The 56555-nt window shown below is 70.8% G+C and carries 50 protein-coding genes (2 of these 50 running past the window's edge); 23 read left to right on the top strand and 27 right to left on the bottom strand.

Features of this window, described 5'->3' with window-relative positions; all coding sequences use genetic code 11:
• The 5 genes in view from ACQP2F_RS13240 to ACQP2F_RS13220 are tightly spaced (at most 25 nt apart) and all read right to left on the bottom strand, a layout consistent with a single transcriptional unit that may run on beyond the window.
• Positions 1-428, bottom strand: the start of a protein-coding gene (locus tag ACQP2F_RS13240; protein ID WP_433303864.1) for a ricin-type beta-trefoil lectin domain protein. The gene continues 1990 nt to the left of window position 1, outside the view; only the first 428 of its 2418 coding nucleotides appear in the window; its start codon is at positions 426-428; its stop codon lies beyond the left edge, outside the window.
• Between the two features lie 21 nt (positions 429-449).
• Complete coding sequence (locus tag ACQP2F_RS13235; RefSeq protein WP_433303862.1) at positions 450-2426, bottom strand: alpha-L-fucosidase; 1977 nt, start codon at positions 2424-2426, stop codon at positions 450-452.
• Between the two features lie 13 nt (positions 2427-2439).
• Entirely contained in the window at positions 2440-3897 is a 1458-nt protein-coding gene (locus ACQP2F_RS13230; RefSeq protein ID WP_433303860.1) for an arabinofuranosidase catalytic domain-containing protein, read from the bottom strand.
• 25 nt (positions 3898-3922) lie between these two features.
• Positions 3923-5755, bottom strand: coding sequence for a family 43 glycosylhydrolase (locus tag ACQP2F_RS13225; RefSeq protein ID WP_433303858.1), 1833 nt, complete (start codon positions 5753-5755; stop codon positions 3923-3925).
• A gap of 23 nt (positions 5756-5778) precedes the next feature.
• Positions 5779-6882 carry an RICIN domain-containing protein gene (locus tag ACQP2F_RS13220; RefSeq protein WP_433303856.1) on the bottom strand — a complete coding sequence of 368 codons (1104 nt, stop codon included), beginning with the start codon at positions 6880-6882 and terminating at the stop codon, positions 5779-5781.
• A 469-nt stretch (positions 6883-7351) separates the two neighbouring features.
• Between ACQP2F_RS13220 and ACQP2F_RS13215 the strand changes: the two genes are divergently transcribed.
• Both ACQP2F_RS13215 and ACQP2F_RS13210 read left to right on the top strand, forming a co-directional pair.
• Complete coding sequence (locus ACQP2F_RS13215; RefSeq protein WP_433307475.1) at positions 7352-8800, top strand: non-reducing end alpha-L-arabinofuranosidase family hydrolase; 1449 nt, start codon at positions 7352-7354, stop codon at positions 8798-8800.
• 210 nt (positions 8801-9010) lie between these two features.
• On the top strand, positions 9011-10474 hold the full coding sequence (locus ACQP2F_RS13210; protein WP_433303854.1) for a sigma-70 family RNA polymerase sigma factor: 1464 nt from the start codon (positions 9011-9013) through the stop codon (positions 10472-10474).
• A 41-nt stretch (positions 10475-10515) separates the two neighbouring features.
• Here ACQP2F_RS13210 and ACQP2F_RS13205 read toward each other — a convergent pair whose 3' ends face one another.
• Positions 10516-11172, bottom strand: a complete 657-nt coding sequence (locus ACQP2F_RS13205; RefSeq protein ID WP_433303852.1) for a TetR/AcrR family transcriptional regulator — start codon at positions 11170-11172, stop codon at positions 10516-10518.
• Positions 11173-11230: 58 nt separating this feature from the next.
• On the opposite strand from ACQP2F_RS13205, the gene ACQP2F_RS13200 reads away from it, so the two are divergent.
• On the top strand, positions 11231-12061 hold the full coding sequence (locus ACQP2F_RS13200; protein ID WP_433303850.1) for an SDR family NAD(P)-dependent oxidoreductase: 831 nt from the start codon (positions 11231-11233) through the stop codon (positions 12059-12061).
• Between the two features lie 40 nt (positions 12062-12101).
• Positions 12102-12416: a nuclear transport factor 2 family protein gene (locus ACQP2F_RS13195; protein WP_433307473.1), complete on the top strand. Its 315-nt coding sequence runs from the start codon at positions 12102-12104 to the stop codon at positions 12414-12416.
• A 90-nt stretch (positions 12417-12506) separates the two neighbouring features.
• Here ACQP2F_RS13195 and ACQP2F_RS13190 read toward each other — a convergent pair whose 3' ends face one another.
• The 3 genes from ACQP2F_RS13190 to ACQP2F_RS13180 all read right to left on the bottom strand — a co-directional run bounded on the left by ACQP2F_RS13190 (position 12507) and on the right by ACQP2F_RS13180 (position 17224).
• Positions 12507-13769, bottom strand: coding sequence for a cellulose binding domain-containing protein (locus tag ACQP2F_RS13190; protein ID WP_433303848.1), 1263 nt, complete (start codon positions 13767-13769; stop codon positions 12507-12509).
• Positions 13770-13783: 14 nt separating this feature from the next.
• Positions 13784-15790, bottom strand: coding sequence for a family 43 glycosylhydrolase (locus tag ACQP2F_RS13185; protein ID WP_433303847.1), 2007 nt, complete (start codon positions 15788-15790; stop codon positions 13784-13786).
• A 72-nt stretch (positions 15791-15862) separates the two neighbouring features.
• The gene (locus tag ACQP2F_RS13180; RefSeq protein ID WP_433303845.1) at positions 15863-17224 is read right to left on the bottom strand and encodes an endo-1,4-beta-xylanase; all 1362 of its coding nucleotides are present in this window, start codon (positions 17222-17224) and stop codon (positions 15863-15865) included.
• A 604-nt stretch (positions 17225-17828) separates the two neighbouring features.
• On the opposite strand from ACQP2F_RS13180, the gene ACQP2F_RS13175 reads away from it, so the two are divergent.
• From ACQP2F_RS13175 to ACQP2F_RS13160, 4 genes are all read left to right on the top strand, one after another.
• Positions 17829-19313, top strand: a complete 1485-nt coding sequence (locus ACQP2F_RS13175) for an endo-1,4-beta-xylanase (RefSeq protein ID WP_433303843.1) — start codon at positions 17829-17831, stop codon at positions 19311-19313.
• Positions 19314-19562: 249 nt separating this feature from the next.
• Positions 19563-20852 carry an ABC transporter substrate-binding protein gene (locus tag ACQP2F_RS13170; protein WP_433303841.1) on the top strand — a complete coding sequence of 430 codons (1290 nt, stop codon included), beginning with the start codon at positions 19563-19565 and terminating at the stop codon, positions 20850-20852.
• Between the two features lie 92 nt (positions 20853-20944).
• Positions 20945-21883: a carbohydrate ABC transporter permease gene (locus ACQP2F_RS13165; protein ID WP_433303839.1), complete on the top strand. Its 939-nt coding sequence runs from the start codon at positions 20945-20947 to the stop codon at positions 21881-21883.
• A 3-nt stretch (positions 21884-21886) separates the two neighbouring features.
• Positions 21887-22723 (top strand): carbohydrate ABC transporter permease, encoded by an 837-nt coding sequence (locus tag ACQP2F_RS13160; RefSeq protein ID WP_433303838.1) that lies wholly within the window; start codon positions 21887-21889, stop codon positions 22721-22723.
• Positions 22724-22817: 94 nt separating this feature from the next.
• Here the strand turns inward: ACQP2F_RS13160 and ACQP2F_RS13155 are convergent, their stop codons facing one another.
• Positions 22818-25046 (bottom strand): glycoside hydrolase family 3 N-terminal domain-containing protein, encoded by a 2229-nt coding sequence (locus ACQP2F_RS13155; protein ID WP_433303836.1) that lies wholly within the window; start codon positions 25044-25046, stop codon positions 22818-22820.
• A gap of 223 nt (positions 25047-25269) precedes the next feature.
• Here ACQP2F_RS13155 and ACQP2F_RS13150 point away from each other — a divergent pair, with 223 nt between their 5' ends.
• Together ACQP2F_RS13150 and ACQP2F_RS13145 are read left to right on the top strand one after the other, a co-directional pair.
• Positions 25270-26676 carry a non-reducing end alpha-L-arabinofuranosidase family hydrolase gene (locus ACQP2F_RS13150; RefSeq protein ID WP_433303834.1) on the top strand — a complete coding sequence of 469 codons (1407 nt, stop codon included), beginning with the start codon at positions 25270-25272 and terminating at the stop codon, positions 26674-26676.
• Positions 26677-26705: 29 nt separating this feature from the next.
• Positions 26706-28319 carry a glycoside hydrolase family 27 protein gene (locus ACQP2F_RS13145; protein ID WP_433303832.1) on the top strand — a complete coding sequence of 538 codons (1614 nt, stop codon included), beginning with the start codon at positions 26706-26708 and terminating at the stop codon, positions 28317-28319.
• Between the two features lie 65 nt (positions 28320-28384).
• On the opposite strand, the gene ACQP2F_RS13140 is transcribed toward ACQP2F_RS13145, so the two are convergent.
• Positions 28385-29020, bottom strand: a complete 636-nt coding sequence (locus ACQP2F_RS13140) for a LuxR C-terminal-related transcriptional regulator (RefSeq protein ID WP_433307471.1) — start codon at positions 29018-29020, stop codon at positions 28385-28387.
• Entirely contained in the window at positions 29020-30951 is a 1932-nt protein-coding gene (locus tag ACQP2F_RS13135) for a sensor histidine kinase (protein ID WP_433303831.1), read from the bottom strand. Before ACQP2F_RS13135 ends, ACQP2F_RS13140 begins: the two co-directional genes overlap by 1 nt.
• A 107-nt stretch (positions 30952-31058) precedes the next feature.
• On the opposite strand from ACQP2F_RS13135, the gene ACQP2F_RS13130 reads away from it, so the two are divergent.
• The 4 genes from ACQP2F_RS13130 to ACQP2F_RS13115 are packed head-to-tail and all read left to right on the top strand — an operon-like array spanning position 31059 to position 33587.
• Positions 31059-31643 (top strand): hypothetical protein, encoded by a 585-nt coding sequence (locus ACQP2F_RS13130; protein WP_433303829.1) that lies wholly within the window; start codon positions 31059-31061, stop codon positions 31641-31643.
• 11 nt (positions 31644-31654) lie between these two features.
• Positions 31655-32185 carry a hypothetical protein gene (locus tag ACQP2F_RS13125; RefSeq protein ID WP_433303827.1) on the top strand — a complete coding sequence of 177 codons (531 nt, stop codon included), beginning with the start codon at positions 31655-31657 and terminating at the stop codon, positions 32183-32185.
• Positions 32182-32790 (top strand): RNA polymerase sigma factor, encoded by a 609-nt coding sequence (locus tag ACQP2F_RS13120; protein WP_433303825.1) that lies wholly within the window; start codon positions 32182-32184, stop codon positions 32788-32790. Before ACQP2F_RS13125 ends, ACQP2F_RS13120 begins: the two co-directional genes overlap by 4 nt.
• Entirely contained in the window at positions 32787-33587 is an 801-nt protein-coding gene (locus tag ACQP2F_RS13115; protein ID WP_433303823.1) for a hypothetical protein, read from the top strand. Before ACQP2F_RS13120 ends, ACQP2F_RS13115 begins: the two co-directional genes overlap by 4 nt.
• A 65-nt stretch (positions 33588-33652) precedes the next feature.
• Here ACQP2F_RS13115 and ACQP2F_RS13110 read toward each other — a convergent pair whose 3' ends face one another.
• Positions 33653-33976 carry a hypothetical protein gene (locus tag ACQP2F_RS13110; RefSeq protein ID WP_433303822.1) on the bottom strand — a complete coding sequence of 108 codons (324 nt, stop codon included), beginning with the start codon at positions 33974-33976 and terminating at the stop codon, positions 33653-33655.
• Positions 33977-34070: 94 nt separating this feature from the next.
• Entirely contained in the window at positions 34071-34406 is a 336-nt protein-coding gene (locus tag ACQP2F_RS13105; RefSeq protein ID WP_433303820.1) for an SdpI family protein, read from the bottom strand.
• A gap of 140 nt (positions 34407-34546) precedes the next feature.
• Here ACQP2F_RS13105 and ACQP2F_RS13100 point away from each other — a divergent pair, with 140 nt between their 5' ends.
• Together ACQP2F_RS13100 and ACQP2F_RS13095 are read left to right on the top strand one after the other, a co-directional pair.
• Entirely contained in the window at positions 34547-34894 is a 348-nt protein-coding gene (locus ACQP2F_RS13100) for a YciI family protein (RefSeq protein WP_433303818.1), read from the top strand.
• A gap of 15 nt (positions 34895-34909) precedes the next feature.
• A complete protein-coding gene (locus tag ACQP2F_RS13095) occupies positions 34910-36145 on the top strand; it encodes an RNA polymerase sigma factor (protein ID WP_433303817.1) in 1236 nt (411 codons plus the stop codon).
• A gap of 68 nt (positions 36146-36213) precedes the next feature.
• On the opposite strand, the gene ACQP2F_RS13090 is transcribed toward ACQP2F_RS13095, so the two are convergent.
• Positions 36214-36771: a TetR/AcrR family transcriptional regulator gene (locus tag ACQP2F_RS13090; RefSeq protein WP_433303815.1), complete on the bottom strand. Its 558-nt coding sequence runs from the start codon at positions 36769-36771 to the stop codon at positions 36214-36216.
• A gap of 56 nt (positions 36772-36827) precedes the next feature.
• On the opposite strand from ACQP2F_RS13090, the gene ACQP2F_RS13085 reads away from it, so the two are divergent.
• Entirely contained in the window at positions 36828-37253 is a 426-nt protein-coding gene (locus tag ACQP2F_RS13085; RefSeq protein WP_433303813.1) for a hypothetical protein, read from the top strand.
• Positions 37254-37260: 7 nt separating this feature from the next.
• Here the strand turns inward: ACQP2F_RS13085 and ACQP2F_RS13080 are convergent, their stop codons facing one another.
• The 6 genes from ACQP2F_RS13080 to ACQP2F_RS13055 form a co-directional block, all read right to left on the bottom strand.
• The gene (locus ACQP2F_RS13080; RefSeq protein WP_433303810.1) at positions 37261-37701 is read right to left on the bottom strand and encodes an ester cyclase; all 441 of its coding nucleotides are present in this window, start codon (positions 37699-37701) and stop codon (positions 37261-37263) included.
• Positions 37702-37711: 10 nt separating this feature from the next.
• Entirely contained in the window at positions 37712-38539 is an 828-nt protein-coding gene (locus tag ACQP2F_RS13075; protein WP_433303808.1) for a LacI family DNA-binding transcriptional regulator, read from the bottom strand.
• Between the two features lie 91 nt (positions 38540-38630).
• Positions 38631-41063 (bottom strand): glycoside hydrolase family 2 protein, encoded by a 2433-nt coding sequence (locus ACQP2F_RS13070; protein WP_433303806.1) that lies wholly within the window; start codon positions 41061-41063, stop codon positions 38631-38633.
• A 14-nt stretch (positions 41064-41077) separates the two neighbouring features.
• The gene (locus tag ACQP2F_RS13065; protein WP_433303804.1) at positions 41078-41890 is read right to left on the bottom strand and encodes a carbohydrate ABC transporter permease; all 813 of its coding nucleotides are present in this window, start codon (positions 41888-41890) and stop codon (positions 41078-41080) included.
• A complete protein-coding gene (locus ACQP2F_RS13060; protein WP_433303803.1) occupies positions 41887-42687 on the bottom strand; it encodes a carbohydrate ABC transporter permease in 801 nt (266 codons plus the stop codon). Before ACQP2F_RS13060 ends, ACQP2F_RS13065 begins: the two co-directional genes overlap by 4 nt.
• Positions 42688-42797: 110 nt before the next feature.
• A complete protein-coding gene (locus tag ACQP2F_RS13055) occupies positions 42798-44111 on the bottom strand; it encodes an ABC transporter substrate-binding protein (protein WP_433303801.1) in 1314 nt (437 codons plus the stop codon).
• A 206-nt stretch (positions 44112-44317) separates the two neighbouring features.
• Between ACQP2F_RS13055 and ACQP2F_RS13050 the strand changes: the two genes are divergently transcribed.
• Entirely contained in the window at positions 44318-45322 is a 1005-nt protein-coding gene (locus ACQP2F_RS13050) for a glycoside hydrolase family 26 protein (protein WP_433303799.1), read from the top strand.
• 237 nt (positions 45323-45559) lie between these two features.
• On the opposite strand, the gene ACQP2F_RS13045 is transcribed toward ACQP2F_RS13050, so the two are convergent.
• Positions 45560-49756, bottom strand: coding sequence for a beta-galactosidase (locus ACQP2F_RS13045; protein WP_433303797.1), 4197 nt, complete (start codon positions 49754-49756; stop codon positions 45560-45562).
• Between the two features lie 94 nt (positions 49757-49850).
• Between ACQP2F_RS13045 and ACQP2F_RS13040 the strand changes: the two genes are divergently transcribed.
• Positions 49851-51134, top strand: coding sequence for a PQQ-binding-like beta-propeller repeat protein (locus tag ACQP2F_RS13040; protein WP_433303795.1), 1284 nt, complete (start codon positions 49851-49853; stop codon positions 51132-51134).
• Here ACQP2F_RS13040 and ACQP2F_RS13035 read toward each other — a convergent pair.
• Complete coding sequence (locus tag ACQP2F_RS13035; RefSeq protein WP_433303793.1) at positions 51118-51585, bottom strand: AAA family ATPase; 468 nt, start codon at positions 51583-51585, stop codon at positions 51118-51120. The genes ACQP2F_RS13040 and ACQP2F_RS13035 overlap by 17 nt on opposite strands.
• Positions 51586-51615: 30 nt before the next feature.
• Complete coding sequence (locus ACQP2F_RS13030; RefSeq protein WP_433303791.1) at positions 51616-52587, bottom strand: S66 peptidase family protein; 972 nt, start codon at positions 52585-52587, stop codon at positions 51616-51618.
• A gap of 129 nt (positions 52588-52716) precedes the next feature.
• Between ACQP2F_RS13030 and ACQP2F_RS13025 the strand changes: the two genes are divergently transcribed.
• The gene (locus ACQP2F_RS13025; RefSeq protein ID WP_433303789.1) at positions 52717-53199 is read left to right on the top strand and encodes an NADPH-dependent FMN reductase; all 483 of its coding nucleotides are present in this window, start codon (positions 52717-52719) and stop codon (positions 53197-53199) included.
• Positions 53200-53226: 27 nt separating this feature from the next.
• On the opposite strand, the gene ACQP2F_RS13020 is transcribed toward ACQP2F_RS13025, so the two are convergent.
• Positions 53227-53718, bottom strand: coding sequence for a zinc-binding dehydrogenase (locus ACQP2F_RS13020; protein ID WP_433303787.1), 492 nt, complete (start codon positions 53716-53718; stop codon positions 53227-53229).
• Positions 53719-54013: 295 nt separating this feature from the next.
• Here ACQP2F_RS13020 and ACQP2F_RS13015 point away from each other — a divergent pair, with 295 nt between their 5' ends.
• Complete coding sequence (locus tag ACQP2F_RS13015; RefSeq protein WP_433303785.1) at positions 54014-54598, top strand: TetR/AcrR family transcriptional regulator; 585 nt, start codon at positions 54014-54016, stop codon at positions 54596-54598.
• A gap of 55 nt (positions 54599-54653) precedes the next feature.
• Positions 54654-54854, top strand: coding sequence for a hypothetical protein (locus ACQP2F_RS13010; protein ID WP_433303784.1), 201 nt, complete (start codon positions 54654-54656; stop codon positions 54852-54854).
• Here the strand turns inward: ACQP2F_RS13010 and ACQP2F_RS13005 are convergent.
• Both ACQP2F_RS13005 and ACQP2F_RS13000 read right to left on the bottom strand, forming a co-directional pair.
• The gene (locus tag ACQP2F_RS13005) at positions 54835-55032 is read right to left on the bottom strand and encodes a hypothetical protein (protein WP_433303782.1); all 198 of its coding nucleotides are present in this window, start codon (positions 55030-55032) and stop codon (positions 54835-54837) included. The two genes, ACQP2F_RS13010 and ACQP2F_RS13005, sit on opposite strands and share 20 nt — an antisense overlap.
• A 19-nt stretch (positions 55033-55051) precedes the next feature.
• Positions 55052-55483, bottom strand: a complete 432-nt coding sequence (locus ACQP2F_RS13000; protein ID WP_433303780.1) for a hypothetical protein — start codon at positions 55481-55483, stop codon at positions 55052-55054.
• Between the two features lie 176 nt (positions 55484-55659).
• Here ACQP2F_RS13000 and ACQP2F_RS12995 point away from each other — a divergent pair, with 176 nt between their 5' ends.
• Positions 55660-56555: the 5' portion of an AfsR/SARP family transcriptional regulator gene (locus ACQP2F_RS12995; protein ID WP_433303779.1), read on the top strand. Its footprint extends 877 nt past the window's final position; only the first 896 of its 1773 coding nucleotides appear in the window; it begins with the start codon at positions 55660-55662; its stop codon lies off the right edge, out of view.

Here is a 56555-nt window from a genome sequence, read left to right as displayed (position 1 = left end):
CGCGCCTTCGCCTGGCCCATCAGCCACCATTCGTAGCCGCGGTCGCAGTTGACGCTGCCCCGGATGTGCTCGTGGCTGGGTTCGGCGCCGGAGGTCGAGTTGGTGTCCCCGCCGATCTCCACCTTCATGATCTGCATGGCCGCGCCGTAGCCCGGCTTGAACAGGTAGTCGAGGATGTCGCTGCGTTGCGGCTCCGGATAGTCGACCAGCAGGCGGCTGTTGCCACCGCCGCCGCTGATCGCCCCGACGCCGTCGAACACCCGGCCGCCGGAGCCGCCGTTGACGGTGATCGTCGCCGCCGCCCGGGCCGCCGCGGGAAACGCGACGAGCGCTCCCGCCACCGCCAGCAGTATGGCGGCCGCAGCCGCCCAGCCCCGCGACGGCCGCGCCGAGCGCCGTCTCCCGACTTCTTCATCGCGTGTTGTCATAGCTCGGTTCCCCTTTGCCCGTCAGATCGCGGCGATCGTCCACTGCAGGTTGGTGCTGGAGTCGGGCGCCCACAGCTTCACCGGCGCGCCGACCGTGGCGACCCCGCCGCTGTCGAGGGCCGTGCCGGTGCCGCGGTTGATGACCTGGTAGCGGCCGCCGCCCATGTCGTTGAGCCGCCACTGCTGGTTGTTCCCGCCGTTCCAGGTGCTCTCGATCGCGAGCGCGCCGTTGGCGGTGCTGCCGCCGCTGTCCGCGACCAGCCCGTTGGTGCGGTTCACGATGCGGTACCAGCCGCTGCCCAGGGCCACCAGCTGCCATTGCAGATTGGTGCTGCCGTCGTAGTTCCACTGCTTGAGCCGTGAACCGGAGGCGACATTGCCGCCGCCGTCCAGCACCAGGCCGGTGGACACATTCGTGAACCGCGCCCAGCCGGTGGGCAGGCCGCCGCTCCCCGAGCCGAGTGCCGGGATGGCGCCGGAGAAGGTCAGTTTCAGGACGTACGCCGGGGCGCTGTACGGCGTGGACGGCAGGCTCACGTGCAACCCCCCGCTGTCCTGCGTCCGGGTGGGCAGATCGATATAGGTGCCGGCAGTGGTGCCCAGCAGCTGGACCGAGGTCAGGGTGCCGAGGTCGATCCGGGACGAGGCGAGCGTCCCGATCGTCGCGGTGCCGCCGGGCCAGCCGAGGAACGTCGCGTACAGGATGCGGTTGTCCTTGCTCCGGGTGAAGCGGATGTCCTGCGCGGTGCCGGTCCGCGGGGTCTGGAACGTGCCGCCGCCCATCTGCGTGGGTCCCTCGCCGTAGGCGGTCCAGGCCCGGGTGGCGTAGATGGACTCGCCGAAGCGGCGCAGGTAGTCGCCGATGCCGCGGAGGATGCTCTGCTGCCCGGACGGGATCGTGCCGTCGGCCATCGGCGCGATGTTGAGGACCATGGTGCCGTTCTTGCTGACCCGGTCGATCAGCGCGTGCAGCAGCGCGTTGGTCGGGTAGTAGCCGATGCCGTTCGTGTAACACCAGCTCGAGCTGCTGATGCTGTCGTCGGTGAGCCAGTACGGCGTCTGGATGCCGGCCGGGCCGCCCCGCTCGAAGTCGAAGACCTCGCCGCGGTTGTTGAAGCCGTCCTTGTAGGTGGCGACGACCTCGCGGTCCCAGGCGACCGCGCGGTTGTAGTAGTAGGCCAGGAAGTCCAGCCGCCGGGACTCGGGCAGCTGGGTCAGGTTGAAGTCCTGCCAGAGCAGGTCGGGCTGGTACCCGTCGACGATCTCGCGCAGCTTGTCGTACCAGAGCTGCTGCTCGGCGGCCGCGCCCAGCTGGCCGTAGAGCTTCTTCAGCGAGGCGTCGGACTGGGCCGGCACCCATTGGTAGTAGCCGGTGAAGTTGTACGCGTGGTGCATGGCGACCATGAGCTTGAGCCCCTTGCCGCGGATGGCGTCGGCGTGCAGCCGCAGCAGGTCCAGTCGCGGCCCGCGGGCGACCGAGTTCCACTCGTTGACGCTGCTGTTCCACATCGAGAAGCCGTCGTGGTGCTCGGCGACCGGTCCGGCGAACCGCGCGCCGGCGTCGACGAACAGCTGCGCCCAGGCGTTCGGGTCGAAGGCGCCGCCGGCCGAGGCGAGCTTCGGGGCGAACTGCACCCAGTTGCCGGCCTTGTCGCGGGCGCCGTTGATGAAGTTGTGGTACGGCCACGCCGACGGGTCGCCGTACACGGCCTTGTGATGGTTGTTCTCGTTCGAGCCGTTGTTGTACATGTTGCGCGGGTACCACTCGTTGCCGAAGGCGGGAACGCTGAACGCTCCCCAGTGGTAGTAGATGCCGAACTTGGCGTCCTGGAACCAGTCCGGCGCCGGGGGATGCTGGTCGACCGACGACCAGGAGGCGGTGTAGGCGGACGGGCCGGGGATGGCGGCGAAGGCGGGTCCGGTGCGCAGCAGCCCGGCTCCGCCGACCGCCGCGCCGGCGGCCAGGAACGAGCGCCGGGTCCATCGTGAAGGGGACATGGGATCACTCCTGTCAGCGGTAGCCGGCGGCGACGATGTTGGCGTGGACGGCGTTCTCGGTCGCGTCCGACGGGTAGCCGGCGACCATCGCGCCCTCGTAGAAGGTCCCGGCGCTCAGGTTCGCCCCGCCGCCGGGCTTGCAGCAGTCACCGCCGCTGCCGAGCACGATCGCGCCCTGCTTCTTCATCGGGTTGTATCCGGACGGCAGGGCGCCGTCCCAGAGCGTCACGAGGCTGCCGGACTGCGCGTCGCTGCCCTTGATCGCGAAGCGGGAGGTTCCGTTGTTCTTGAGCGTGGCCGTCACGAACTTGCTGGTGAAGGCCCGCTGGTTCGGGTTCCACGAGGTGCTGCCGCCGGGGAACAGACCCCACTCGAGGTCGGCCTGCACCCACGGGCCGGTGCCGGAGCAGCCGCCGAACCAGCACTGCTTGCCGAAGTTGATCGCGTCCATCGCGCCCGCGGCGTCGGCCGTGCGGGTCGTCTCGCTGTTGCCGTAGTCGAAGCAGCAGCCGCTGTTGACGTGGGTGCCGCTGGTGACCATGTACATGCCCTCGGGCGCGCTTCCGGTCGGCACGCCGGTCAGGTGCCCGTCCCGCCAGTAGCTGTTGCCGGGGTTGATGTAGAGCGAGTACGCCTTGGCGCCGCCGATGCTCAGCGACTCGGTCGTGGCGACGGCGGGCTTGCTCTGCGACGAGCCGGGGACCACCGAGGACCCCTGGTACCACAGGTCGTTGCCGTGGCCGGACTGGTCGTACACCACGGTGACCACGCAGGTCGTGCCGGCGCAGAAGGCGTCCTGCCCGGCGGCGTCGGCCGCGCCGCCGCCGAGGGTGGCGATGTTCCTCGTGGCGTTGTCCGAGGCGCGCCGGACCTGGTAGAGGTTGCCGCGATAGGAGCCGTAGAGCGCCCGGACGGTGCTGTGCGCGGCGACGCACGGGGTGCCTCCGCTGGCGTAGATGTCGCAGGGGCCCCCGGCCGCTGTCGAGGTGGCCTGGCTCCACCGCTGGTTGGCCTGGCCGTTGCATGCCCACAAGATGATCTTCGTGCCGGCGGCGGTGGCCGCTCCGGTGGCGTCCAGGCACAGCCCGGACTGCACGCCGGTGATGGTGCCGTCGGCGTTGACGTTCCACTGCTGGTTGGTCTGGCCGTTGCAGTCCCAGATGACGGCAGCGGTGCCGTTGGCGGTGCCCCGGCCGTACGCGTCCAGGCACTTGGTGCCGTACAGCGTGAGCTGCTTGCCGCTGGTGTAGGTCCAGGACTGGCCGGCGGCACCGGAGCAGTCGCCGAGCTGGGTCTGTGTGCCGTTGGTGGTGCCGGAGCCCGGGACCTCGATGCAGCGTCCCGAGGCGGCGCCGACGATGCGGGTGGGTGTGCCGACGACGGCGGCCGCCGCGGCCTGCTGGGTGACGGTGACGACGGTGGCCGCGAGAGCGAGGATCAGCGCGGCGCCGCGAAGCCGAGAACGGATCATGGGGATTCCTCAGGGGATGCGGTCGCTAGCGGAGCGAGACGTCGTCGAGGTAGTAGCCGTCGGTGCCGGCGTCGGTCTCGACGTAGAAGGTGGCGTTCGACAGGGTCCCGCTCCACGACACGGTGGCCGTGCCGGAAAGCTGGGTCCATCCGCCGGTGTTGACCGCGGTCGAGGGGGCCAGCGAGAGGTAGCTGGTGGTGCCGTTGGCGGTGATCGCCAGCGTGGCGCGGACCGAAGGCGTCCCGCTCTGGCTGCGGACCCAGGCGGTGGTGGTGTACGTCTTGCCGTTCGTCAGGCGGGAAGTGACGTCCTGCGCGATGCCGTTCCACGAGGCCGTCCGGCCGGTGATCGCCAGTGACCGCGTGCCGCCGTGCGCGACGCTGGTGCTCGACGTCAGCGTGCCGGCGCCGAAGACCCGCCAGCCGGCGGTGCCGTCCTCGGTGGTTCCGTTGGTGATCGCGTCGGTGGTCGTGGTCGTGCCCCCGGCGAACTGCCACCAGTTCACGTTGAACAGCGAGCCGCTGCCGCCGGTGAACCGCAGGTACAGGTCTTGGGTGCCGGTGGCGCCGGCGACCGGGCAGGTGACGGTCGTCCAGGTCTGCCAGCCGCCGGTGCCGGGGACCGCGCAGGTGCCGACGACGGTGCCGTTGACGCCGCCGAGCCGCAGCTCGATCGTGCCACCGGAGGCGGCCGATGCGACCCGGGCCGAGAACGATGTCGCCCCGCCGCCGAACGCGACCCCTTTGACCTTGATGTAGTCGCCGTTGTCGATGTAGCCGACGTTCATGCCTCCTTCGGAGGCGGGCTCGGTCTCCACCCCGCTCTCCCACGCGATGGTCTCGGCCTCCTGGCGGACGTACGGGTTGAGCGTCCCGTTCTGCGGAGCGCCGGCCGTGGTCATGGTGATCGCCGGGATCGTGCCGTCGGCGTTGTAGCTGAACTTCTCGACCGCCACCGAGCGGGTGTAGCCGCCGCCGCCGGGCAGGGCCCCGTTGTGGTAGAAGAAGTACGACCCGCCGTTGAAGTCGATCACGCCGGGGTGGTTGGTGAAGCTGCTGCCCTGGGTCGGCATGATCGTGCCGCGGTACGTCCACGGCCCGGTCGGCCCCGGCGCGGTCGAGTAGGCGATGAACTCCGAGCAGCACTTGGCCGCGAAGACGATGTAGTACAGGCCGTTGCGCTTGTAGACCCACGGCCCCTCTTCGAACAGGGTGGGCCGGTTGGCGTCCCCGGTACGGGTGCCGAAGCCGGCGGTGGTGAGCGGGATCTTCGTGGGGCTGCCCGAGTACGAGATCATGTCGGCGTTGAGCCGGACGTACCAGAGGTCGGGGTTCCCCCAGTACAGGTAGGCCTGGCCGTCGTCGTCGACGAACACGGTCGGGTCGATCTGGCCGTTGCTGACCAGGGGATGCCCGAGCGCGTCGGTGAACGGCCCGGTCGGGCTGCTCGAGACGGCCACGCCGATGCCCATCTGACCGGTGGCGCGCACGGTCATCGGGACGTACCAGTAGAACTTGCCGTTGCGGTAGATCGTCTGGCCGGCCCAGGCGTTGGCGCTGGCCCAGGAGAAGCTGGCCAGGTTCAGCGGCGAGCCGTGGTCGGTCCAGTTGACCATGTCGGCCGACGACCAGACCCGCCACTCCTTCATCGTGAAGTAGGTCGAGTTGTCCTCGTCGTGCCCGGTGTAGAGGTAGACGCGGCCGTTGTAGACCAGCGGGGCCGGGTCGGCGGTGTAGATGGTCTGCACGATCGGGTTGTCGGCGCGGGCGGCGGCCGGGGCCACCAGGGCGACGACGCACAGCACCGCCGCGGCCACGAGGCCGCGCAGCGATGCCCTGGGGATGAGGGGGGAGCGCACGGGAACTCCTTGGGGGAAGAGGATCAGGCGCGGGACCACCGCTGGTTGGCGGCGGCGGTGCAGGTCCACAGGACGACCTGGGTGCCGTTGGCGGTGCCGTTGCCGCTGACGTCGAGACAGAGGCCGGACTGAGCGTTGCTGATCGTGCCGTTGGCGTTGAGGTTCCATCGCTGGTTGACGCCGCCGTGGCAGTCCCACAGCTGCGCCTTGGCGCCGGCGGTGGCGTTGGTCGGTGAGTCCAGGCACTTGCCGAGGGACTGCAGGGTCTGTCCGGTGACGGTCCAGCGCTGGTTGGCGCTGCCGTGGCAATCCCAGATGACCGGCTGGGTGCCGTTCGCCGTGCTGCTGCCCGGCACGTCGAGGCAGCGGCCGGAGGCGGCGCTGACCAGGGATCCGTCGCCACCGGTCGATCCGGGCGTGCCGATCGCGCCGGGAATGGCCAGCAGCGCCGAGTACCAGACGGCGGCCATCTTGTCGTAGCCGGTGGCGGTGGGGTGGATGCCGTCGATGAGGTCCGCAGTGGTCAGCGCGGCGTGCATGTCCACCAGGTGAACCCGTTTGCCGGCGTTCACCTTGGCCTGCACGATGCCGGGAACGGCGGCGTTGAACGTGCGTGCCGCCGCCTCCTGGCTCGCCGAGCTCAGCGGGATGATGGTGGCCACCAGCACGTCCGCGGCCGGCGCCGCCGCCGTGATGTGGTCGATGAGGGTGGACAGGCGGTTCGGCGCGCCCGCGAGGTTGTAGTTCTGCAGCACGTCGTTGGTGCCGATGTGCAGCAGGACCGTCCGCGGCGTGGCGCCGGCCAGCCAGCCGTTGATGTTGGCGTCGATCTGGTCGATCCGCCACCCGGGATGGCCCTCGTGGTCGTGGTCGCCGAGCGCGGCCGGCCCGTTGAACTGGGTGCCGACCAGATCCACCCGGTAACCGGCGGCGGCCATCCGTTGCCACAGGCCGATGCGGTAGCCGCCGGGCACCTGGGTGCCCTCGGTGATGGAGTCGCCCAGCGGCATGACCCGTACGCCGCCGTTCGACTCCGCCGACGCGCCGGTGGCCGGGACGGCGATGCCGGCCGCCAGGACCATCGCGCCGAGCACCGCGGTCGTCAGCGACCGTCCTTTTCTCCACACGGAGACCACTCCTTTCCCGTCCGCCGCCGGAAAGGCGGTGTTAGCGATAACAGCCACTCCGATGCGTTAAGTCGGTCGGAGCGTGACGATGCGAGCGTTAACAGCCCGATTCGAGAGGTTGCCAGATTGTTTCCGCACCTTCAAGTGGCGATCCTCGATGGAATAAGGTCCCCGGCCCGGCGATGTATCGTTTCAGAGGCCGGTTACCACGCACATTAGCTGGTCAGCACCCCTGCCCAGACGGCCGCGCAACACGTGCGGATTCGCACGGTGGCGCAAAGAAGGAGCCGGCGCAGCGCGCCGACTTTATCGTCGGCGTGGCGATAACGAGTTTTCAGCAGCGATCTGCACCCATTTCTTGTTGACGACAAAGTTGTGAAGGTTAACATCGATAATGCGCAATAACGGCTGATCAATATGGAGGACGTACGTGGAAACAACCCCCAGCCGACGCCGCCGATGGCCGGCGATGGCGGCCGCGGCCCTGACCGCCCTGGCCGGTGGCGTGTTCGCGATCGTGACCGCGCCCGCGGCCTCGGCCGCGACCATCGACACCGGCGCCTGGTACGTACTGGTCAACCGCAACAGCGGCAAGGCGCTCGACGTGTACAACCTGGCCACGAACGACGGGGCCCGGATCACGCAGTGGAGCCGCAACGACCAGAGCCAGCAGCAGTGGCAGTTCGTGGACTCCGGCGGGGGCTACTACCGGCTCCGGTCACGTCTGTCCGGCAAGGTCCTCGACGTCTACAACTGGTCGACCGCCGACGGCGGCTCGATCGTCCAGTGGACCGACAACAACGCCGCCAACCAGCAGTTCAGCATCCAGGACATCGACGGCTACGTGCAGCTGATCAACCGCAACAGCGGCAAGGCGGTCGAGGTGCAGGGCGCGTCCACCGCCGACGGCGGCAACATCGTCCAGTACGCCGACTGGAACGGCGCCAACCAGCAATGGCAGCTCGTCCGGGCCGGCGACACCACCCCGACGACCACGCCGACCGGCGGCAGCTGCACGCTCCCGTCGACGTACCGCTGGAGCTCGACCGGTCCGCTGGCGAACCCGAAGTCGGGCTGGGCCTCGCTCAAGGACTTCACCGCCGTCCCCTACAACGGTGGCCACCTGGTCTACGCGACGACCCATGACAACGGATCCACGTGGGGCTCGATGAACTTCGGCGTCTTCACCAACTGGTCCGACATGGGCTCGGCCGCCCAGAACGGGATGAGCCAGGGCACCGTGGCGCCCACGCTGTTCTACTTCGCGCCCAAGAACATCTGGGTCCTGGCGCATCAGTGGGGTCCGACCGCCTTCTCGTACCGGACCTCGAGCAACCCGGCCAACGCCAACGGCTGGTCCTCGCCGCAACCGCTGTTCACCGGCAGCATCTCCGGCTCCGGCACCGGCCCGATCGACCAGACCCTGATCGGCGACGGCCAGAACATGTACCTGTTCTTCGCCGGCGACAACGGCAAGATCTACCGGGCCAGCATGCCGATCGGCAACTTCCCCGGCAGCTTCGGCTCGAACTACACCACCATCATGAGCGACACCACGAACAACTTGTTCGAAGCACCCCAGGTCTACAAGGTGCAGGGCCAGAACCAGTACCTGATGATCGTCGAGGCGATCGGCAGCCAGGGCCGCTACTTCCGCTCCTTCACCGCCACCAGCCTCGGCGGATCGTGGACGCCGCAGGCGGCCAGCGAGAGCAACCCGTTCGCCGGCAAGGCCAACAGCGGCGCCACCTGGACCAACGACATCAGCCACGGCGACCTGGTCCGGGCCACCGCCGACCAGACCATGACCGTCGACCCCTGCAACCTGCAACTGCTCTACCAGGGCCGCGCCACCAACTCAGGCGGCGACTACGGGCTGCTGCCGTACCGGCCCGCGGTGCTGACGCGCCAGCGGTGACGGTCTGACCCGTCCCGCCTCGCTCCCGGCCGTCCCGTCGTGCCACCGACGGGGCGGCCGGGTTCCGCCGGCGAGACGTCCGGACCGTGGATTGAAACGTATCTGCCGAGGTCAGACGCAACTATCGTCTTGAATGTGGGTGGCGGCACTCATAGCATGTGGACGCGGATTGTGAGCGTTCACTTTCCTTGCCGAAGTCAGGACATCGCGTTGGAACAGCCGAATCCCGGCCCCGAGGAGGCCCTCGTCGCCGCCGCCCGCGGCGGCGACCGGGACGCGCTGGACGAGCTGATCCGCCGAAGCCTGCCCCTGGTCTACAACCTCGTCCGGCGGGCCATGCCGGGCGATCCGGCCGCCGACGACGTCGTGCAGGACGTGCTGGTGCGCGCCATGCGGCAGATCGCGGACCTGCGGTCGGCGAGCAGCTTCCGGCCGTGGCTGACCGCGATCGCCGTACGCCAGATCGGTACCCACCTGGCCCGGGCGGACGTGGCGGCCCGACGCGTCGCACCGCTGGACGCGGCGTTCGGCCGGCCCGACGCCGGGTCCGAGGTGGAGGGTCCGGCCCTGCTCCGGGTCGAGCTGTCGGCCCAGCGCCAGCAGGTCGGGCACGCGCTGCGCTGGATGGGCCCGGACGAGCGCACGGCGTTCTCGCTGTGGTGGCTCGAGATGACCGGCGAGCTGACCCGGGCCGAGGTGGCCGCCGCCCTCGGGACCAGCGTCGCCCACGCCGGCGTGCGCATGCAGCGGATGCGCGAGCAGCTGGAGGCGAGCCGGCAGATCGTCGCCGCGCTGGAGGCGATGCCGGGCTGCGACGAGCTCGGCGACGTCGCGGCCGAGTGGGACGGGGCACCGAGCCCGTACTGGCGCAAGCGCCTGGCCCGGCACGTCCAGTCGTGCCCGGTCTGCGCCCGCGCCGCCGGCCGCCTGCTGCCCACCGACCGCCTGCTGATCGGGCTGCTCCTGCTCCCGGTCCCGGCCGCGATCGGCGCCGGGGCGGCCAAGGCGCTCGGGATCGGCGCGGCCGCCGGCACGGGCATCAAGGTGGCGTCGGAGGCCGCCTCGTGGGTGGGCCGCGCGATCCAGGCGGCGGCGACGCATCCGGTGGCGGCCACGATCACCGCCGGCGTGCTGGCCGTCGGCGTCACCGTGCCCACCACCGGGTGGACCGTGTCCGGGCCGCAGCCGCCGGCGCGCAACGGCGTGACGGTGTCGGCGGCCCCGCCCTCGACCGGCGGCCTCGCGGCCGGCCGGGTGTCGCTGGAGTCGGCTGCGGCGCCCGGGCAGTACGTCGCCGTCGCCGGTGACTTCGGCGTGCTGACGCCGCTGGGCCCGGCGAGCAGCCCGGCCGCGCGGGAACGGGCCGGCCTTCGGGTCGTGGCCGGTCTCGCCGACGCGTCGTGCTTCTCGTTCCGCCGCCCGGACGGCCGATACGTGCGGCACTCCTCGTTCCGCCTGCGGCTGAGCCCGGACGAGAAGACCGTCCTGTTCCGCCGGGACGCCACCTTCTGCGCCCGGGCCGGCTTCCTCCGCGGCTCGCTGTCGCTCGAGTCGTTCAACTACCGCAACTTCTTCGTCCGCCACGTCGGCGATCAGATGTGGATCGACCAGTACGACGGCAGCGCCGGCTTCCGCGCCGACAGCTCGTTCTTCATCCGCCCCCCGTTGGGCTGAGTGGCTGTCTTCGAACCGGTTTCGCAGCCGGCGCCGATGCGCTAGCGGGCCAGGCGCTCCAGCAGCTCGCCGAGCAGTCCGCGCTCGCCGGGGGTGAGGTCGCCCGGGTCGTCGTCGACCAGCGCACGCAACGTCAGTGCGGCGCTTGCCCGGGTCGCGGTGGCGTCGGCCGAGGGCGTGTGCAGGACTCCGGCCAGCGCGGCCTCGCGGACGCGTCGGGACAGCCCGAAGTCCGGCTCGGGCTGGCTGATCAAGGTGAGCGTGACGCCGACGTTCGCGGCGAACAGCTGTTCGGCGGCGTCGTCCGCCGGCACTTTGAGCAGGCCCCGGGTCGCTGCGGCGGTGAACCGCTCGCGCAACGCGGCGTGCGCGGGAGCGGTGACGGCGCAGGGCTTTCCCGGCTCGGCACGGCCGTAGAGCAGCCCGTAGAAGGACGGATGCTCCAGCCCGAACTGCACGTGTCGGTCCCAGCCTTTGCGCAGGTCGTCCAGCGGGTCGCCGGAGTCCTCGATCGCCGTGTACTGGGTGAACCCGTGGTTCGCCACAGCGTCGATCAGGCCCTGTTTGCTGCCGAAGTGGTGGTACAGCGTCGGGGCCTGCACCCCGGCGCGTTCGCACACCGCCCTCGTGGACACCGTTGCGCCGCTCTCCAGCAACTCGGCTGCGGCAAGGAGGAGTCGATCCCGTGCGTTCTGCATGCTTGCTACAGTAGCGCATGTAGCGCTACATTGCCTTCTATAGCGGAAGGAGAAGTCCATGAGGACTTGGTTCATCACCGGTGGGACGCCCGGAGGATTCGGCCTGGCCTATGCCGAGGCCGCACTGGAGCGGGGAGATCAGGTTGTGGTGACCGCGCGCCGCCCGGCTGAACTGCGGGAATGGGCTGAACCACACGGTGACCGCGTCCTGGTTCTCGCGCTCGATGTCACCGATGCCGACCAGGTGCGCACGGCGGTCAGGACGGCAGAGGAACGGTTCGGCGGAATCGACGTGCTGGTCAACAGCGCGGGCCGTGGCTGGTACGGCTCGATCGAGGGCGCCCCCGACGAGACGATCCGCCGCACGTTCGACCTCAACCTGTTCGCCGTCGTCGACGTGATCCGCGCGGTCCTGCCGGGTATGCGGGCACGCGGCGACGGCTGGATCGTGAACATGTCCTCGGTGGCCGGCCTCGTCGGCGCACAAGGGTTCGGCTACTACGCGGCAGCGAAGTTCGCGATCGAAGGACTGTCGGAGACACTGCGCCAGGAGGTCGAGCCGTTCGGTGTGCGCGTGCTCGTCGTCGAGCCGGGAGCCTTCCGCACCAGCGCCTTCTCCTACTTCCGGAACGAGCCCGTCAACGAGACCGTCGACGCCTACGTGCCGATGGTCGAGGCCGTCAAGGCGGCGTTCGTGGACGCCGACGGCAAGCAGGCGGGTGACCCGGTCCGGGGCGTGCAGGCCGTGATCAGCGCGATGAACGCACCCGTTCCACCGCACCGGGTCGTCCTCGGCAACGCCGGCTACGACGTCGTCGTCGCGATGCACGAGAACGCACTCGCGGAGCTGCGCGCGAACGAAAAGCTTTCCCGCAGCGCGGACTTCTGAGCCCGCTTCCCACCAGAGACCGGAGACCGAGAATGAACGAATCACTCTGCCCAAGGCCGTCGACAACTTCATCGCGGCCACCAACGCGCACGACGCGAACGCGCTGGCCGCGGTTCTCGGCCACGGGGCCACCGTGCGCGATGACGGGAAGACCTGGGCCGGCGAGGCCGAGATCCGCGAGTGGATCCAGGGGCATCTGATCAGTCCCCAGATCGTGCTCTCGCCGACCTCGTTCGCGGACGACCGGCTCGTCGCCTCCGGCGACGGTGAGTTCCCCGGCGGGCCTTTGTCCTTCGCCTTCGTGTTCGGCATCAAGGACGACCAGATCACCGACCTCGCGATCGAGCCCGTTTGACGAGACCGGCGCGGAGGGACCGCACACGGTGAAGGGGTGCCGCCGGACGGTCCGGCGGCACCCCTCATCCCCCCTGCGCGCACGGCCTCGTCAAGATGCCGCTGTGCAGGTCGGTGCCGGCACGATGTTGGTACCGTTCCACGTGCCGAGGAACCCGAACGTGGTGGAGGCCCCGGCGGCGAGGCTGCCGTTCCACGTCTCGTTCGTGACGTTCTGCGTGCCGCCACTGGCCGTGTTGCGGCCGCCCCAGATCTGCGTGATCGTCTGGCCGTTGGCGAAGGTCCAGCTCACCCGCCACCCGGTGAGGGCCGCGGCGCCGGCCGTCACGACGACCTCGGCCTGGAACCCGCCCTGCCACTGGCCGGTGACCCGGTATGCGGCGGTGCACGCGCCGGGCGGCGGGGGTGAGGTCGGCGTCGACGGCGAGGTCGGCGTCGACGGCGTCACCGGGGACGACGGCGTGGCCGGGGAGGTCGGCGTCGTGCTGGGCAGCTGCGAGAAGAACTTCCAGATCTCGCCGCCCACCCAGGTACGAGCGCCGCTCGTCGACGTGGTGCCGTCGACCGGCTCGGGGGTGTGGTCGCCGTCGAAGGCCGCCCACTCGACCGGATAGCCGGCGCGGCACCCGGCGTACGCGGTGACGATGTGCGTGAGGCTGCCCTGCGCCGGCTCCGGCGGGTTCTGCGGGGTGCATCCGTTGTTGCGCACGAAGGTGTCGCGGATCGAGCGGCCGAGCGAGATGTTCAGGACGCTGTCGTGGATGCCGTGGATGCCGAGGTAGGCCACCGGCTGGGTGCCCGGGCTGCAACCGCTGAGGTTGGCCCCGGAGAGCACCGCCACCGCCCGGAAGACCGTGGGCCGGGCGCACGCGACGGCGTAGCTCATCGAGCCGCCGTAGCTCCAGCCGAGGGCGAACAGCTGGGACGTGTCGACGCACAGGTCGCCCTCGATCAGCGAGGTCAGGTTGTCGACCAGGGTGAGGTCGCGGTTGCCGGTGTTGGCCCAGCCGTTGTCGATGCCCTGGGGCGCCACCAGGATCGCCGAGTTGTTCGACAACGCCTGGAGCCCGTAGTAGCCGCCGCTCGCGACGTTGCTCGCGGTCCCGTTGAGCCAGTGGAACGCGAAGATCAGCTTGTACGTCCGGGCGCGGTCGTAGTTGTCCGGGATCCGGAGGATGTAGCTGCGGCTCTGGCCGCCGCTGGAGATGGTGCGGGTGCCGCTGGTGAGGGTCGGCGCCTTGCCGCAGCCGGCGGTGGTGGCCGCGTCGGCGGGCGCCGCGGTCATCACCGCCAGGGCCGCGGCGCCGGCCAGCACGGCCGCCGCCACTCCCCCGGCGAGTGCACGGATGGACATGGTGATTCCCCGATTCAGGAGACGGTGAACTGGTTGACGGTCACGGAGCCGCCGAGCGCGCTGGTGGCGTAGTTGAAGACGCCGAACCGGTAGCCCATGAAGAACTGCCAGTCGTTGTTGAGCGTGAACGCGGGCCCGAGCGGGGTGAAGGTGCTGCCGTTGGTGCTGTACGAGAAGGTGGCGGTCCGGCCGGAGCCGGGCTGGATGTTCGCCGACACCCGCAGCCAGATCCTCCCGCCGGACACCGCCGCGCCGGCCTGCTCGGCGCCGGTTCCGGTGGTGGTCCAGCCGCTGGTCGACATGGTCAGCCCGCTGGTCATCGACACCCGGGTGGCACCGTTGTCCTTGCGGATGCCGATCCACGCCGACTGGTCGCGCAGCATGGCGAGCCCGGCCCGGTCGCCGTTGGCCATGCCCGAGTAGTCGAGCTGGATCGTCGCCGTCGACGACGGGCCCTGGATGCGGCGGGTCAGCGTGTTCCGCGCGTTGTACAGGTCGTTGGTGACCGTGGCGGTGGACAGCCGCAGCCCGTTGCCGACGCTGACCTTGCTGGTGTCGGGATTGTGGTTCCACTCCCACTGCGGTCCGAGGGCGCCGCCGGTGAAGCTGTCCGGCCCGGTCATCGGGCTCAGCGGATGCCAGGGCAGGTTGGGCCGCGGATAGGTCGCGCCCCACCGGCCGTTGACGGTCTGCAGGACGGGCCAGCCGTCGCCGCTCCAGGTGATCGGCGCCAGCGTCGGCATCCGGCCGCCCGGGTACGCGTCGGTGAACGCCATGTACCACCAGTCGCCGTTCTGGGTCTGCACGAGCCCGCCCTGGTGCGGAACACCGCCGCCGGAGATCGGGCCGGGCAGGTTCAGCAGGACCTGGCGTTGCTCGTACGGGCCCCACGGGCTGGTCGAGCGCAGCACGTACTGGCCGTTGGCGGGACGGGTCAGCCAGATGTAGTAGTAGCTTCCCCGCTTGTACATCCGGGAGCCCTCGAGGGTGCCGATGCTCGACGGGGTGGTGTAGACGGTCTGCGACCGCACCTCGGCGGTCAGGTCGGAGGACAGCTGGGCGACGCTGATGGTGCTGTTGCCGTACGCGACATAGGGAGTGTCGTTGTCAAAGAGCAGGCCGGCGTCGTAGTAGCACTTGTTGATGCGCGCCTTCTTGGCCCAGCCCGCGGCGATGGACGTCGACGCGTACACGTAGGTGCGGTTGAACTCCGTGCACCCCAGCCAGTAGAAGGTGCTGTTGCTGGGCCGGTAGTTGAAGGCCGACGCCCAGATCCCCTTCACGTACGCCCGGCCGCCGCTGAGGTCGTAGGCGCTCGAGTCGAAGTCCAGCCGCGGCACCGAGTGTCCCGCGTACTCCCAGTTCACCAGGTCGTAGGAGCGCAGGATCGGCGCGCCCGGGGAGTAGTGCATGGTCGAGGCGGAGTAGTAGTACGCGTCGCCGACCCGGATGATGTCGCCGTCCGCGAAGTCCTGCCACACCACGGGATTGCTGAAGGACGACGGCGCGGGCGGGGTGGTGGCGGGGTCGGTCGGGGTCGGGGACGAGGTCGGGGATGGGGTCGGCGATGAGGTCGGCGATGAGGTCGGCGACGCGGTCGGGGACGAGGTCGGCGTCGTCGAGCCGGTGCAGGCCACCCCGTTGAGGCTGAACCCGGCCGGCGCCGGGTTGGCCGAGGTCCAGCTGCCGTTGAAGCCGAAGCTCGCGGTTCCGCCGGTGGCGATGGCGCCGTTGTAGGCGGCGTTCGTGACGGTCACCTGCGCGCCCGACTGGCTCACCGTGCCGTTCCAGAGCTGGGTCACGGTCTGCCCGGCGGTGTAGGTCCAGGACAGCCGCCACCCGTTGATCGGATCGCCGAGGTTGGTGATCGTCACGTCGGCGCCGAAGCCGCCCTGCCACTGGTTGGTCACGGTGTAGGTGACCTGGCATCCGGCGGCGGCCTCGGCGGTGGTGGCGACCGCGGCCAGGCCGGCGGTGACGGCGACCGTGAGGGCGGACGCCAGCCACGTCTGTCTCTTCATGCGGTGACTCCTCGTTCGGGGCGCCCTCCGGTCCGGGGAGGCCGGGCCGGAGGGCACGGGGAGAGTGGACGGCTAGCCGGCCGCGCAGGTGGGGGTCGCGGTGGGCCCGGCGCCGGTGCCCTGGAAGCCGAACTCGGTGTAGCCGCCGGCCGGGATCTGGCCGTTGTAGCTGACGTTGAGGAAGGCGACCGTGCCGGTCGTGCCGGTGTTGGTGGCGTTCCAGGTGCTGGTGACGGCGCTGCCGGACGGGAGGGCGAGGCTCACCGTCCAGCCGTTGACCGCGGCCGAGCCGGCGGTCACCCGGACGGTGGCGACGAAGCCGCCGTTCCACGAGTTGAGCGAGACCGAAGCGCCGCACGCGCCACCGGCCGGAGGCGTGGTCGGCCGGGACGTGGACGGCGAGGTGGCCGGCGTCGTCGGGTTGGTGGGGCCACCGGCGTTCAACGCGTTCAGCACCGAGGTGTACGCGGCCTTCTTGTTCCCGGAGTTGTCGAACAGCAGGGGGTTCTCACCCGTACGCCAGGAATCGCTGTCGCGGATGCCCCACACGGTGATGCCGCCGCAGCGGGAGACGGCCATGCAGGCCCGGGTCACGGTCGCGTAGATGTTCGCCTGGTTGCCGCCCTGCGCGACGTCGAGCTCGGTGATCTGCACCTCGACCCCGAGGTCGGCGAAGCGCTGCAGGTTGGCCTGGTAGTCGCCGGGGATGCCGGTGCCCAGATGCGACTGGAAGCCGACGCAGTCGATCGGCACGCCGCGGGACTTGAAGTCGCGGACCATGTTGTACACGCCGGTGCTCTTCGCGTTCACCCCGTCGGTGTTGTAGTCGTTGTAGCAGAGCTTCGCGTTCGGGTCGGCCGCGCGCGCGGCGCGGAACGCCACCTCGATCCAGTCGTTGCCGGTGCGCTGCAGGTTGGAGTCGCGCCGGCCGCCGCTGCCGCCGTCGGCGAAGGCCTCGTTCACCACGTCCCAGGCGTAGATCTTGCCCTTGTAGTGGGTGGCCACCTGGGTGACGTGGTTGATCGCGGCATTGCGCAGCGCGCTGCCGGAGAGTCCCTGCGCCCAGGACGGCTGCTGCGCATGCCAGAGCAGCGCGTGCCCGCGGATCTTGGCGCCCATCGAGATGCCCTGGTTGAGGATCCGGTCGCCGTTGGTGAAGGTGAACCGGCCCTGGGACGGCTCGGTGGCGTCCCACTTCATCTCGTTCTCCGGGGTCACGGCGTTGAACTCCCGGTTGAGGATGCCGGTGTAGGTGGCGTCGCCGAGCCGGCCGGCCGCGATCGCCGCGCCGAAGTACCGGCCGGTCTGGGCCGCCGACGCGCCGAGGGTGGAAGCGGCGTCCGCGGTGCCGATCACGGCCACGCTCGCCGCGACGACGACGCCGACCGCCGCGGTCGCGAGCAGGGCGAGACGACCATGCCTGGGGATGGACATGAGGGGGAACCTTTCGGGGATGGGGAATCCTTTTCCTACCGAATAGTTAACGTTAACAGCAGGGGTCATCGAATGCTACGGGAGCGCTCCCACGGATTCAAGCCTCTAGCGCTGATCGCTTATCACCGCAGGTCAAAGCCGTTCCCGAACGAGTTGAGCGGATCGTAACGATTTTTCAGTACGTCCTTTCCTCGCATCTCGGTGACACATTCGGCGGACGTCTCGCGAGCACGCGTGCACACCATTATCAACTGACTTCCATCGATGTGACCGCACGCTGTCGCTGTCTCATAACAAGAGTTCAGTAACAATTTTTGCCCTTTTTCGCAGAGTCCGGAGCGGCACCGAAAAAGCGGGCGACTTTACGACGCAACCTCCGAAAGTTTCGGTGCCAGCACGTGAAACGATGTTGCTCAGCGCAATCGAAGCAACCGCAGAATTCGGCTGCGATGACGGAAAGCGCAGGTCAGACGGCCGACGACCGCGCGCGACGCCGCTGACGCGTACCGGAGAACTTCCGGAAACTATTGTTTCGGCGTTGTTACCGTGCCAGCATGACGAGGCATTGAACCCCGTCGTTGACCGGCCGGAAAAGGAGGCCACTATGGCTGCCCGTCCCCCTCAGCCCTCCCCTGGCTTCTCGAGGAGGAGATCGTTACGCACCCGCTTGCTGATCGCCGGCGCCGTCTCCGCCGTCGCGGCCGCGGGCGTGGTGATGGTGATACCGGCCGCGAGCGCCGCCGCGAGCACCCTGGGCGCCGCCGCCGCGCAGTCCGGCCGCTACTTCGGTACCGCGATCGCCGCCGGCCGGTTGGGTGACTCGACCTACACCACGATCGCCGGGCGCGAGTTCAACATGGTCACGGCCGAGAACGAGATGAAGCCGGACGCGACCGAGCCCCAGCGCGGTCAGTTCAACTTCAGCTCCGGCGACCAGATCTACAACTGGGCGACCCAGCGCGGCATGAAGGTCCGCGGCCACACCCTGGCCTGGCACTCCCAGCAGCCCAGCTGGTGGGGTGGCCTGAGCGGCAGCAGCCTGCGGCAGGCGATGATCGACCACATCAACGGCGTGATGGCCCACTACAAGGGCAAGCTCGCCTACTGGGACGTGGTCAACGAGGCCTTCAACGAGGACGGCAGCCGGCGCAACTCCAACCTCCAGGCCACCGGCAACGACTGGATCGAGGTGGCGTTCCGGACCGCCCGCAACGCCGACCCGTCGGTCAAGCTCTGCTACAACGACTACAACATCGAGAACTGGTCCTACGGCAAGACGCAGGGCGTCTACCGCATGATCCAGGACTTCAAGTCCCGCGGCGTGCCGATCGACTGCGTGGGCCTGCAGACCCACTTCACCGGCGGCAGCTCGCTGCCCAGCAACTTCCAGACCACGCTGTCCAGCTTCGCCGCGCTCGGCGTCGATGTGGCGCTGACCGAGGTCGACGTCACCAACGCCTCGACCTCCCAGTACGCCGGGCTCACCCAGGCCTGCATGAACGTTCCCCGCTGCGTCGGCATCACCGTCTGGGGCGTACGCGACAGCGACTCCTGGCGTTCCAGCGAGAGCCCGCTGCTGTTCGACGGCGGCGGCAACAAGAAGGCCGCGTACACCTCGGTGCTCAATGCTCTCAACGCGGCCGGCCCGATCCAGACGACCTCGCCCACCCCCGGCGGGACCACCAGCTCGCCACCGCCCTCGACCCCGCCCGCCGGGTCGGGCCGGATCGTCGGCGCCCAGTCCGGCCGGTGCATCGACGTGCCGAACGCCTCGCACAACAACGGGACCCGGGTCCAGCTCTACGACTGCAACGGCCAGACCAACCAGGCCTGGACGCTCACCTCGAGCAAGCAGCTGACCGTCTACGGAAACATGTGCCTGGACGCCGCCGGCTCCGGCAACGCCTCGGCCGTACAGATCTACAGCTGCAACGGTCAGGCCAACCAGCAGTGGAACGTGAACTCCAACGGCACCATCACCGGCGTCCAGTCCGGACGGTGCCTGGACGTCTGGGGCACCGGTAACGGCCAGCAGGTCCAGATCTACGACTGCAACGGGCAGGCCAACCAGCGGTTCAGCCTGAGCTGACCCACGGAGAGAACCGGGCGGTGTGACGGCCACAGCCGTCACACCGCTTGGTCATGCGCCGCAACTTACGCGTCAACATGCAAGTTTTGGTCGGTCCACCGTAACGTTTCAATCACCCTATGTGCGGAATCGTTACCCGGCGTGTCCACTTCGCCCGAAGTCGAATCTTGACATGCACATGTCTCACTTCCTAGCTTGAGCGACACGTTCCGGAAATACTCCGGAAGTTTCGGTTCGGAGGTGAGCTTCATGGCACCCAACAAGACCCTCGCCGTGGCAGCCGTGGTGGCGTTGAGCGCCATGAGCCTGGCCGCCTGCAGCGGCGGCGATGACGATAAGGGCGGCTCCGGCGGCAACGTCACGATGCAGCTCTGGGAGAACGCGACCACCGGCCCCGGCAAGGCGTTCTGGGACAAGGCGGCGGCCGACTTCCACACCGCACACCCGAACGTCACGATCAAGATCCAGGCGGTGCAGAACGAGGACCTGGACGGCAAGCTTCAGACCGCGCTGAACTCCGGGTCCGCGCCCGACATCTTCCTGCAGCGCGGCGGCGGCAAGATGGCGGCGATGGTCGAGGCCGACCAGCTCAAGGACATCACCGGCGACATCACCGCGGAGAGCAAGCAGGCGGTCGGCGACGCGGTCCTCAAGGCCGGGCAGGTCGACGGCAAGCAGTACGCGGTGCCGGTCTCGATCCTCCCGGGTGGCTTCTGGTACAGCAAAGATCTGTTCAAGAAGGCCGGAGTGACGGCCACGCCCACCACCCTCGACGAGCTCAACGCGGCGGTGACCAAGCTCAAGGCCAACGGCACCCCGGTCGCGCTCGGCGCCAAGGACGCGTGGCCGGCCGCGCACTGGTACTACTTCTTCGCGCTGCGGGCCTGCAGCGAGGCCGCACTCGACGCCGCCGCCAAGAGCAAGACCTTCAACGATCCCTGCTGGACCAAGGCCGGCAACGACCTCAAGGCGTTCGCCGACACCCAGCCGTTCACGAACGGCTTCCTCACCACCTCGGCCCAGCAGGGCGCGGGCAGCTCGGCCGGCCTGATCGCCAACCACAAGGCGAGCATGGAGCTGATGGGCTCCTGGGACCCGGGCGTCATCGCCTCGCTGACCAAAGACACCAAGCCGCTTCCGGACCTGGGCTTCTTCCCGTTCCCGGCGGTGAGCGGCGGCCAGGGTGACCCGGCCGCGGTCATGGGCGGCGCCGACGGCTACTCGTGCTCGGCCCAGGCGCCGAAGGAGTGCGCCGACTTCCTCAACTACCTGCTGACCAAGGACGTGCAGGTCGCCTACTACAAGGGCTTCAACTCGCTGCCGGTCAACAAGGAGGCGCAGGGCGCGGTCACCGAGGACTACCTCAAGGCGGTTCTCGATGCCTACAACAAGGCGCCGTACGTCTCGCAGTGGCTGGACACCGTCTACGGCCAGAACGTGGGCAACGCCCTGAACGTCAGCGTGGTGAACCTGCTCGCCGGCAAGGGCGACGTTCCCGGAATCATCAAGGCCGTGAACGACGCAGCCAAGAAGGGCTGAGAGGTAACCGTGCCATGAGCGTCCACTTCGGTGACAAGAACACAGCGGTCACTGAGGATGCGCCCGGCAGTCGCGTGCGGAACGGAGGTGGCGTGCAGGCGCCGCCTCCGCTTCGTCCCCGCCGGCGCGGCATCGGCTGGGCCCAGCGTGCGGAGATCGCGTTGCTGTCCGGTCCCGCGATCCTCATGTTCCTGGGCTTCGTGATCTTCCCGGTCGTGATGGCCGGGTACTACGGCTTCTACAAGTGGAAGGGCTACGGGCCCCCGACCCACTTCGTCGGCCTCGACAACTACAAGACGATCCTGCAGGACAGCTCGTTCCACGCGGCCCTGTGGCACAACGGCGCGATCGCGGTGCTGTCGCTGGTCATGCAGGGTCCGATCGCGCTCGGCCTGACCTTGCTGCTCAACCGCAAGATGCGGGGGCAGTCGATCATCCGGGTGCTGATCTTCGTCCCGTTCGTGATCGCCGAGGTCATCGTCGGCACCGCCTGGAGCCTGATGCTGCAGTCCAACGGCGCCGTCAACGACGTCCTGCGGTCGATCGGCCTGGACTGGCTGGCCGTCGACTGGCTGTCCAATCCGAAGATCGCCCTCTGGACCCTCATGCTGATCCTGACCTGGAAGTACGTCGGGTTCGCCGTGATCCTCTTCCTGGCCGGCATGCAGAACATCCCGGAGGAGCTGTCCGAGGCGGCCGCGGTGGACGGCGCCTCGTACTGGCAGACCCAGCGACGGATCACCCTGCCGCTGCTCGCGCCCACGATCCGGATCTGGGGATTCCTGTCGATCATCGGCGCGCTGCAGCTGTTCGACCTCGTCTACATCATCTGGGGCCAGTACGTCGCCTCGACCGCCGGCACGTCGACGATGGCGACGTACATGGTCACCGAGGGTCGCAACGCCGGCAACTACGGCTACGGCAACGCGGTGGCGGTCGTGCTGTTCACCATCTCTCTGATCATCGCGCTGATCTACCAGCGCTTCGTTCTGCGCCGGGACACCGAGGGCGCGCTCACCGAGGGAGCGTAGGAGATGGCCAAGCCCAGGACGGAAAGCGGCTGGGGCAACCCGACCGTCTACGCCGCCGCTCTGCTGCTGATCGGCCTCATGCTCGGGCCGGTGCTGTACATCATCCTCGGTGGATTCCGCACCAACTCGCAGATCACCGTGAACCCGGCCGGCCTGCCCGACCCGTGGAACTTCGCCAACTACACCGACGTGCTGACCAGCGACGTCTTCTGGCGTGAGGTCGGCAACTCGACCATCGTGGCCGTTGCCACCACCCTCGGCGTCGTCACGCTCGGGGTGATGGCGAGCTACGTCCTGGCCCGATACCGGTTCCGGGGTCGCGGCGCGATGTACGCGCTGTTCGCCGCGGGCCTCATGTTCCCGGTGACGGTCGCCATCACTCCGCTGTACATCCTGGTGAAGAACCTGGGCCTGGTGAACACCCTGCCCGGCGTCATCCTCCCGCAGATCGCGTTCGGGCTGCCGACGACCGTCATCATCCTGGTGCCGTTCCTGCGGGCCATCCCCAAGGAGATCGAGGAGGCCGCGGCCATCGACCGGTGCAGCCGGCTGGGCTTCTTCTGGCGGATGGTCCTTCCGCTCTCGGTGCCGGGGCTGATCACCACCGGGATCCTCGCGTTCATCGGCAGCTGGAACAGCTATCTGCTCCCGCTGTTCCTCCTCAACGACCAGGACACGTTCACGCTGCCGCTGGGCGTGCAGGCCTTCACGTCGCAGTACTCGGTGGACACCGCCAAGGTCCTCGCCTTCACCTCGTTGTCGATGATCCCGGCGCTGCTGTTCTTCAGCTTGTTCGAGCGCCGCATCGTCGGCGGCCTCACCGGCGCGGTCAAGGGGTGAGGCTCGGCTGACCGCGCGGGCCCGTCCCCCGCGCGGTCAGGGGCCGATCTCAGCTGACCGCGCAGGGCGCGTCCCGCGCGGTCAAGGGCCGATCTCAGCTGACCGCGCAGGGCGTCCCGTTGAGGGTGAAGGAGCTCGGTCGCGGGTTGCTTGCTCCGCGGGTGGCGTTGAACCCGAACGTGACCGATGCCCCGGGTGCCAGCGACGGGCTCCAGCTCTCGCCGGTGGCCACAACCGTGACGCCGGTCTGGGTGATGCGCGCCGACCACCCTTGTGTCACGGTCTGACCCGCGGTGAACGTCCACTGGAGCGACCACGGGTTCAGGATGGTGGCGCCGGTGTTGGTGACGGCCACGTTGCCGGTGAAGCCGGTGCCCCAGTCGTTGGTCGTCCACGCGACCCGGCAGCCGCCCGATCCGGAGGGCGAGGGCGACGTCGGGGTCGGCGTGGGCGTCGGGGTGGGCGTGGGCGTCGGACCGCCGGAATACGTGAGCCCGTAGCCGTACGGGAAAAGGGCGGTCTTGCCGTCGCCGTCGTTGATCGGCTCCTGGCTCGCCGACTGCATCCAGGTCACCGGCAGCGTGCCGGTGGGCGCGTAGTCACCGAAGAGGACGTCGGCCACGCCCGCGCCCTCGCTGCCCGGAAGCCAGGCCGCCAGCAGCGCGTTCCAGTTCGGCAGCTCGGCCGCGACGTCCAGCGGGCGCCCGGAGACGAGGACGACGATCACCGGCACGCCCGCGGCCCGCAGCCGGCTCAAGGTGGCCAGGTCGGTGCTGTCGAGACTCATCGAACCGGGCCGGTCGCCCTGCCCCTCCGCGTACGGCGTCTCCCCCACCACCGCGATGGCAGCCCGGTAGCTGCCGTCCACACCCATGCCGTCGCGCTGATAGGTGACCGTCGTCCCGCTTCCGACCGCGGCCCGGATGCCCTGCAGGATGGTGGTGCCGGGCACGGTGTTGCCACTCGCCCCCTGCCAGGTCAGCGTCCAGCCGCCGCTCTGGTTGTCGATGTCGTCGGCGCTCTTGCCGGCCACGAACAGCTTTCCGCCGCTCTTGGCCAGTGGCAGCACGTTGCCGGCGTTCTTCAGCAGCACCTGCGACTGCCGGACGGCCTGGCGGGCCAGCGACCGGTGCGCCGCGCTGCCGACGGTGGCGGCGTACGAGCGGTCGGCGTACGGATGCTCGAAGAGTCCCAGCTCGAACTTCTTGGTGAGGATGCGCCGGTTGGCGTCGTCGATGCGGCTCATCGGGATCTGCCCCGCCTGCACCGCCGCCCGCAGGTAGCCGATGAAGGTCTTCCAGTCGTTCGGCACCATGATCATGTCAAGGCCGGCATTGATCGACTGAACGACCTCGGCCTGGGTGAACCCCTGCTGCCCGTCGAGCTGGTCGATCGCCGCCCAGTCCGAGACGACCAGGCCGGTGAAGCCGAGCTCGCCCTTGAGGACGTCGGTGATCAGGTACTTGTTGCCGTGCGACTTGACGCCGTTCCAGCTGCTGTACGAGATCATCACCGAGCCGACGCCGCGCTCGACCGCCGCCCGGAACGGCGGCAGGTGTACGGCCCGCAGCTCGGCCTCGCTGACCTGGGTGTTGCCCTGGTCGGTGCCGTTGGTGGTGCCGCCGTCGCCGATGTAGTGCTTGGCGGTGGCCAGCACCGAGGCCGGGCCGCCGAGGGTCGCGCCCTGGAAGCCGGTGACGATGGTGGTCATCGCGGAGGCGATCTCGGGCTTCTCGCCGAAGGACTCGTAGGTGCGGCCCCACCGGTCGTTGCGGGCGACGCAGAGGCACGGCGCGAAGGTCCAGTCCAGCCCGGCCCCGGTGACCTCCTCGGCGGTGGCCCGGCCGATCTGCTGCACCAGCGCCGGATCACGGGTCGCGCCGAGCCCGATGTTGTGCGGGAAGATCGTCGAGCCGAGCACGTTGTTGTCGCCGTGGACAGCGTCGATCCCGTACATCATCGGGATCTGCAACGGGGTGGCCATCGCGCCGCGCTGGAACCCGTCGTACATGTCCGCCCAGCCCGCCGGGTTGTTCTGCGCCGGCGCCGAGCCGCCGCCGGAGAGCAGCGAGCCGAGGCGGTAGGTGGTCACGTCGGCCGCCGTCGCCGAGGCCCGCTCGGCCTGGGTCATCTGACCGATCTTCTCGTCCAGGGTCATGCGGCCCAGCAGGTCGGTCACCCGCTCGGCGACCGGGCGGGCCGGGTCCTGATAGGGCAGTCCGGCCGCCGCGGCGGGCGGCGTCGCCAGGGTGACGCCGGCGATCGCGACGCCGGCGAGAACGGCGGTGACGGCGCCGCAAGCGGCGAGCGGTCGGGTACGCATGGGCGGTCCTGCTTCTTCGGGGAGGGGGTTACCCATCGTGGCATGGGAGCGCTCCCACAGCAACCCCGGGCCGGTCGTAACACCTTTTCAGCACCGACCCGGCGAGCCGTTTTTCCCATCGTGAAAGGTGACGCCGGATCCCCGGGCAGGGCGGCTGTTAACGTTCACCAACAGCGATCCCCATGAATGCGTCCTCCGCTGTCCCCCGCTCAGGAGTAGTTCTATGTCCAGATTCAGAGCGACCACCGCCGGCGTCATCGCGGCCGGCGTGGTGCTGACCGCATCCACCGCGGTCGTGCTGGCCGGCCCGGCCGGAGCCGCCGCCGCCGGCTGCTCGGTGAAGTACGCCGTCTCGTCGCAGTGGCAGGGCGGCTTCAACGCCGACGTGTCGATCATCAACCTCGGCGACCCGCTGTCCGGCTGGACGCTGACGTGGTCGTACACCGCCGGGCAGACCGTGACCCAGGCCTGGAACGCGACGGTGACGCAGAGCGGCTCGGCCGCGACCGCGAGGAACATGAGCTACAACGGCTCGGTCGCGACCAACGGCACGGTTTCGTTCGGCTTCACCGGGTCGTGGTCGGGCAGCAACCCCGTTCCGGCCGCCTTCGCGCTGAACGGCGTGACCTGCACCGGCGCGACGACGCCGACCACGCCGACCACGCCCGCCTCGCCGACCACCTCGCCGTCGTCGCCGTCTCCCTCGCCGTCGACGCCGGGCGGCTCCTGCTCCCTCCCGTCGAGCTACCGCTGGACGTCCTCGGGCGTCCTGGCCAACCCCAAGTCGGGCTGGGTCTCGTTGAAGGACTTCACCAACGTCGTCTACAACGGCAAGCACCTGGTGTACGCGTCGAACGTGTCGAACGGCTCGTACGGCTCGATGAACTTCACCCCGTTCACCAACTGGTCGGACATGGCCTCGGCCGGCCAGAACGGGATGAGCCAGGGCACGGTGGCGCCCACGCTGCTCTACTTCGCGCCCAAGAACATCTGGGTGCTGGCCTACCAGTGGGGCGCCTGGCCCTTCATCTACCGGACGTCCAGCGACCCCACCAACGCCAACGGCTGGTCCTCGCCGCAGCCCCTGTTCACCGGCAGCATCTCCGGCTCCGGCACCGGCCCGATCGACCAGACCCTGATCGGCGACGGCCAGAACATGTACCTGTTCTTCGCCGGCGACAACGGCAAGATCTACCGAGCCAGCATGCCGATCGGCAACTTCCCCGGCAGCTTCGGCTCGAACTACACCACCATCATGAGCGACTCGACCAACAACCTGTTCGAGGCGGTCCAGGTCTACAAGGTCCAGGGCCAGAACCAGTACCTCATGATCGTCGAAGCGATCGGCAGCCAGGGCCGCTACTTCCGCTCGTACACGGCCACCAGCCTCGGCGGATCGTGGACCCCGCAGGCCGCCAGCGAGAGCAACCCGTTCGCCGGGAAGGCCAACAGCGGCGCCACCTGGACCAACGACATCAGCCACGGCGACCTGGTCCGCAACAACCCGGACCAGACCATGACCGTCGACCCCTGCAACCTGCAACTGCTCTACCAGGGCAAGAACCCGAGCGCCGGCGGCGACTACAACAACCTGCCGTGGCGGCCGGGCCTGCTCACCCTGCAGCGATGACGGGCTGGCGAAGAGAAGAAGGTGTAGGGATGTTCGTGAACCACCATCGAGGTCGTGCCCGTCGCTGGCTGATCCGGGCGTCGGTGCTGCTCCTGGCGTTCGGCGTGACGAGCTGGGGCGTCGCCGTGCGCACCGCGTCCCCGGCGCAGGCGCTGCCCAACAACCTGGCCCTGACCCCGCCGATGGGCTGGAACGACTGGAACGCGTACGGCTGCAATGTGTCCGAGACGCTGGTGAAGCAGACCGCCGACAAGATCGTCTCGGCCGGCCTGGCCGCCGCCGGTTACCAATACGTCAATATCGACGACTGCTGGATGCAGCACAGCCGGGACGCGGCGGGCAACCTGCAGCCCGACTACGCCAAGTTCCCGGACGGCATCTCCGGCACCGCGGCCTACGTCCACTCCAAGGGCCTGAAGCTGGGAATCTACGAGGATGCGGGCACGTCGACCTGCGCCGGCTACCCGGGCAGCCTGGGCCACGAGGCGCAGGACGCGCGTACCTTCGCCGCCTGGGGTGTCGACTACCTGAAGTACGACAACTGCTACAACAACGGCTCGAGCACCACCCAGCAGTACATCGCGCGGTACTCGGCGATGCGCGACGCGCTGGCGGCGACCGGGCGGCCGATCGTCTACAGCATCTGCGAGTGGGGCGTGAACGCGCCGTGGACCTGGGCCGGCGACGTCGGCAACCTGTGGCGCACGACCGGCGACATCCAGGCCAACTACAACAGCATGTTGTCGATCTTCCACCAGAACGTCGGTCTGTCCGCCTACGCCGGGCCCGGCCGGTGGAACGACCCGGACATGCTCGAGGTCGGCAACGGCATGTCGGCCACCGAGGACCGGGCGCACTTCAGCCTCTGGGCCGAGATGGCGGCGCCGCTGCTGGCCGGGAACAACCTGGTCAACGCCAGCTCGACCACGCTGTCGATCCTGGGCAACCGGGCGGTGATCGCGGTCGACCAGGACTCGGCGGGCAAGCAGGGCCGGCTGGTCAGCTCGTCCGGCGGGCTGGACGTGCTGGCCAAGCCGCTGGCCAACGGCGACGTGTCGGTGGTGCTGTTCAACGAGAACGCCTCGACCGCGACGATCACCACCACCGCGGCGGCGATCGGCAAGACCGGCGCGTCCAGCTACACGCTCAGCGACCTGTGGTCCGGCACCACCAGCAGCACCACCGGGACGATCAGCGCGAGCGTGCCGGGTCACGGCGTGGTCATGTACCGGGTCGCGGGCGGCACGACCGGCGGGGGCGACACCACGGTGACGATCCGCGGGAGTGCGTCGAACCGGTGCCTGGACGATCCGAACAGCTCGACGACCAACGGAACGCAGCTGGTGATCTGGGACTGCAACGGCGGCGCCAACCAGCGGTGGACCCGCAGCGGCAACCAGTTGCAGGTCCTCGGCAAGTGCCTGGACGCGTACAACAACCAGACGTCGCCCGGCACGAAGGTCGAGATCTGGGACTGCAACGGGCAGACCAACCAGCAATGGACGGTCAACGCGAACGGCACGATCACCGGCGTCCAGTCGGGGCTGTGCCTGGACGTGGCCGGTGCCGCGACCGCGAACAACACGCTGGTCCAGCTGTGGACCTGCACCGGCGCGGCCAACCAGAAATGGACGCTGAGCTGAGCCAGATCCCGGGCTGAGCCCGTTCCGAGCGAGGCATCCGGCGCATGCCGGGTGCCTCGCCGTGCTCAGGCCCGGAGGAACCGCAGGACGGCCAGCACCCGCCGGTGCTCCCGTTCGTGCTGGAAGAGCCCGAGCTTGGCGAAGATCGACGTCACGTGCGCCTCGACCGTCTTGATCGCCAGGTGCAGGTCGGCCGCGACGGCGGCGTTGGACAAGCCCTGCGCCATCAGGGCCAGGACGGCTCGCTCTCGCTCGGTGAGCGCGTCTAGGGGATCCTGCTCGCGCCGCCGGGCGACCAGCCGGGCCACCAGCTCCGGGTCGACGACGATCTCGCCGCGGGCCACCCGGCGCACGTCGGCCCCGAACGCGGCGAGGTCGGAGACGCGGTCCTTCAGCAGGTAACCCACCCCGGCGTCGAAGTCGGTCATCAGCCGCAGGGCGTGGTGCACCTCCACGTACTGCGACAGCACCATCAGGCCGACGCCGGGCGCCATCGCACGGATGGCGGCCGCGGTCTCGATGCCCTCGGCCGCGAAGCCGGGCGGCATGCGCAGGTCGATCACGGCCGCGTCCGGCGGGTCGGCCCGGATCAGGCGCAGCAGCGCCGCCCCGTCGCCGGCCTGGCCGGTCACGGTGAACCCGACGTCGGCGAGGATGCGGGCCATCCCCTCGCGGAACAGCACGGCGTCGTCGGCGAGCATCACGCGCACGGGATCACCGTCCGCAGCCGGGTGCCACCCGGGCCGCTCTCGATGGTCAGACGGGCGTCGAGAGTGGCGAGCCGGTCGGCCAGTCCCTCCAGCCCGCTGCCCGCCCGGGCCGCCGCGCCGCCACCGCCGTCGTCGCGGACCTCGACGACCAGGCCGGTCTCGTCGAGGGCGAGCCGGACCGTCACGGTGCCGGCGCCGGCATGCTTGGCCGCGTTCGTCAGCCCCTCGCTGACCAGGAAGTAGGCCGTGGACTCGACCTCGGCCGGCAACCGGCGGGGCACCGACACCGTGAGCCGCACCGGCACCGGCGACCGATCGGCGAGGAACCCGACCGCGGCCTCGAGCCCGTCCTGCGTCAGCACGGCCGGGTGCAGCCCGCGGGCCATCTCGCGGAGCTCGGCGATGGCGTCGAGCAGCCGACGGCGTACGTCGTCGGCCCGCGCCGCGACCTCGCCGGCACCCGCCGCCGTGGCCAGCCGGACCACGCCGCCGAGCTCCATGGCCACGGTCACCAGCCGCTGCTGGGCGCCGTCGTGCAGATCGCGCTCCAGGCGCCGGCGAGCGGCGTCACCGGCCGCGACCAGCCGCTGGGCCGTCGCGCGCAGCTCCAGGACCAGCCCGGCCTGGGCGGCCAGGTCACCGACCAGATGCGCCTCGCCGCTCGACAGGGCCTCGCCCGGGGCCTTGGCCACCGTGATCGCGCCCCGGAACCGGCCGTCGTACCGCACCGGAACGGCCGGCAGACCGGCGAGCGTGCGCGCGCCGGCCGGCAGAGGCGTCGCGGCCGGCCAGGCCGACACCGCCCGCAGCTCGTCCGGTGAGCCGATCCAGAGCATCACCTCGCGCGCGCCGACGGCATCGGCGACGGTGCTGCAGATGCCGTCGAGCACCCTGCCGGCCGGCGCCGTGAAGTGCGCGGAGAGACGAGCCAGCGCCTCGTACGGGGTGGCCCGCCGTCCATGGACGACGCGGTCGGCCAGCCGCTGCACCCGGCGGCGCAGCGGCTCGAAGGCGACCGCCACGAGACCGGTGGCCAGCAGCGACAGGAGGGTGCCGTAGCCGTCGACGAGGCGTCCGGCGCCGACCACGACGACGGCGTAGCCCGCGGTCACCAGCGCCGCCATCGCGCCCCAGACCAGCGACTTGTTGATCACCGGATCGATGTCGTAGAGGCGGTAGCGCAGGATCGCGGCCCCGGCCGCCACCGCGAGCAGCGGTGCCGCCAGGGTTCCCGGGAGCGGGGACCGCCAGATCACCAGGCCGGCCACCATCACGGCGGCCGACAGCGCCGCCGCGTAGAGGAACCCGCGCAGCTGGCGCGCCTCGTCCCCCCGGGCCCGCCGCATGCGGGCCGCCACGCAGGCCACCCAGGCGAGCTGGAACAGCAGGTAGCCGGCCGGGCGCGCGACGGTGTAGAACGCGTCGGCGGCCGGGAACCCGCCGAGCGTGAACGGATGGCCGGCGACCAGGCCGGTACGCGCGTACTCGACCGGCCACAACGCCGAGACCGAGGAGAGGACGAGCCCCACCGCGGCGAGGACGCCGACGACCGGCGCCCACCGGGCGGTCGGCAGCCGGCCGGTCGGGAAGCACATCACCGCGATGCCGACCAGCACCAGCACCAGCGGCAGCGGCCAGACCCCGAGCCAGCCGATCCACGAGGCGCCCGGCAGCGGGCCGGCGTGCAGGCCGTACTGACGGGCCGCGAACATCACCGCGTGGGCGGCGCCGACCGCGGTGAACAACAGGCCCTCCCGGTTTCCGGGGCGGCGGCGGAGCACGTACAGCCCGACCGCCGTGAACGACGCGGCGATCAGCCCGTTGTGCAGATTGCCGACGTGCGGGCCGAGCGCGAAGCCGCCGGCGATCAGCGCGGCGACCGCCACCCCCACCGCCCGGCCCAGCACCCCGCCCCGGAACACGTCTGTATCGTGCCAGCGGAGAAGGGCCCTGTGACCAGGGTTAACCCGGCAATTGTCGAGGGCCTCCCCCGATGCCCGGCCGGACCGGCGCGACCACGGTGGGACACATGACCTCCACACCTCTGGAACGCCTGCTCACCGCGTCTCTCGTGGTCGCGCCCGCCGTCTACCTCGTCGCCGACCTGCTCTACGCGGGCCGCGGCTGGGACGACCCGTCCGCCGCCGTCGTCCACGTGCTGGGTGCGGTCGGCTACACCGTCGTCATGGTGCGCCTGGTGACGCTCGGTACCGGCACGCTCGCGGCGGTGCTGCTCACGGTCGGCGCCCTCGGGGCGGCCGGCAACGTCGCGTACGGCTTCAACACCATCCACGTCTCGCTGGGCGACACCGACCTGGTCGACGCCTCCGGCGCGGCCACCCTGATCAAGCCCCTGGGTCTGTGCTTCCCGCTCATGCTGCTGCTCGGCGCCGCCGTCCTGCGCCGGATCGCGCCGACCTGGGCGGTGGCGCTGCTCGCCGTCAGCGCGCTGAGCTGGCCGGTCGCCCACATCGCCAACATCGGCTGGCTGGCCGTGCTGGTCAACGCCGGACTGGTCGCCGCGTTCGCCGCCGCGGCGTTCGCACTCTCCCGCGCCGGCGCCCCGGCCGGGCCCGCCTCCGCCGGCGCGCTCCCCTCGGCCGGGGCGCGATAGGTTGAGTCACCGTGACACCGCGGGTGAGCCTCGACGACCTCGGGGCGTGGCTGATCAAGGGCAACGCCGACCACGCCGACCTGGCCGGCCGCTTCGCGCGCGACCCGGTCGTCCGGGGCTGGTGCGTGCAACCGAGCTATCGGACCCGGCTCATGCGGGCCGGTCAGCCGGTGGTCTTCTGGGCCAGCGGCAGCCGCGCGGGGGCCGGCAGTGGCGCACGGCCGGGCGGCGGCGCGCGGGCCGGCAGCGGAGCGCCGGCCGGCGACGGCGGCGGGCGGCTTTGCTACGGCGTGTGGGGCATCGGGCGGGTGGCCGGCGAGGCCGGCGCCGAGGTTCCGCTCGACCTGACCATCTGGCCGCCCGCCCGCCGGATCGCCCGCGACGAGCTGCGGGCCGACAGCAGGCTGGCTGGGCTCGAGGTGTTCCGGCAGCCGCAGGGCTCCAACCCGTCGTACCTGACCGTGGCCCAGTTCGGCGCGCTGCTCGACCATCTTCCGGCGGACGGGGAACTCGCCGGGCGCGCCGGCCATAAGAGGGTGTGAGCGACACGGCGGACATCACCCGGGCCGGCGACGGCGAACTCTGGCGACGAGCGGGCCAGGGCGAGGCCGCCTGCTTCGGCGTGCTGTTCGATCGGCACGGCGAGGCGGTCCGGGCCTTCTGCGCGCGCCGGACCGGCTCGCTCGACGCCGCCGACGACCTGGTCTCCATCGTGTTCCTGGAGGCCTGGCGCCGGCGGGCCGACGTCGAGCTGGTCGACGACAACGCCTTGCCCTGGCTGTACGGAATCGCGCGCCGCACCATGCAGCATCGATGGCGCACCGCGCTGCGGCACCGGCGCGCGCTGGACCGACTGCCGCCCCCGCCGCCCGCTCCCGACCACGCCGACGAGGTGGCCGCCCGGCTCGACGACGAGCGGCACCTGACCCGGCTCGCGGCGGCCCTGGAGCGGCTGCGGCCGGCCGACCGCGACGTGCTCGTCCTCTGCGTGTGGCAGGGCCTCACCTACGCCGACGCGGCCGTGGCGCTGGGGGTGCCGGTGGGCACCGTCCGGTCGCGGCTGTCGCGGGCGCGTTCCCGGCTCGAAGCCGAGACCGAGGCGCCCCGCCCCGTGCCCGCCTCCGCACCGCGATCGGAGTTGCCATGACCGAGCTGCGTTCCCGCCTCGCACCCGAGCACCGGGCCGGCATCCGGCACATGCTGGTGGACCAGGCGACGCCGGCCGCCCGGCCGGGCCCTCGCCGGCGCCTGGCCCTGGCCGGCGTCCTCGCCGCGACGGTCGTCGCGACCGGCGCGGTCGCGCTGGCGGTCTACCCGGATCCCCCGCCCCCGGACTACGCCGGCTGGACGGCCGTCCCGCAGGCGGCTCCGCCGTTGACCGCACCCGATCAGGACATCGAGCGCTGGGCCTCCAAATGCAGCGACCTCGGTGTCGGCGGCGTGGGCGTGCAGGGCGTCCCGGCGCGACCGAAGGACGCCGCCCGGCGCGATGTCCTCGTCGACCGGCGCGGCGGGTTCACGTACTGCGTCGATGTCTCGATCGGCAGCGGCACGGCCACCGATCCCCTGATCGCGCTCTCCGGTCTGAAGGCCGCCGGGCGCCACGGCGCCAACAGCATGGCGGCCACCGTCTTCGACAAGCCGTTCGCCGAGCCGCGCAACGGCGAGGTGCTGGTGCTCGGCGGGGACGTCGGGACGCCGCCCGCGGGCGGGACGAGCGAGATCAGAGCCTTCCAGATGTACGGGCTGAGCGGCCCCGCCGTGACCGGTGTGGACCTGGTGCTGCGCAACGGCCTGCGGGTCACGGCCACCCTGCGGCACGGCGTGTGGGGGGTGTGGTGGCCCAGCGACCGGGGCGATCCCACCGGGGCCAGGCTCCAGGTCCACACGGGAGCCGGCGTGCGGAGTGTGGATCCGTCCGTGGCCGGGCTGCCGTTCGGCTGATCAACCGCGGCGACGCCACGCCGCCGGGCCACGGAAGCGGCCCGGCGGCGTGGCGTGCGGGCGACTCAGTCGGTGCGGGGGTCGCGGTCGCGGGTCGAGCTGCCGGCCTTGGCCAGCCCGCGGCTGACCATGTAGCCGACGGTCAGCAGGGTGATGAACCACCAGGCCTTGTCGGCGGCGAAGACGTCGCCGCCGTTCTCGCTGCCGGGGTCGCCGGTCACCGCCGAGGCGATCAGCACACCGACCACGGCGGCCAGATAGACGATGAGCTCGGTGGTCTTGTAGGACGGCTTGGTCTCCTCGCCGCGCCGCGACAGCGTGTGGACGGTGCGATCGACATCGGCGATCCGGCCGGTTCCGGTCGTGGGTCCAGATGCTGCCGTGGTCATGATGCTCCTCGGGGGTCTTATGGGGGTTTATGCGGTTATAGGGTTTTAGCCCTGTGATCCGCGGATGCCCACCGCCCCGGAGGCTAAACGCCCGTCACTCCGATGTGGCTTTCCGGGCGGCGCGATCCCCCCGGACACCGCCGGCGACGACCAGCGCCACCAGCAGGACCACGCCGGCCAGGACGCACGCGGTCCGGGCCCGGTCGGGCAGCGCCAGGGCCACCAGGCCACCGGCCACGGCGGCCGCGCCACCGGCGATCACCAGTGGCGCGGCCACCCGGTTTCCGATCTCGAACGCCCGGTCGCTGCGCAGCGTCGCCGAGGTGCGCACGCCGGCCACCCGGTTGCGCGGAAGCCGGCCGAGGAGCCCGAGCACACCGGTCAGGGCGACCAGCGCGCCGGCCCCGATGACGACAACGGCTGCGACCATCGCACACTCCCCCCGCTCGAGGGCAGACTACGTCGATCGCGGAGAAAAATTCTGCGGACGAGCTGTCGATAACGCCGTGCCCGATCGTCGTCCGGGTGAAGGCGGCCGATCGGCGGCCACCCGACGTGAAGGAGACCACCATGCGTTACCTGTTGCTGATCTACAGCGAGGAGACCACCGGCGCACCCGACCCGGCCGAGGCCGAGAAGGTGATGAACGAGTACTGGGCGTACAGCGAGGCGCTCAGCCAGGCCGGCGCCAGCACCGGCGGCGAGGCCCTGCAGGACAGCAAGACCGCCACCACCGTACGGGTCAAGGGCGGTGAGCGGGTCGTCACCGACGGGCCGTTCGCCGAGACCCGGGAGGTGCTGGGCGGCATCTACCTGATCGACGTGCCCGACCTGGACGCGGCGATCGACTGGGCCGCCAAGTGCCCGGGCGCGAAGTACGGGTCGGTCGAGGTGCGGCCGATCATGGAGTTCTCCTGACCGTGGAGGTTCCCGATGGGTACGGCGGCGGACTCGGTCGAGGCGGTCTTCCGCGAGGAGTGGGGACGCCTGCTCGCGACGCTCGTCCGTACCCTCGGTGACCTTGACCTGGCCGAGGAGGTCGCGGCCGACGCCGTCGCCGCCGCGTTGCAGCGGTGGCCGCGCGACGGAGTGCCGAACCGCCCGGCGGCGTGGCTGCTGACCACGGCCCGCCACCGGGCGGTCGACCTGTTGCGCCGGGACCGGGTGCTGGCGGCGAAGCTGGCCCTGCTGCAGGTGGAGGCGGACCGCTACCAGCCCCCGCCGCCGGCCTCGGACCCGGACGAGATGCCGGACGAGCGGCTCCACCTGTTCTTCACCTGCTGCCACCCGGCGCTGGCGCTCGAGGCGCGCACCGCCCTGACGCTCAACTGCCTCGGCGGCCTGACCACCGCGGAGGTCGCCCGCGCGTTCCTCACCCCGCACGCGACCATGGCCCAGCGGCTGGTGCGGGCCAAGCGCAAGATCCGCGAGGCGCGCATCCCGTTCCGGGTGCCGCGGCCGCACGAGCTGCCGGACCGGCTGCCGGCGGTGCTGAACGTGATCTATCTGATCTTCACCGAGGGGTACGCCGCGACCGGCGGCCCGGCCCTGATGCGCCCCGAGCTGGCCGACGAGGCCGTGCGCCTGGCGCGGATCCTGCACCGGCTCATGCCCCGGCAGCGCGAGGTGGCCGGCCTGTTCGCCCTCATGCTGCTCGTCGACGCCCGCCGTGACGCGCGCGTGGACCTCCGCGGCGAGCTGGTGCTGCTCGACGACCAGGACCGGTCCCGCTGGGACGCCGGCAAGATCGAGGAGGGACGCCGGCTCGTGGTCGAGGCGCTGACCGGCGGCCGGCCGGGCCCGTACGCGCTGCAGGCCGCCATCGCCGCCGTGCACGACGAGGCGGCGACCGTCGCGACCACCGACTGGCCGCAGATCGTCGCCCTCTACGACGTCCTGCGCACGGTGGCGCCCTCGCCGCTGGTCGAGCTCAACCGGGCGGTGGCGGTGGCCATGGTCGACGGTCCCGCGGCCGGGCTCGCGCTGCTGGACGCCCTGGCCGCGGACCGGCGGCTGGCCGGGTACCACCTGCTGCCGGCGGCCCGCGGCGACCTGCTGCGCCGGCTGGGCCGCACGGCGGAGGCCACCGACGCGTACCGGCAGGCGCTCGATCTCGCCGGCAACGAACCGGAGCGCTCGTTCCTGCGGCGCCGGCTGCGCGAGAGCTAGCGCCGCCGGCTGCGCGAGAGCTAGCGCCGCCGGCGGCGGGAAAGCCGGCGCCGCCGGCTTCGGGCGAGTCAGCGGGGCCGGGAGAGGATCAGGTCGCCGGCGCGGGCCAGCACCTGCGCCCGGGTGCGCCCGCCGTGCTCGGCGGCCAGGAAGTGCTCGCCGATGAGCAGGCAGAAGGCGAGAACGCTGCGCGCCTCGACCTCGTCCGGGTCGGCGCAGAAGGTGCCGATCATCTCGCGCAGCAGGGCCATGCGCCGGTTGTCCACCCGGCGCAGCCGCTCGGCGACCGCCTCGTCGCGGCGGGCCCAGTCGCGGATCGCGAGGTCGATGGGCAGCAGCCGGTCGCTGGAGAAGGTCAGCAGCCCGGCCCGCTCGATCTTCCGCTTCGGGTCGCCACCCTCGCGCTCGACCCGCTCGAGCACGTCGTCGGTGCTCTCCCGCTCCCAGGTGTCGAGCATCGCGGTCAGCAGCGCCTCGCGGTCGGCGAACGAGCCGTAGAACCCGCCCTTGGTCACCCCGAGCTGCTTCGCGAGCACCTCCACCCGTACGGCATCGGGGCCGCCCGCCGCGAGGGTCCGCAGACCCTGCTCGATCCACCTGTCCCGGGACGTCTGTCGCTCTGGCACCCGGCCAATATACGCTACCGTATATACGGAACCGTATACGACACGGAGGCCCGGCCATGGACGCTCACTACACCGACCGCTTCACCGTCCGCACCGGCACCGAGGCCACCGCGGAGGAGTGGGCGCGGGCGATCTTCGGCGACGTCCCCAGCCCCGGCGAGATCCTCATCTGGCGGGTCATCCTGGGCCTGCGCCTCCGGCTGAGCCGCGACCGCTCCCCCGGCACCGTCGCCGGCTGGCGCATCGTCGGCCGCGGCCCCGACTGGATCCGGCTCGAGGCAGCCTCCTTCGCCATGACCGCCAACCTCGTCGTCCGGGCGACCGGCGACGAGGCCTCGTTGGCGACGTTCATCCGCTACGACCGCGTCCCGGCCCGCCTGATCTGGCCGCCGCTGTCGGCCGTGCACCGGTGGCTGGCACCCAAGGCCCTCCGCGACGGCGCCGCCCGCATCGCCCGGCGGTCCGCCCGGGAACACCGCTGACCGCTCGTCACGGACTCTCCGCGGTATGCGCGTCCGGGTAAGCAGAGCGATCGGCGCTCGGCGCCGACAACTGGCGCCGTATGCCGTCGGTGTCTATCAACGACCACACGTGGGCGATCCGGTTCGCGCGGAACCGGTAGAACACGTGCTCGGCGAAGGAGACCCGGCGACCGCCCGCATCGATGCCGAGGAACTCCTGCCGCGGGGTGCAGTCGAACCACAGCCGGCACGCGACCTGATCCGGCTGGACGACGAGGAGCTGGATCTCGTAGTGCAGGTCCGGGACCGCCTGCACGTCGGCGCGGAGCAGTTCCCGGTACCGGTCGCGCGTCCACTCCTGGCCGTTGTAGGTGAGCCGGTCATGGACGAACCGGTCGAGGTCGCCGAAACGCCGGTCGTTCAACGCGGCGAGGTAGTCGCGATAGATCTCCTCGAGCTGTCCGCTCATCGTGTGCTCCTCAGCGGGTGCTCTCGCGGGTCACCAGGTGGGCGGCCGGCGCCTGGTAGATCGCGGGCTCGACGCCGGCCATCGCGTCGAGCAGGGCGCGGGCCGCCAGCTCGCCGATGCGGCCGACATCGTGACTCATCGCCGAGAGGGGCGGGACGGCCAGCTGGCACAGCGCGGAGTCGTCCCAGGCGATGACCGACACGTCGGCGGGAACCTTGGCGCCGCGCTCGCGCAGCTCGTCGAGCACCGCCAGGGCCATCAGGTCGTTGTCGCAGACGATCGCGGTCGGGCCTTCGGGCAGGAGCTGCGCGATGGCGGCGCGGCCCGACTCGTACGAGTAATCGCCCTCCGCATGCAGCAGGCGCACGCCCCGCTCGACCGCCTCCGCCTCGGCACCCTCCCGGCGCAGCTGGGTGTGCGCGAACGACACCGGCCCGCTGATGTGGCCGATCACCTCGTGGCCCCGCTCGGCCAGGAACCGGATCGCCTCCCGGGCGAAGCCGGCGTCGTCGGTCCACACCGTCGGCAGGCCGGACGCGGTCGAGGGCGCGCCGAGGACCACCGCCGGCAGCCCCAGCCGGTGCACCAGATCGACCCGGTCGTCGCCGGGTGACAGGTCGACCAGCACGACGCCGTCGACCTGCTCGCCGGCCGCCCACCGTTCGTACGTCCCGCTCTCGGCGGCGTGGTCGGTCACCACCTTGACCAGCACCGACACGCCGGCGGGGGTGAGCACGCGCTCGAGCCCCTCGAGGAACTCGTGGTAATACGGCTCCTCGCCCAGCACCCGCGAGGCACGGGCCAGGACCAGACCGACCCGCCGCTGCGCCTGCGTCAAGGTTCCTCCGCTCCCGGTGCTACGGCGATACCGTACTCGGAGCGGCCCGCACATGGTCGGCGGCGAGCCGATCCGCCCGCCGCCGCCGGAGTCATCGCAAGACCGCCGCCAGGGTGGTGAGCACCCACGGGCTCTTGACCGAGCCGGGGTCGAGGTCGAGGGGCGCGCGCACGCGGAAGACGGCGGACTCGCCGGCCAGGAGGGTGACGAAGCCCCGGTCGCACACCGCCCCGGGGTGGATGCGGTCGGGCTGGAGCAGCACGTCGCGGGCGAGGCCGACCGCCTGCACCCGCACGTCGAGCCCGCCGGGGACGGTCTCGACCTCGACGGTCAGGCCCGGGTCGTCGTGGGCGAAGTCGCGGTCCTCGGCCGCGAACCACAGCGCGCGCACGTCGCCGAACCGGCTGACCAGCAGCTCCGCGGACGGGTCGGCGAAGCCGGCGACCGCGGCCGGCACCGGGATCAGCGCGACCGACCGGGGCGCGACGGTGACCCACCGGGTGACGGTGGCCAGGACCGCTCCCCCGCTGTCCTGCCGCTCGACCAGCAGCGGCCCGCTCCACTCGGCCGGGTGGTCGTTGAGGACGGCCACCACCAGGCCGCCGTCGCGAGGCTGCACGGTCAGGGCGCGGTCGGCGTAGAGCTCCTTCAGCGCGAAGTAGAGCGGCTTGTGCCGGCCGGCGCCGTCGATCGCGGCCCACGAGGTCACCGGCCACAGGTCGTTGAGCTGCCAGAGGATCGTGCCGGCGGTGTGCGGCCAGTGCGAGCGCCAGTGCTCGACGCCGGTGCGGATCGCGCGTACCTGGTTGAGCTGGGTGAGGTAGTGCCAGGCCTCGACGCTTTCGCCGGAGGAGCCGAAGTGCGGGGTGAGACCGCGGGCCAGCTTGCCGTTGCCGTCCTCGGCCTTCTGGTGGTGCAGGACGCCGGGCGAATCCGGCCGCAGCGGATCGTCGGAGACCGCCTGCCGCAGCGTGGTCCAGGCCGGCGGCGCCTGCCAGCCGAACTCGGCGACGAACCGCGGCGCCGAGTCCCGGTAGTGCAGGTAGTCCTCGCGGTTCCACACCTCCCACGAATGGAACGTGCCGTGGCCGACGTCGTTGGGCAGGTGGTCCCAGCTGCCCGACCACGGGCTGCCGGCCTGATACGGACGGCTGGGATCGAGCTCGGCCAGGATCGCCGGAAGTGTCGAAAGGTAGTAGGTCTGACCCCAGCTGTGGTCGCCGTCCCAGCCCATCGCCTGGTGCAGCCACAGGTTCTCGTTGTTGCCGTTCCAGGTGACCAGGCTCGGATGCGGGGCGAGGCGGGTCACGTTCTCCCGGGCCTCGGCCACCACCTCCGAGCGCAGCGGCTCCTCCTCCGGGTAGTCGGCGCAGGCGAACAGGAAGTCCTGCCACACCATCAGGCCGAGCTCGTCGCAGACCTCGTAGAAGGCGCGGTCCTCGTAGATGCCGCCGCCCCAGACCCGGATCAGGTTGACCCCGGCGTCGGCGGCCTCGCGCAGCCGCCGCTCGTAGCGCTCCCGGGTCATCCGGGACGGGAAGATGTCGTCGGGGATCCAGTTGACGCCGCGCACCAGCACCGGCGCGCCGTTGACGTGGACGACGAAGCCGCCGCCGGCCTGGTCGATCGCGACGCTCCGGAAGCCGGTGCGGCGCCGCCAGCGGTCCAGCACCCGGTCGCCGTCGAGCAGCTCGACGGTCAGCTCGTACAGCGCCGGCTCGCCGTGGCCGCGCGGGTTCCACGGCGACACCCCGGCGACGTCGAGGTCCGCGCGCGCGTTCGTCGCATCACCGGGAAGGTCGATGACGGCGAGGAGGCGTCCGTCGAGCAGCACGCGGGCGCGCAGGTCCCGGTCGCGGGTGCGCTCGACGCCGATGGTCAGGTCGAGCCGGCCGGTGCCGCCGGCCGCGCCCGGCGGCGAACCGGGGTGGCGGGCACCGAATGTCGCCAGGGGACGGACGGTGGCCAGCCGGGCGGTGCTCCAGCCCTCGAGCCGCGCCGGCCGCCAGATGCCGGCGGTGACCAGCGTCGGCCCCCAGTCCCAGCCGAACGAGCAGGCCATTTTGCGGATGAAGTTGAACGGCTCGGGGTAGGCGTTGGGCCGCGGTCCGAGGAGGTCCCGTACGCGTTCGGCCTCGGTGTAAGCCGACGTGAACAGCACTTCCAGCCGCTGCGGGCCGCCCGCGAGCAACTCCGTCACGTCGAAGCGATAGCCGCGGTGCATGTTGCGGGTCGAGCCGAGGGCGACGCCGCCGAGCAGGATGTCCGCCACCGTGTCGAGACCGTCGAACACCAGATCGACGCGCTCGTGGGCGGGCCCGTCCCAGGTCACGTCGCGGGCGTAGGTCCAGTCGGTGCGACCCACCCAGGCGACCGCCTTCTCGTTGTCGTCGTGGAAGGGGTCCGGAATGCGGGCATCGTTCAGCAGGTCGACGTGGACACACCCCGGCACCTGCCCCGGCAGCGAGCCGACCGGGCCGCCCCGCAGATCCCACGTGCCGCCGAGGTCTTGAGCGTGCAGCATGCGCGCTTCCTTTCTCATTTCGTGGCGCCGGCGGTGACGCCGTTGTAGATGAAGCGCTGCAGCAGCAGGAAGATCACCACGGTCGGGAGGATGACGATCATGGTGCAGGCGGCGATGGTCTCCCACTGCGCGCCGTACGGCCCCTTGAAGCGGAACAGCGCGGTCGAGATGACGTTGAGGTCGGGCGAGCGCAGGTAGAGGAACGGGATGTAGAACTCGTTGTAGATCGCGATGCCCTTGATGATCACGACGGTGGCGATGGCCGGCTTCATCAGCGGCAGGATCACCTTGCGGTAGACGGTGAACCGGGACGCCCCGTCGATCACCGCGGCCTCGTCGAGACTGCGCGGGATGGACTGGATGAACTGGATGAAGATGTAGATGGAGACGATGTCGGTGCCCAGGAACAGGACGATGGCCGAGCCGAGCGTGTCGACCAGGCCCATCGACTTGACGATCTGATAGGTCGCCACCTGGGTGGTGACGCCGGGCACGAGCGCCGCGACCAGGAACAGCCCCAGCACCAGGCGCTTGAACGGAAAGACGAAACGGCTTATGGCGTACGCGCAAAGGGTCCCGACCGCAACCGTGCCGGCCAGCGAGACCACCAGGATGATCGTGGTGTTGACGAAGCCGCGCAGCATGTGGCCGTTGGTCCAGGCCGTCGCGAAGTTGTGGAAGTTGAGCCAGTTCCGCGGCGGGGTGAGCGGTCCGGTCGTGCCGTACTCGGCGTGGGTCTTGAACGAGGCGAAGAGCACGACCAGCAGCGGGATGACGACCACCAGCGCGGCCGCGACCAGGGACGCGTACTTGGCGATCCGGCTCATGAGAGCGTCACCTCCTCGTCCGGCACCAGCCGGCGCTGGATCCAGGTGACCAGCAGGACGATGGCGAGCAGAACCACCGCCATCGCCGAGGCGAGCCCGATCTTCCGGAACTGGAAGGCGGTCTGGTACGCCTGGACGACGAACGTGGTGGTGCCGTTCGCGCCGCCGGTCATGATGAACGGGATCTCGAAGGCCGACAGGCTGCCGGAGATCGCCAGGATGAACGAGAGGCTGATGATCCGCCGGATGCCGGGCGCGATGATGTGCCGGAACTGGTGCCAGCGGTTCGCGCCGTCGATCTCGGCCGCCTCGTAGATCTCGCCCGGGATGGACTGGATCGCGCCCAGGAACAGCACGAAGGTGAGCCCGGTGAACCGCCACACCGAGGTGCCGGCCAGCGAGAAGTTGGCGACCTGCGGATCGCCGAGCCAGAGCGGGGTGTGGCCGCCGAGGATCGTGTCCAGGGTGCCGCCGGGCTGGAAGAAGTAGAGGAAGACGAATCCGACGGCAACCCCGTTGAGCAGGTACGGGAAGAAGAGGATGCCCTTGAAGAAGTTGCGGAACCGGGTGCTGAACGACAGCACGACCGCGAAGTACAGGGCGATTCCGATCTGCACGAACGACGCCGCGAAGTAGTAGAGGCTGACCAGGAAGACCCGCCAGTACCGCTCGTCGGTGAAGACCCGGACGTAGTTGTCGACGCCGACCGGCTCCATCGCCGGCCGCAGACCGTCCCAGCTGTGGAAGCTGTACCAGATCATGTTGCCGACCGGCACGTACGTGAAGGTGATCAGCATGATCAGCGCGGGGGCCAGGTACAGCCAGGGGCCGTGTGCTCGGTTACGGGTTCTACGGGGAAGCCGGCCCGCTTCGGTGGCGGGCCGGGTTCCCTCGAGGACACCAGTGGTCACTTCATGACCTTGGACTGGGCCGCGCCCCACCGCTTGTCGAGGTCGGCGAAGTACGAGTCCTTGGTGCCCTTGGCGGCGCCGCGGGCGATGTCGACCAGCTTCTGCCGGTAGATGTTGCCGGTCAGGTCGATCTCGGACTCCTTGATGATCTGGTCCTCCTTGCCGCTGTTGGTGGTCGCCGCCGGCAGGTCGAGCAGCTCCACGCCGGCGGCCTGGAAGTCCTGGATCACCTTGGGCATCGGCGCGCTGAGCGGGGTCGGGATCGCCTGCTGATCGGCCGCGAATCCGGACTCGTCGACGAACCAGTCGAGCCACGCCCGGGCGGTCGCCTTGTTCTTCGAGCTCTTGCTGACCGCGGCCGAGTAGTCACCGCTGATCTGGGTGTGGAACTTGCCGCCGGTCTGGTACGGGAACGGCCAGAGCGCGATGTCGGCCGGGTCGGCGCCGGCGGTCCGGGCCGCGTCCTGCATCTGCGGCACCGCCCACGAGCCGAGCAGCATCGCCGCGGTCTTGCCGGTGGCGATCATCGGCTTGGAGTTCTCCCAGTTGGTGGTCAGCGGGTCCTTCTCGCTGAGACCGCCGTGCACGATGTCGAAGAGCAGGCCGTCGGTGATGTACTGGACCTTGCCCGGCTGCCACGGCGACGCGTCCTCGGGGAACTTCTCGTTGATGTCCGGCTGGTTGAGGATGCCGCGCTGGTTGTTGAACTCGCTGAGCGGCCAGCCGTCCTTGTAGTTGGTGTAGTACGGGATCACGCCCGACTTCTTGATCGCCTGCAGGCCGGCGAGGAACTCCGCCGGCGTCTTCGGCGGTGCGGTCACGCCGGCCGCGGCCCACACCCGCTTGTTCACGACCAGGCCCTTGGCGATGCCGCCCAGCGAGAGGCCGTAGACCTGGCCGTCGTACGACTTCTCGTCGGTGAAGCGGTATTTCTTCTTCAGGTCGTCGAGCGTGCCGAGCGGCTCGAAGAACTGGCCGAGCTCGTCGCGGGCGACGCTGTTGGGGATCAGCAGCACGTCGCCGTAGTCGCCGCCGCTGAGCTGGGTCGTGACGTCGCCCTCGTAGTTGGTCACGCCCTGGAACCGGACCGTCGTGCCCGGGTACTTGGCCTCGAACTTCTTCGCGTACTCCGGCAGGGTCGTGTCCACCAGGTCGGTCCGGTTGGTCAGAACCGTGATCGAGCCCTTGACGTCCCCGGTGAAGTCGCCGCTCTTCGCGGTGTCGTCGCTGCCGGCGCCGCCGGTGCAGCCGGCGACGAGGGCGAGCGCGGCGGCGGCGCCGATGCCGATGAAATGCCGTCTATTGATCATGCTGGGTTCCGTCCGCTGGGGGGAGTTTGCCGATCGAGGCGGAGGCGTCACCGCCGCCTGACGGGAGGCCAGCATGGGATGGCGCTGACAACGCTGTCAAGAGTTCTTAAATTATTAATGTAACTATTGACACGGCGGAAACATCCGCTCGACCATGGGGCTGCACCGGGGTCCCCTACCCCCGGTCCCGAAGGAGGACCACCCCCATGAACGTCCCCCGATTCCCCGTCGCGGCGCTGACGGCGACGCTGGTCGCCGGCGTCGCAGTGGTCGCGGCCGTGACGATCACGAGCCCGGCCGACGCGTTCGCCGCCACCCCGAAGTCGACGGTGATCAACTATCTGAAGACGATCACCGGCAACCACATCGTCAGCGGCCAGCACAACAAGGAGCCGGCCACCGCCCCGGGCCAGTACACCCAGCAGGTGCACGACGTCACCGGCCAGTGGCCCGGGCTCTGGGGCGGCGACATGATGTTCACCGCGAACGACATCGCCAACCGGCAGAGCGTCATCAACCAGGCCAAGATCGAGTGGTCGCACGGGTCGCTGGTCGCGCTCACCTGGCACGCCTGCTCCCCCACGGTCGGCGCCAGTTGCAACTTCGAGGGCGGCGTCAAGACAAGCGTCACCGACGCGCAGTTCCAGCAGATCGTCACCGCCGGCACGGCGCTCAGCAACACCTGGCGCAGCCGGATGGCGACCGTCGTCCCGTACCTCAAGCAGCTCAAGGATGCCGGCATCCCGGTGCTCTGGCGTCCCTTCCACGAGATGAACGAGTCGTGGAACTGGTGGGGCCACCGCCCCGGCGCGAACGGCTCGCTGAAGCTCTACCAGCAGATGCGTGACTACTTCACGAGCCAGGGCCTGGACAACCTGATCTGGGTGTGGAACGTGCAGGACAACCCGGCCGGGGGCTGGGCGAGCTACTACCCGGGCAGCAACTACGTCGACGTCGTGACCCTCGACGCCTGGTACAAGAGCTATCCGTCGAGCGGCGACTACGCGCAGATCCAGTCGATCGCGGGGAGCAAGCCGATCGCGATCGCCGAGATGGGCAAGGTGCCCACGGCCGCCCTGCTCGACAGCCAGCCCCGGTGGACGTACTTCATGATCTGGTCCGAGCAGCTGCGCGGCAACAACAGCAACGCCGAGATCCAGACCGCGTACTTCCTGCCCCGCGTCTACAACCAGGGCGAAGTGAAGTTCTGACCGCAGCCGGCAGCGGCCCGGCGCTCTTCACCGGGTCGCCGCCCCTCGGTCGCGGCGCCCCTCGGTCGCGCCGCCCCTCGCGCCGCCCCTCGGTCGCGCCGCCCCTCGGTCGCGCCGCCCCTCGGTCGCGCCGCCCCTCGGTCGCGCCGCCGCTCGGTCGCGCCGCCCCTCCGTCGCGCCGCCGCTCGGTCGCGGCGCCCCTCGGTCGCGCCGCGTTCGCCGGAGTCGTTCGGCGGTCTAGCCGCACGTCAGCGTGGGGATTGCCCAGTCGCCGTGGTCGCTGCCGTTTCCGTCGCCGCCGTCTCCGACGACCAGCTCCAGCGCCTGGGCGCCGGTGACGTCGACGGCGATGGCGGTGGCCGCCCGGCCGCCCCGCAGCACCGGGGTCGTGGTCAGGGACCGGCCGTCCGCCAGCACCTCGAAGGTCACGGTGCCGGCGCCGTTCTGCTCGTCGTCGACGCCGGCTTCGGCGGTGAAGCGGGTGCACCGGCCGCCGAGGTACACCTGCACGTCGCTGATCGCGTTGGTGCCCAGGCCGGTGGGGTAGACGCGGCCGCCGATGGTGATCGGTTCGCCGTCGCCGGCCGCCTGCTCGCCGTTGCTGGTGTTGCGCTCGACCGGGCCCCAGCCGTTGGTCGCCGAGAGGAACGGCAGATCACTCACCGCGACCGAGCCCGAGGGCGGTGGCGCGTAGTCGCCGACGATCCGCTCGTCGCGCGCGGTCCCGCCCGGGTAGGTAACGGTCACCGCGATCGCGGCCGTCGGCGTCGGTGGGGCGCCGGGCGGTGGCGTGACCCGCCAGGAGAAGACGCCGGTGCCGGCGCCCGGCGCGCTGCCAGCATCCGGCCCGCTGCCAGCACCCGGCCCGCTGCCAGCACCCGGCCCGGCGCCAGCACCCGGCCCGGCGCCAGCACCCGGCCCGCTGCCGGCGCCTGGCCCGCTGCCGGCGCCTGGCCCGCTGCCGGCGCCTGGCCCGCTGCCGGCGCCTGGCCCGCTGCCGGGGCCGGGTCCGGTGCTGGGGTCGAGTTGGGTGACGGCCCAGCCTTCGGGCACGGTCAGGGCGGCGGTGGCGTGGGCGATCAGGTCGCGCGGGCCGGTGATGTTTGCGGTGGCGGTGAACGGTGTGCCGGGCTGGACGGTGGACGGCACCCGGAGGTCGGCCTTGACCCTCGGCGGGGCCGGGATCGCATATGTGTGCGGGTCGTAGCCGGGGGCGGCGACGTCCGCCACCCGCAAGGACGACGCGTAGCTGCCGTAGTTCGTCAGTGTGACCTGGCCCAGGCCGCCGGTCGAGCCGTCCAGGTTCCAGACGGCGATCGCGATCGTGTTGCGGCCGTCGGTCCGCAGAATGCCGTTCGGGATCGGGAAGCTGTGCTGCGGGCCGACGTAGTTCACGTAGTTGCCGATCAGCCAGCCGTTCACGTAGAGCTCGGCCCGGTAGCGGTGCGACGGGTCGTCGGCGATGGTCAGCCCGATGGACGTGTCCTGTCCCTTGGGCAGGTGCAGATCCGTGGTCGTGCGGTACCAGGCGACACCGGGTGCGGTGTCCCGGCCGGCGTTCCGCTCCCAGTCACCGTCGTCGAATCCGGGCAGCTGCCAGCCGGCCCGCTCCCCGTACAGCCCGCCGGTGGCCAGCGGCCCGCGCACCGGGTCGACCGGGTTCTCTCCCCCGCGTACGCCCTGAAGACGCCACGTGATCGGGATCGTCGGCGCCCCGATCAGCGAGGCGCCGGTGAGGCCGCGGGCGGCCTTGTTGCCGTTGCTGGAGTTGTAGTCCTCCTCGTGGCCCATGTTGACGGTCAGCACCGAGACGATGTTGTCGCCGGTCGCCTTCAGCACGCCGGCCGGGAACGGGAAGGTGCCGGACCCGGTCGTCGAACTGCCGAGGAAGGTGCCGTTGACCCAGGCCGAGAAGGCCTGCGCGCCGCCGCCGGAGTCGGAGGTGAGATGGATGCCGGTGACGCCGGCCGACGCCGGGAACCGGCCGCGGTACCAGGTGCTGCCGGTGTGGAACCCGTAGTCGTCGGCGTAGAGGACCGGCAGCGCGCCGGGGCCGGTGACGGTGAACGTGCTCGTCTTGTCGGCCACCGGCCAGGTCGAGTCGTCGAATCCGGGCTGCGCCTCCGGTGACTCGCGGCGGTGCTTCCAGCCGGTCAGGGCGGGCAGCGTGATCGGCGCGGCGGTCGGAATGGTGTTCGTCGCCGACAGGCGGGTGCCGTTCCAGAAGGTCGTGGTGGCCGTGCTGAAGATCTCGATGCCGGGATCGGTTCCGTTGTCGCCGGTGAGTTCAAGTATGTGGCCGCCGGCCAGGCTGGTGGCGGTGCGCAGCAGATGAGTACCGCGCACAAGCACCGGACCGGCCGCCGTCTCCTGGCGCCAGAACGTCGTCGCGGTCGCCTTGTCGGCCAGCAGGAGCAGTAGCGGCCGGCGGCCGGGCTCCTGCACGGTGACCCGGGTCAGCCCGCTGTGCGTGTAGTTCAACCGCAGATCGCCGCCGGCCGGGTCCCAGGTTTGCTCAACCGTGCCCGACACCGACGGCTTGGACGCGAAACGCAGCACGGTCTCGCCGTCGGTCCCCGGGTCGCCGTACAGAACGGCCACGTCGCGAGGCCCGATCGCGGCCTGGGTCAGCAGCTCGGACGTCGAGTACTGCAACCGCGTCTGTCCCAGCATGGCGTCGGCGACCAGCAGCTTGGCATCCCGGCCGTTCAGGACCAGGGCCGTGCCCGGCTTCTGCGGCACCGTCGGGTAGACCGGCTCGGTCGCGGCCACGGCCGGGGGCAGGTCGATCGCGTCGACCGCGACGAAGCTGTCGGTCGACCCGGCGGCGTGCGTGCCGGTCACCACGATCTTCAGGGTGTGCGGGCCGTCGGCGAGACCGGTCGCCTGGAAGAGAACGGCCTGCGCGGCCCCGCCGGAGCAATCCACCGTCGCCTGCTTCACGCCGTCGACATAGACATCGGCGTACCCGTGATTGCCGGTCTTCGATCCGATCCAGCGAATGGCGGTGCCGGTGAAGGGAACGGAAAGCGAGTCACCGGCGACATTCGAGAAGGACTCGGTGTTCCGGTAGTCGCTCCCGGTGTAGCTCTGGTCGGCCACGTGCGACCACCCGCCGGCGTATTGCAGCGCCGCGTCGGCGTCGTCATAGGTGTAAGACGCCGCCCGCGCATTGAAGTCGATCGCGATGTGCGTGCGGTCGACCGCGGTCGAGGTCGAGTCGTTGTGCCGCAGCACGTGGAATTGGGCGCCGGTGTCGGGATTGCGCCGGGCGGTGTCGAGAATCGCCGCATTGTCGGGCCGGGTCGCCGCGATGCGGTCGGTCTTCGTCAGATCGGGCATCGACCGGATCAGATAGCCGATCAGCTTGTCCTGGTCGTACTTCGGATCCAGCTGCCTGGTCTCGCGAATGGCCGCGCCGTAGTCGTACGACGTGTAGTTCTGCGGCATGCCGAGCCAGCCCCAGTTGGTGCCGCCGTAGGTCATGTAGAAGCTCTGCGCGGTCGCGCCGACCGCGATGTTGTTCTTGTAGAAGACGTTCGCGAACTGGTCGTTGATCAGCTGCGCGCATTTGTCGTAGCCGGGACCGCCCCACGGGTCGAACGCGCCGCCCTGGAACTCCGGGGTGTAGAGCGGCCGCCCGGAAGGATGGTCGTAACTGATGTCGGGCACGCCCCGCCACACGGCCGGATTCGAGCAGTTGAAGCCTTGCGGGTACGAATCGGGCCCGTCGATGTCGAGCTTGCCCACCCCGTCGTTGAACGTCCCGTTGTTGTTGCCGGTCAATGGCACGGTGATGCCGTCGGCCCGGGCCTTGTCCTCGAGATGTCGCATGTACCGGCGGCCGGCCGCGTTGCCGTTGTAGTACTCGTTCTCGACCTGGTACGCGATTATCGAGCCGGTGCCGTTCGTCAGCTGGTGACGGGCCAGGACCTGGTCGATCCGGGTGAGCCATTCATCGGCGTACGCGAGGAATGCGGGGTTGTCGGTCCGGTTCTGCTCGTCCTTGGTGGTGAGCCAGCCGGGCAGTCCGCCGCCGTCGACCTCGGCGTTGATGTACGGCGCCGGCCGCGCGATGACATAGAGTCCGGCCCGCTCGGCGAGGTCGAGCAGCAGGTCGACGTCGCGGATGCCGGTGAAGTCGTAGACCCCCGGTCGCGGCGAGTGGTAACCCCAGTCGAAATAGAGCGAGGTGGCGTTGAAGCCGGCCGCTTTCATCTTCTGGAAGATGTCGAGCCAAAGGCCGGGGCTGGGCAGCCGGAAGTAGTGGAACTCGCCCGACCAGAGGTAGGTGCGCTGCCCGTCGACGAGGAACGAGTAGCCGTCGAAGGTGACCGCGTGGGCCGCCGGCGACGGCTTGTCCACGGCCCGGGCGGGAAGGGGAACCACCAGCGTCAGCACCAGACCGACGAATGCCCGCAGCCACCGAGCCATCCACGCCTCCCGCCGCGACCGAACACACATCGCCAAACCTGAACGATATCCACCGGCATCAATCACACACAAGCGTGAGCTATCTTCCCTAGCAATGACCCTGATCGACCTCGGTGACCTGGCCGGGGCGGCCGCGGAGCCGGTTGCCGCCCCGGTGAACCTGCCGCGGCTGGGCAAGCTCGCGCTGGCCGTGCTCGCCGTGGCCGGTCTGCTGGCGTTGACCGCCTCGGCGCCGGCCGCGCCGGCACGGGTGCGCTCGCTCTGGACGGCCGCGTTCGGGCCCGGCGACACCATGGCCCTGGACGGCCCGACGCTCTACCTCAACCGGGCCGGGCCGGACCGGCGGGTCGAGGTTACCGCCTATGACCTGCGCACGGGCCGGATTCGGTGGAGCACGCCGACCGGTGAGGCGATGTCCGGGCACGGCCTGAGCCCGGCCGGTGACGTGCTGCTGGTGGCGACCGTCTCGCCGCGGTCGGTCCCCGGCACGCTCGCGCTCGACGCGGCGACCGGCCGGCCGCTGTGGCGGGCCGACGGCGACGCCGCACCCTCGGTGGCGACCGGCGACGCGTTGCTCGCCGAGACCGGGCCGTCCGGGGCGATCACGGCGTTGCGCCTGGTCGGGCTGCGCGACGGCGACCAGCGGTGGCGGCACGCGATCGCGCCGGCCGAGCGCTGGACCCCGCTCACCGAGGACGGCCGCCCGGCCACGATCGTCACGATGAGCGCGACCGGCGACGCCACGGTCTACGGATACGAGGACGGGATCGCGCGGCACCGGGCCCGCGTCCCCTGGAACGGGGTGTACTCGGCGACACTGCTGCCGGTCGGCCCCTACTTCGCCGTCGTGCGCACCTCGTCGGCGCAGACCGTCGCGACCGTCTACGGCGGCACGGATCTGCGCCCGCGGTGGCGATCCGAGGAGCTGATCGGCTACGTCACCGGCTGCGGCACGCTGATCTGCACGGCCGGCGTGCGGGGCGTGACCGCCCGCGACGCCGCCACCGGCCGGGAGCGGTGGCGGCGCGACGACATGACCTTCCTGTGGGACGTCGGCGGCGGCCGCCTGCTGCTCTCGGCGGCCCCCAACCTGGCCTCGGCGACGACGGTCCTGGCCGAAGGCGCCACCGGCCGTACGATCGGCAGCCCGATCGGCGGCCAGCAGGCCATCTCGGCCGGCGCCCCCGGCTCGGTCCTCCTGCTGCGCGGCACCCGCACGCCGCCCGGCCGCACCGCCGTGTACCGCCTCGATCTGGCCACCGGGCGGCTGACCGTGCTCGGCACCGTGGGACGGCTGGCCGAGCAGGACTGCCGGGGAACGCCCGGCTACCTGGTCTGCCCGGGCGGCGACCGGGTGACCGTCACCGCCGTCGGCTGAGCTTCCCGCCGGCGGTGAGCAGCCCCTCGACGGTGTCGGCCAGCTCCCCGACCGGCCGCCGGGCGTCGAGCTCGACCGTGGCGCCGCGACGCAGCAACGGCTCCACCTCGTGCAGGTAGCGCTCGATCTCGCCCCGCTGCTCGGCGGTCTTGCCGTACGGGTTGTTCGACCGGCTCGCGACGCGGTCGAGCAACACGCCAAGCGGCGCGCTCAGCAGGACGACCGCGTCGAAACGGCGGTAGAAGCGGCCCTGGTTGGCGACCGTGCCCGACACCACGACGCCGGCCGGCCCGGCGAGCAGGGCGGCCATGCGCGGCTCGTCCCAGGTGCCGTCGGGCGTCGTCCAGCCGTCGTAGTCGGTGTCCACCACCGGGTGACCGCGACGCGCCAGCTCGCCCAGCAGCGTGCTCTTTCCCACGCCCGACATGCCGGTCACCAACACCCGCGCCACGCCGCCACTCTAAAGGCACGGCCTACCGCCTCACCGCGGGCTCAGCAGCGACAACGAGCGCCGGCCGGCGTCGAGGGCGGCGCGCAGGCCGACCGGCATCGGCAGGTTGGGGCCGGCGTGCCCGAACTCGACGTTGCCGAGGACCGGGATGTCCCGGTCGCCGAGCACGTCGAGGACGATCTCGCGCAGGCTCGGCGACGCGCCGGGCGAGTCGAGCCCCTCGATCGCGTGCGGGACGCCCACCACCATCCCGGCGATCCGGTCGAGGATGCTGGCGTGCCGCAGGACGTGCAGATAGCTCCACACGTACGACGCCAGGCCGCCCATCTCCTCCCAGAACAGCACCGCGCCGTCGAACCGCTCGGGCGGCAGCGCGTACGGCGTCGCCTGGGCCAGCACCACCCGGTTGAGCACGCCGCCGACGAGGGGCCCCTCGGCGCGACCGGGGCGCCAGCACTCCCACGACGGGCCGGCCGGCAGCGGGCCGATCGCCTCGGTGCCGGTCAGCAGCGCCACGTAGAGCCGTTCGAGCTCGGCCCGGCGCGCCGCGGGCACGGTCGCCCAGGCGCCGCCGAGGCCGGGCGTCGCCAGGTCGGCGTGGAACCCGACCAGGCCCGTACGCGCATAGAGCACCAGGTGCAGCAGGGAGATGTCGCTGTAGCCGAGGATCGGCTTGGGGTCGGCGGCGACCGCCCCGACATCGACCAGGTCGAGGTAGCCGAGCGCGGTCTGGCCGCCGTCGTGGGCGACGATCGCGCGCACCTCGGGATCGCGCAGCAGGCCGTTGAGCTCCTCGGCGATCTCGGCCGGCCGGGCCGCGCTCCACCAGTGCCGCCGCCCGGCCTGAAGCAGCGGCGCCCGGCGCACCCGGAACCCCATCCGCTCGAGCACGGCCACCGCCCGTTCGAGGTCGGGCTCGTACTCCGCGTGGAGCGGACCGGACAGCGCCGCGATGACGACGAGATCTCCGGGCGACAGAGCGCGCGGCCGAAGGGGAATCACCCGGGGCAGTCTTCCGGCGTACGGGAAAGCTCGCCATGAATTAACGGAAAGTAGCCGTGAGCGCGACGGTTGGCAATCACCGGCGCCGCGGCGATGATGACAGGAGGTTGTTGCGAAAAGGGAGCACCTATGCCGGAGCTGGTCGTCGTCTGTGGTCATCCGCGTCCCGCATCCCGGACGTTGCGGCTGGCCACGGCCGTGGGCGAACGCATCGCCAAGAGCCGCGGGGACGAAACATTCGTTACGATCGATGTCGCCGAGCTCGGTGCGGGCCTGCTGAAGCCCGACGACGGCGCCACCGGCGAGGCGTTGCTCGACGTCCAGGACGCGGCGATGCTGGTGGTGGCGACGCCCACCTACCGCGGCAGCTACTCCGGCGCGCTCAAGGTGCTGCTCGACCAGCTGCCGCCGAACGCGCTCGCCGGCGTGGTCGCCGTGCCGGTGGTGACCGCGGAGACCCAGCCGCAGGCCGATCACGCCGAGGCGTTCCTGGCCCGGCTGCTGCGCGAGCTCGGCGCCGACGTCGTCGACTTCGGCCTGACCGCGATCGGGCCCGAGCTCGCCGACCCGGACGGGGTCGCCGAGCAGTACACGACCGCGATCATCGCCTGACCGGCCGCGTTCTTCGCGACCGGCCGATCAGGGTGTGAGCACGATCCGCCCGAAGACCTCGCCCGCGTCCATCCGGCGGTGCGCGTCGGCCGCCGCGGTGAGCGGGAGGACGTCGTGCACCACCGGGCGCAGCTCGCCCCGGGCGGCGGCGGCGAGCTGGGCGGCCCGCACGCGGTTGCGTTCGGCTACGGGCACCGTGTCGAGGCTGAACGTGGCGAACGCCCGGGATCGCCGGAAGGACCGCATCAGCGCCATGCCGAAGTCGGCCGGCGGGAGGCCGCCGACGACGCCGGCCGCGACCAGGCGGCCGTTGCCGGCCAGGCGGTCGAGGAACGACGGCAGCGCCGGGCCGCCGATCACGTCGAGGATCACGTCGAACTCGTCCGGCCCGTTCCCCGCGCCGGACCGGTCGAGCACGACCGAGGCGCCGAGCTCCCGCAGCCGCTTCCCGCGCTCGGGCGACGACGTGGTCACCGCGATCGTGCCGGTGCCGGCCGCGGCGGCGAGCTGAACCGCCATGATCCCGATGCTCCCGCCGGCCCCGTGAACCAGCAGCGACTCGCCGCCGGCGAGCCCGGCAGGCCGGTCGGATCGGTCGGCGCCGGCGGAGCGGGCAGCGCCGGCGGAGCCGGCGAACCGGGCATGCTGGAGCGCGAAGTGCGCGACCGGCCCGGCGCTGCCGAGCGTGACCGCCGCGACCGGTGACCGCCTCGGTCACGGCCATGCCGTCCGGGCTGCCGAACTCTCGGATGATCACCGTCTGCATGCCGCGACCGTAACGGACGCACCCGTCCACTTGGCTAAAGTGAGACGCATGGCCGATCGCTTGCCTCACCTGCTGCGCGCGGATGCCCGGGACAACCGCGACCGCGTGCTCGAGGCGGCCCGCACCCTGTTCGCCGAGCGCGGCCTCGACGTGCCGATCCGCGAGATCGCCCGCCGGGCGCGGGTCGGGCCGGCGACGCTCTACCGGCGGTTCCCGACCAGGCAGGCACTCGTCGACGAGGCCTTCCGCGAGGAGGTCGGCGCGTGTGCCGCGATCGTCCGGGAGGGGTGCGCCGATCCCGACGCGTGGCGAGGGCTGAGCTCGGTGATCCGCGGCCTCACCGAGCTGAACGCCCGGAACCAGGGATTCGTCGACGCCTTCCTGTCCACCCAACCGGGCGGGGCCGGCTTCGCCGAGCATCGCGCCGGCATGATGCGGCTGCTGGCCGGCCTGTGCCGGCGGGCGAAGGAGCCCGGCACGCTGCGCGCCGACTTCGTCCTCGATGACCTCATCCTGGTCCTGCTGGCCGGGCGGGCGCTGGCCGCCACGCCCCCGGGCGTACGGCGGCCGGCCGCCCGCCGTTTCGCGGTGCTCACGCTCGACGCCTTGCGCGCGCGGCCAGCTCGCGATTAGCGAAACCCCGCGGTGGGTATATGGGCGGGAATTTCCCCTACATCAGGAGATCCCCGTGGGAGCCGAACGCCACCTGATGATGTGCGTCGACAGCAATGACGCCGAATCCCTCTTCGAGTGCACCGTGGCCGGTTGCGGGCGCCGGCTGGTCTTCGACCACGTCGGCGCCCGCACGGTCGTCCTCGACCGTGGCCTCTCGAACGCGCCGCACCACGGCTCGACCGGCCTGGTCGGCCTCAGCGGCGGGGTGGACTGACCCCGGCTGCGGCTCGGACCGGCAGCAGATGCCGGATGAACCGGGTCACGCGCTCCGGACGCCACCCCGACCACGCCTTCTCGGCCCGGCTCTGCAGGTGCACGACCCGGGTGGCGGCGACCCGTCCGATGCGATGGTCGTACCAGATTTCCACCGTGAAGGTGCCACGCGACAGCATCGGGCCCGGGTCGGCGCGGTCAGACCACGAGAAAGGCGCCGAGGTCGTAGAAGCCTCCGATGTCGGTGTGCCCGCCGGCCGCGGTCTGGAACACGAAGATGACGCCGAGGTCGTACATCTTGGATTCGTCGGGCAGGGCCGGCGACTTGACCTCGATCTCGAACGGGTAGGAGATGGCGGGCGGGTCGGTCGGCGATGTCGACCCGGTGATCGTGAGCAGCTGCTCGCCGACGCTGGTGTCGATCGGTCCGCCCTTCTCGTCGGCGGTGATCCGCACCAGGCCCTTGCCGCTGAGCCAGCCCGGAAGCTCGACGCGACCCTTGACCTTGAAGCCCTGGTCGATGTCGAGCACGGTGGTCGGCGTGCCGCTCGGGTCGACCAGGTCGTCGACGTAGAGCGTCCCGCTGGCCGGGGCGAACTGGATGTCGGCGGTTACCGGGAATGTCGTCATGACGGTCTCCTGTCGGATGGGAAATTGGCGACCGCCTCACGTTCCCCGGCAGCGCTTAGGCCGCCGCTTTGCCGGGCGCTTAACGCCGGCCGGGTGATATCCGACAGTGCCGCCTAAGTGGCAGATCTCGGACCGCTGGCTGCCCTCCGTCGCGGCGGCCGAGGCAGACTCCGGTCGTGCTGGCCGGCCGGTTCGCGGTGCCGTTGCCCGACCCCGAGGCACGCGGGTCATTGCGACTCGGTGCCCTGACCGGCGCTACCCCGTTGCTGGTCGCGGTGCTGCCGGGCGAGATCAGCATGCGCCGGCTGAGTGCCGATCTGAGCGCGTCGGCGCGGCCTCCGCGGTGGTTCAGTCTCTTGCCGTACGACCTGGACACGCCCGCCATGGACACGCTGGCCGGCCGATCGCAGCCGGGCGGCGGCGTGGTCGTGGAAAGCCCCGACCGCGGTCAGGCGCAGCGGTTCCTCGGCCGGTTGCCCGGTGGCTCACCGGTCATCGTGCTGCGCTACCGGCGGCCGCGCCGTGCCGGGTGGATCGCCCCCGGCCTGCCGTGGGAGGCCCGGCTCGCCCAGCTGACCGGCGGCCGCCCGGCGCTGCACGACTCCATTCTCGACGCCGCCCAGCGCGTGCCGGTGGACGGGTTCGCGAGCATGGTCGAGCGGTCGCGCACCGCCGACGACCTCACCGAGCAGCTGGTCCGTGCCCTGCTCGACGGGACCGACATGGCGGTGCTGGGACTGGCCGCGTCACTGCGCTATCTGCATCCGCGCTTCGGGTCGCTCGCCCCGGCGTACCGGGCGAGCGGGCGGCTGCCTTGGTGGATCCCGCTGAGCGACGACTGGCTGCGGCTCGATCCGGGCTGGCAGCCGGGCGTGCTGCGCGCCTGCCGGACCGGCCGCCCGCCGCCCGTCGCGCTGCTCGGCCGCCTCGCCGGCGAGCTGATCGAGGACGGCGCCACCGACGCGGCCATCGAGCTCTGCCTGGACACCGGCTGTGCGGGCATGGCCGGCGACCTGCTCGCCGGCATGGGTCCCGACCTGATCGACGCCGGCTGCGAGCAGTCGGTACGGCG

The organism is Actinoplanes sp. CA-030573, assembly GCF_050951115.1.
Taxonomy (GTDB): domain Bacteria; phylum Actinomycetota; class Actinomycetes; order Mycobacteriales; family Micromonosporaceae; genus Actinoplanes.
This window is presented reverse-complemented; position numbering and strand designations above follow the sequence as displayed.

What these genes read in the sequence shown, in the direction of transcription:
- ACQP2F_RS13235 (WP_433303862.1), bottom strand. Translation starts at nt 2,426, where the DNA reads ATGTCCCCTTCACGATGGACCCGGCGCTCGTTCCTGGCCGCCGGCGCG.
- ACQP2F_RS13230 (WP_433303860.1), bottom strand. Translation starts at nt 3,897, where the DNA reads ATGATCCGTTCTCGGCTTCGCGGCGCCGCGCTGATCCTCGCTCTCGCG.
- ACQP2F_RS13215 (WP_433307475.1), top strand. Translation starts at nt 7,352, where the DNA reads ATGGCGGCCGCGGCCCTGACCGCCCTGGCCGGTGGCGTGTTCGCGATC.
- ACQP2F_RS13205 (WP_433303852.1), bottom strand. Translation starts at nt 11,172, where the DNA reads ATGCAGAACGCACGGGATCGACTCCTCCTTGCCGCAGCCGAGTTGCTG.
- ACQP2F_RS13200 (WP_433303850.1), top strand. Translation starts at nt 11,231, where the DNA reads ATGAGGACTTGGTTCATCACCGGTGGGACGCCCGGAGGATTCGGCCTG.
- ACQP2F_RS13190 (WP_433303848.1), bottom strand. Translation starts at nt 13,769, where the DNA reads ATGTCCATCCGTGCACTCGCCGGGGGAGTGGCGGCGGCCGTGCTGGCC.
- ACQP2F_RS13185 (WP_433303847.1), bottom strand. Translation starts at nt 15,790, where the DNA reads ATGAAGAGACAGACGTGGCTGGCGTCCGCCCTCACGGTCGCCGTCACC.
- ACQP2F_RS13180 (WP_433303845.1), bottom strand. Translation starts at nt 17,224, where the DNA reads ATGTCCATCCCCAGGCATGGTCGTCTCGCCCTGCTCGCGACCGCGGCG.
- ACQP2F_RS13175 (WP_433303843.1), top strand. Translation starts at nt 17,829, where the DNA reads ATGGCTGCCCGTCCCCCTCAGCCCTCCCCTGGCTTCTCGAGGAGGAGA.
- ACQP2F_RS13170 (WP_433303841.1), top strand. Translation starts at nt 19,563, where the DNA reads ATGGCACCCAACAAGACCCTCGCCGTGGCAGCCGTGGTGGCGTTGAGC.
- ACQP2F_RS13160 (WP_433303838.1), top strand. Translation starts at nt 21,887, where the DNA reads ATGGCCAAGCCCAGGACGGAAAGCGGCTGGGGCAACCCGACCGTCTAC.
- ACQP2F_RS13155 (WP_433303836.1), bottom strand. Translation starts at nt 25,046, where the DNA reads ATGCGTACCCGACCGCTCGCCGCTTGCGGCGCCGTCACCGCCGTTCTC.
- ACQP2F_RS13150 (WP_433303834.1), top strand. Translation starts at nt 25,270, where the DNA reads ATGTCCAGATTCAGAGCGACCACCGCCGGCGTCATCGCGGCCGGCGTG.
- ACQP2F_RS13145 (WP_433303832.1), top strand. Translation starts at nt 26,706, where the DNA reads ATGTTCGTGAACCACCATCGAGGTCGTGCCCGTCGCTGGCTGATCCGG.
- ACQP2F_RS13140 (WP_433307471.1), bottom strand. Translation starts at nt 29,020, where the DNA reads ATGCTCGCCGACGACGCCGTGCTGTTCCGCGAGGGGATGGCCCGCATC.
- ACQP2F_RS13130 (WP_433303829.1), top strand. Translation starts at nt 31,059, where the DNA reads ATGACCTCCACACCTCTGGAACGCCTGCTCACCGCGTCTCTCGTGGTC.
- ACQP2F_RS13115 (WP_433303823.1), top strand. Translation starts at nt 32,787, where the DNA reads ATGACCGAGCTGCGTTCCCGCCTCGCACCCGAGCACCGGGCCGGCATC.
- ACQP2F_RS13110 (WP_433303822.1), bottom strand. Translation starts at nt 33,976, where the DNA reads ATGACCACGGCAGCATCTGGACCCACGACCGGAACCGGCCGGATCGCC.
- ACQP2F_RS13105 (WP_433303820.1), bottom strand. Translation starts at nt 34,406, where the DNA reads ATGGTCGCAGCCGTTGTCGTCATCGGGGCCGGCGCGCTGGTCGCCCTG.
- ACQP2F_RS13100 (WP_433303818.1), top strand. Translation starts at nt 34,547, where the DNA reads ATGCGTTACCTGTTGCTGATCTACAGCGAGGAGACCACCGGCGCACCC.
- ACQP2F_RS13095 (WP_433303817.1), top strand. Translation starts at nt 34,910, where the DNA reads ATGGGTACGGCGGCGGACTCGGTCGAGGCGGTCTTCCGCGAGGAGTGG.
- ACQP2F_RS13085 (WP_433303813.1), top strand. Translation starts at nt 36,828, where the DNA reads ATGGACGCTCACTACACCGACCGCTTCACCGTCCGCACCGGCACCGAG.
- ACQP2F_RS13080 (WP_433303810.1), bottom strand. Translation starts at nt 37,701, where the DNA reads ATGAGCGGACAGCTCGAGGAGATCTATCGCGACTACCTCGCCGCGTTG.
- ACQP2F_RS13070 (WP_433303806.1), bottom strand. Translation starts at nt 41,063, where the DNA reads ATGCTGCACGCTCAAGACCTCGGCGGCACGTGGGATCTGCGGGGCGGC.
- ACQP2F_RS13065 (WP_433303804.1), bottom strand. Translation starts at nt 41,890, where the DNA reads ATGAGCCGGATCGCCAAGTACGCGTCCCTGGTCGCGGCCGCGCTGGTG.
- ACQP2F_RS13060 (WP_433303803.1), bottom strand. Translation starts at nt 42,687, where the DNA reads ATGCTGATCACCTTCACGTACGTGCCGGTCGGCAACATGATCTGGTAC.
- ACQP2F_RS13055 (WP_433303801.1), bottom strand. Translation starts at nt 44,111, where the DNA reads ATGATCAATAGACGGCATTTCATCGGCATCGGCGCCGCCGCCGCGCTC.
- ACQP2F_RS13050 (WP_433303799.1), top strand. Translation starts at nt 44,318, where the DNA reads ATGAACGTCCCCCGATTCCCCGTCGCGGCGCTGACGGCGACGCTGGTC.
- ACQP2F_RS13045 (WP_433303797.1), bottom strand. Translation starts at nt 49,756, where the DNA reads ATGGCTCGGTGGCTGCGGGCATTCGTCGGTCTGGTGCTGACGCTGGTG.
- ACQP2F_RS13040 (WP_433303795.1), top strand. Translation starts at nt 49,851, where the DNA reads ATGACCCTGATCGACCTCGGTGACCTGGCCGGGGCGGCCGCGGAGCCG.
- ACQP2F_RS13025 (WP_433303789.1), top strand. Translation starts at nt 52,717, where the DNA reads ATGCCGGAGCTGGTCGTCGTCTGTGGTCATCCGCGTCCCGCATCCCGG.
- ACQP2F_RS13020 (WP_433303787.1), bottom strand. Translation starts at nt 53,718, where the DNA reads ATGGCGGTTCAGCTCGCCGCCGCGGCCGGCACCGGCACGATCGCGGTG.
- ACQP2F_RS13015 (WP_433303785.1), top strand. Translation starts at nt 54,014, where the DNA reads ATGGCCGATCGCTTGCCTCACCTGCTGCGCGCGGATGCCCGGGACAAC.
- ACQP2F_RS13005 (WP_433303782.1), bottom strand. Translation starts at nt 55,032, where the DNA reads ATGCTGTCGCGTGGCACCTTCACGGTGGAAATCTGGTACGACCATCGC.
- ACQP2F_RS13000 (WP_433303780.1), bottom strand. Translation starts at nt 55,483, where the DNA reads ATGACGACATTCCCGGTAACCGCCGACATCCAGTTCGCCCCGGCCAGC.